The organism is Pseudomonas sp. NPDC089996 (assembly GCF_044748405.1).
Classification (GTDB): domain Bacteria; phylum Pseudomonadota; class Gammaproteobacteria; order Pseudomonadales; family Pseudomonadaceae; genus Aquipseudomonas.
This window is the reverse complement of sequence record NZ_JBIVGA010000002.1, coordinates 168904-225372: the sequence shown is the minus strand read 5'-3', so window position 1 is coordinate 225372 and position 56469 is coordinate 168904. Positions and strand designations below refer to the sequence as shown.

Genomic DNA, 56469 nt, shown 5'->3' with positions numbered 1-56469 from the left:
TGGCTTCGAGCAGCAGCAACGTCACGTATCTGCCGGCGTTGAGCCTGAACCCGAAAGCGTCGGTGTGGTACCAGCCGGCCAGCGGCAAGGGCAAGGTCAGCAATGCCGGGGTCAAGGCCGAGTATTTCGACAATGCCAGCCTGAGCGGTTCGCCGGTGCTGACCCGCGTGGAGCCCGGGGTGAACCTGAACTGGACCACCGGTACCAACGAGACCAACAACGGCAGCACTGCCGTGAGCGGTTTCAGCCCGACTGCCGGCGCATTTTCCGCGCGCTTCACCGCGACCATCAAACCGACCCTCTCCGGCAAGCATGTGTTCAAGGTGCGCGCCGATGGCCCGTACAAGCTGTGGGTCAATGACAAGCTGGTGGTGGAAAGCGACGGCGTGCCGTACTCCTCCGACGTGGTAAACGCCTTGGTCACCTCTGGCCAGAGCGCCGCCCTGGTGGCCGGCAAGTCGTACACCGTCAAGCTCGAATACCGCCGCGTGCAAGGCAACTTCACCCCGGCACTGGGCGGCCTGGCTGGCGTGCAGATGAGCTGGGCGTCGCTGCGCCCGCCACAGGACCTGGCGCAATACGATGCTGTCGTGGTTGCCGCTGGCACCACCTACGAGAATGAAGGCGAAGGTTCCGACCACGGCTACGACCTGCCGGACCAGCAGGCCGACCTGATCAAGTTCGTCACCCGGGCAAACCCGAACACCATCGTGGTCATGCACGGCGGTGGCGTCGCCAACATGCAGCCCTGGGCCAACAAGGTGGGTGCCACGCTGCATGCCTGGTTCCCGGGCCAGCAGGGTGGTCAGGCGCTGGCCGAGATCCTGTACGGCAACGTCAACCCGTCGGGCAAGCTGCCGGTGACCATCGACAAGCAGATCGAAGACAACCCGAGCTATGCCTCCTATCCAGACCCGGCCGCCTACCGCGGCGACAATCCGCTGACCGAGATCGACTACAGCGAGGGCCTGTACCTGGGCTATCGAGGCTACGACAAGCGCCACGCCAAACCGCTGTACCCGTTTGGCTTCGGCTTGTCGTACACCACCTTCGACTACTCGGACCTGAAGCTGTCGAGCAACGTGATGACACCGGGCAACACCATCGATGCCAGGTTCACCTTGACCAACACCGGGGCCAAGGCCGGCTTCGAGGTCGCCCAGTTGTACATCCAGCCGATCGATCCGCAGGTTGACCGCCCGAAAAAGGAGCTCAAGGGTTTCACCAAAGTCTATCTGCAGCCCGGTGAGAGCAAGACCGTAAGCCTGCCGATCGACTCGCGCTCGTTGGCGTATTTCGTGCAAAACAGCGACAGCTGGGATGTCGATGCCGGCAAGTTCAAGGTTTGGGTCGGCCCGGATTCCGAGCACCTGACCCTGCAACGCACCTTGCTGACCCTGATCCCGCAGCACCTGACCACCCGCGACAGCAACCCGCTGCCCGCACCGCTGCGTGCCGCGGTACAGGTCAGCGCTTCGCAGGCCTACTGATGCAGGCGCGCCGGTTCAGGGATGGGCCGGCCGTTCAGGCACGGATGGCGTCGGCCAGGCGCTGCAGGTAGGCGTCAAACGTCGCACCGGCGTCGATCTGTGCCGGGGCGCGCAACCACTGGATCTGCAAACCGTCCATGACGGCGAAGATCTCCGTGGCCAGTGCCTTCACGTCGACATCGGCACGCACCTGGCCATGCTCCACAAGCGTGGTCAGATGCGCTTGTGCGTGGGCATGGGTGAGCTCGAATTTTTCCATGTACCAGGGCCAGGCCGGGTGCTGTTCCGACAGGCTCTCGACATTGATCATCATCGCTGCCTGGCACTCTGGCAGGCTCTGCACGCTGAACACCATGCTAGTGCGCACGAACGCCAGAAAGCTGTCCAGCGTCGGCGCCAGTTCAAGCTCGGCGAACCGTTCGGTGACTCGCTGATCACGGCGATCGATCAGCGCGCGCAACAGCGAGACCTTGTTCGGGAAGTGGTGCAGCAGGCCGACCGTGGTAATGCCGGCCAGTTCGGCGACATCGCGCATGGAGGCCGCAGCATAGCCATCCTTGGCGAACACCAGGGTTGCCGCATCCAGCAGCGCTGCGCGGCGCATCTCGCCCTTGGGCGCGCGGCGGCGCTTGGTAGCCGGCGCATCGGCCGACTCGGTGTGATCCTGTTCTGACATAAACCCACTGGTAACTGTGTTGAAGTGTGCGGGCCGCTGATTATGGCAAACATCTAGTGTTCATGCGCCCAATACGTGCCACGGCGGTTGATGGCCACGGCAGTGGCGATCGACATCACGGCGATCAGCGCGTTGCCACACCATAGCCCGAGCATCACACCGCTGGCTCCGTAAAGCTGCGCACCTGCCCAGATGAAAGGCACACTGCCCAACGTCGCGCGCAGCCAGGCAAAGGCGGGCACCCACCAGACCCGGCCACGGCTGATGAACAGCGAAAGGGCGATGAAGTCCAGGCCGATCAGCAGCCACAACCCAGGGCCGAAGCGGCACAGCTGTTCGACCAGCTGTCGCCCAGGCCCGGACAGCCCGAACAGTTGCCCCAGCCACGGCGCTGCAATCAGCAATAACGCCCACACCGCCAGACCATGGCCGATCACCAGCTTGCAGGCACTGCGCAGTGTTGCCTGTACACGCAGGCCAGCGCCGGCGCCGAGATTCTGTGCCAGGATCGGTATCAGCGCGCCCGGCAGCGCGAAATACAGGCAGTAGACGATCTGCAGCACGCGGTCCATCAGTGCCATGCCTGCCATCACCGACACCCCGAACGTGGCCAGTTGCACCATGCTGTAGGTGAGCATCAACGGCATGGCCAGGCTGGCCAGGGTGAAGGGCAGGGCGACGCGGTTGATCCTGCCGCCGTACAGGCGCAGCAGGCGCCAGCGGAGCTTGCCGCTCAGGCCCACATGCCGGTGCAACTGGTGGAGGCCGAACAGGGTACCGATGGCGCCGGCAATCAGGCAGGACAGCCCTGCGCCCCACAACCTGAGGTCGAGCACGAAAATCAGCAGCGGGTCGACCACGGCCAGGCACAGGGCTGCGGCCAGCACCACGGCCAGCGCCCGTCCGCTGTATCCGCAGGCGCGCAGGGCCTGGGCTGCGGCCTGGCCAATGGTCATCAGTGGTGAGGAGAGCAAGGCCAGGCCGATGAACTGGCGGGCGATGGTGGATGTGGGGGCATTGGCTCCGAGCAGGCCGGCAAAGAAATCAAGGTACAGCCACTGGATGAAAGCCACCCCGGCCGAGGCCAGGGTGGCGAGTAACAGCATGTGCGTGACCAGTGCCGGTACCGAGGCACATGCACCTTGGCCGACGCGGCGCGAAATCATGGTGCCTGCCGCGACGATGATGCCGGCCACCAGGCTGGCGTTGAAGAATGCCAGGGTCTTGGCGATGCCCACGGCGGCTACCAGTGCCTCGTCGTGCAGCATGGCGATGTAAGTCAGCGTCAGGATGTCCGTGAGGAAAACGGCGAGCAGGGAGAGGGCACTGGTCGATGCCATCACCCGCACATGGTGGTCGATGGCGCCGCGGGTGAAGGCGTGGGTCGGGGTTATCATGCAGGGTCGACAGCGGGCGGGTCACGGGTATGAGAATGTACGCTTTTATGGCGTTGCTTTCGAAACCTTTCGGGTCGTACAGCTCGGTTCGGCCGGGCCGGGCAGCCCCTCACTGCGGCTTCACGCGTGCCGCTCTCCCCGAAAGATTTGGGCCACTGCGCTGGCGGACGTCTTACACTTACGCTTTCGCTAGCTCAGAGTGTTGCTGTGAACTTCACTGATCAAACCTTCGATACGATCCTGAACGCACTGCACGACGGCGTTTACATCACGGACGGGGCAGGGATTACCGTCAAGGTAAACAGCGCCTACGAGCGTCTGACCGGACTGCAGAGCGAGCAGCTTATCGGGCGCAGCATGCACGACCTGGTACGCGACGGTGTCGTTTCGCAATCCGCATCCTTGCGCGTACTCCAGCAAGGCGCTCCGGTTTCCGTGATGCAAAGCCTCGGGAACGGCAAGAAGCTGCTGGTGAGTGCAACACCCATTTTCCTGGATCGCCGCATCAGCTACGTCGTCAGCGCCGTACGTGACATGACCGAGCTTCTGCGCATGAAGCATGAAAGGGATGAGCTGGCTGGTCTCAAGAAGCTGCGTCAGAGCACTGCGCAGTTGCATGCTGGCAAGTATGAACAACTGACGCAGTCGTCGCAGGTCTTTGACCAGGCGCAAACAGACCCGCTTTTTGCACAGGCGCGACGTGTGGCAGGCAGTGACGTGAAGGTGCTGCTATTAGGGGAAACCGGTGTCGGCAAAAGCGTCGTCGCTCAGTACATCCACAATGCCAGCGCTCGGGCCAAAGAGCCATTCATACCGCTCAACTGCGGCGCAATGCCAGAAAACCTCATCGAGGCGGAGTTGTTCGGCTACGCGCCAGGCGCGTTTACGGGTGCGGCTGCCAAAGGCAAGCGAGGGCTGCTGGAGATGGCCAATCACGGAACGCTGTTCCTGGACGAAATCGGCGATCTTCCGTTGTCGCTTCAGGTCAAGCTTCTGAAGGTGATCGAGGAGAAGCGCTTCATACCCGTGGGGGGGCTTGAGTTGCGCGAAGTGGATATCCGAATCATAAGCGCCACTCACCATGATTTGCGCCAGCGAGTAGAGCAGGGGTTGTTCCGTGCAGACCTGTACTATCGACTTAACGTGGTGCCCATCCGCATTCCCGCGCTTCGCGAGCGCGCTGGAGAGATCTCGACACTTCTGGAGCATTACCTGAGGCAGTTCAACGAGCGCTATGAGCGCAACATGAGCTGGGGCCTGGAGACCCTGGACTTGCTTTGTGAGTATGCATGGCCTGGAAATATTCGCGAATTGATCAACCTGGTCGAGCGTCTGGTGGTTATCTGCGAAAGTGACACGATCGAAGCGCTGGATCTTCCGGAGGAAATCCTTAACCTTCACGACGATCGCTTGAATCAAAATCGCCTGCCGCTGCGCAAGGTTCTGGAAAACGCAGAGCGCAGCGCAATCCTTTCAGCCATGCGCGTGCACAAGACCACGCGCTTGGCAGCCAAAGCGCTGGGGGTAAGCCAGGCAACCATCGTCCAGAAAATGAAACGCTGGGAGCGGTCTGATTAGGTTTCTGATCGGCAGTCGTTTTTCCGATTGAAATCGTGATCGCTGGCAGTGTCTGGGGCTGATCAGATCCAGGCACAACCCAGCAAATCCGGGCCTTCCGCTAATTTGGCACAGGTTTTGTTATCTCCTGGTTCATCTCAAATAAGAAAACGAGGATGAGCCGATGAGTGTTTCTGCCTTTCAAATCGCCAATAAGCTGTTGACCGGGGCCAGCGCGGTTGAACAGCTGGGCGCTGAGTTGACCCGGTTGAAGATTGAGAATCCATTGATCGTGACGGATGCGATCTTGGTCAAATCGGGCACTGTCGACCTCGCTTTGGCCCACTTGGGTGGCCGCCGTTATGGTCTCTACGACCACGTTCAACCAGAGCCTGAAATCAGTTTGGTTGAAGACTGTACCCGTGCCTTTCGCGAGGGTGGTCATGATGGGCTCATCGGCCTGGGCGGTGGAAGTGCTATCGACATCGCGAAAGGTGTCGCAGCCTTCGCGGGGCACGATGGCCCCCTGGCCGAGCTGTTCGGCGTAGATCAAGTAAGGCGCAAAGGCCCTCCGCTGATCGCAATTCCTACTACAGCAGGCACTGGCTCGGAGGTCACTAACGTGGCGATCTTCTCCGATAAAGAAGCGCAGCTCAAGAAAGGCATTGTGAGCAATTACCTGTTGCCTGATGTTGCTCTGGTGAGTCCGATCATGACGCGTACTTGCCCTCGCAGCGTCACCGCTGCCAGCGGTGTCGATGCGCTTGTGCATGCGATCGAAGCGTACCTTTCGATCAATCGCTCGCCGATCACCGATGCTATTGCGCTGGGAGCCATCAAGGTGATAGCACGCGCTTTGCCGAAGGCGTATGCCAACCCCGATGATCTTGTTGCCCGGGAAGACATGGCTACGGCCAGTCTGATGGGCGGCATGGCTTTTGGAAACGCAGGCGTGGGGGCAGTGCATGCGCTGGCCTATCCACTGGGCGGGCGTTTCAACATCGCACACGGCGTCAGCAACGCTTTGCTTCTGCCTCATGTAATGCGCTGGAACAAGCTGGCCTGTGTGGAACGTCTTCGCGACGTCGCTCAGGCAATGGGCGTGAACATCGCCGGCCTGAGCGATAGCCAAGCTGCAGACGCCAGCGTCGATGCGATGGTTGAACTGTGTGCAGCGGTAGACATTCCTGCCGGTCTTCGCGCTTTCAACGTTCCGGAGGATGCTTTGGCACCGATGGCCGAGGAGGCCAGCAAGATTGACCGGTTGATGCGCAATAACCCCCGCAAGCTCACCTCTGCCGAGGTCGAGGCGATCTACCGGGCTGCCTGGTAACGACTGGGTATACTGAAAATATAACAAGGCCTTGAAGAGAAAAGGCTAACCGTGATGACTGAGAGGGCTACTGCTGTGGAAGAAGTCAAATTATATGCAATGACCTGTGGCTGGATTACGATGCCTTATGGTTTCTTTATGGCGGGTGAGACGGGCGACCTGGCAATTCCGGTGCCGTGCTATTTGATCGAGCATCCAAAAGGCACGGTGTTGTTTGATACGGGGCTCGAGTTGCCTTTGCAATCGAAAGATCCAGAAGTGGTGAAAAAATCACTCGGAGTCTTTGCTGATTTGACGACCGTCAATTTTGTGCCGGGTGAGGATGTGGCCAAGCGCCTGGAAGCGTTCGGTGTCGACCCGTTGAAAATCAATTTCATCATTAATTCACATCTGCATTTCGATCATTGTGGTGGCAATGCTTGCATCCCTAACGCACGGCTGGTTATTCAAAAGCGGGAGTGGGAGGCAGCGAATAATGAGGAGAATATCAGCAATGAAGTGTATTCGCCTCGCCATTTTGATTTAGGCCACGATCGCCTTGAAATTGAGGGTGAGCATGATCTGTTCGGTGATGGTTCGGTTGTACTGATTCCGAGTTTTGGACACACGCCCGGGCATCAGTCACTGAAAGTAAAAGTCGATGGAAAAGATGTTGTAATTACTGCGGATGCTTGTTATCTGAAGGCTTCCCTTGAAAAGATGACGCTTCCCGATGCCATGGTAGTGAATGATGCCCAGGGCATGCTTGAGAACTTCAAGTTGTTCAAGCAGCTAAAATCCAAAGGAGCATTTGTACTGTATGGGCATGATCCCGAGCAGTCGAAGTTGCTGACGGATGGTTCAGTTCGCAGAGTGAGGCCAGAGAGCCTGGCCGGCCTGCAGTGAGATGTGTGAGTCATCCTGAATGATGCCTCACATTTGAAGTGCCTGAACGTTCGGGCACAGTTAAGAAAACCCTGTTATGTTGCAGGATTACACCCGCTTTTAATCGTAACTATAATAAGGACTGGCGTATGAAACCTGTATTGAAAATCTCCTTGCTTTTGGCTGCCGGCATTGCAACCTCCCAGGTTTTTGCAGCACCTGCACAAACGGATTTGCCCGACAGCTGCGCAAAAGATGCGAAAGGAAATTATAGCCAGGCATTTGATGTTCCCTGCAAGGCTTTGGACAACTTCTTGACCACGTTCAATGCCAAAGATGAACTGGCGTGGGCCAAGACATTGAACTACCCGCACGTGCGCATGTCCGGTAACCAAGTGACCGTTTGGCAAACGCCTGAAGCGTATGCAAAAGATCAGGACTTGCAGCAGCTGTCAAAGGCCATCGGCTGGGAAAATACACGGTGGAATTACCGTTATGTCGTCCAGTCCGGCAGTGACGGTAGCGGGAATGCAAACAAGTATCACGTGGCCCTTTCGTTTACACGTCTGGACAAAGCCGGGCAACCTATCCCGGGCCACACCTTTGACTCCTTCTACATTATTACGAATGTAGATGGCCATTGGGGTGCTCAATTCAGGTCCAGTATGGCTGGCTCTCTGCATGGGAAATCGGCTTATTGATTCATACATGACGGCCTGATGTCACCGGGATTAAAAACTGGAGCTTGCTACTCCAGCTTTTAATCCCGCCGCGTTTCTGTCTGGCAGACATTGGCTGGGCAAATTTCTCTGAAGTGCGGTACTCGATAGCGCCGCGCAACCCGCGCGTACACCTGACGCGCGACCGTGGCGTCTTACTTCTTGCCGGGCAATACCGCACTCAGCACCTGCTTGGCCGTTTGCACGATTACCCCCGCTTGATCGGGATCGCCTTTCAGCAAGCTGCTGGCAAATTTTTTCGCCTGCTCCAGTTTGATGTGCGGCGGCAGCGGCGGGACATCGGGGTCGGTCTTGAACTCGATCAGCACTGGCCGATCGGCGGCCAAGGCCTGCTCCCAGGCGCTGGCGACCTGGTCTTCACGGTCGACGAAAATGCCATGCAGTCCAATAGAGATCGCGAACAGGTGGTAGGGCACATCGGGAATCGACTGTGATGCTTCAAACTTGGGGTCACCCTCCATCACCCGTTGTTCCCAGGTCACCTGGTTAAGGTCTTCGTTGTTGAATACCGCGCAGATCCACTTGGGGTTCTCCCACTGCTGCCAGTATTTGGCCACGGTAATCAGCTCTGCCAGGTTGTTCATCTGCATGGCGCCGTCGCCGACCAAGGCAACGACCGTGCGTTGTGGGTGGGCGAACTTGGCGGCAATCGCATATGGCACTGCGGCGCCCATGCAGGCCAGGCCGCCGGATAGCGAGCAGTGCATGCCCTGACGGACCATCAGGTCACGGGCAAACCAGTTGGCGCAGGAGCCGGAGTCACTGGTAATGATGGCGGCATCTGGCAGGCGAGGGGAGAGCTCACGGACCACGCGCTGGGGGTTAATGGGGTCGGCCTTGACCAAGGCGCGTTTCTGCAAGGTCTTGTCCCACTGCGCGCGCCAACCTTCGATCTTCTTGCGCCACTTCCGGTCGGTCTTGTGCTCGAGCAATGGCAACAATGCCCGCAGGGTTTGGCCGGCATCGCCGACGAGGTTGACTTCCATTGGGTAGCGCAGGCTCAGCATGTCCGGCTGCAGGTCGATCTGTACGCCGCGGGCCTGGCCTTCCTTGGGCAGAAACTCGGAATAGGGGAAGCCGGAGCCAATCATCAGCAAGGTGTCGCACTCGCTCATCAATTGGTAGCTCGGTTCGGTCCCGAGCAGGCCGATCGAGCCGGTGACCCAGGGTAGATCGTCGGGCAGCACGGCTTTGCCCAGCAGTGCCTTGGCGACCCCGGCGCCCAGCGCTTCAGCCACTGCGGCAACGTGCTCGCCCGCCTGCAGGGCGCCGGCACCGACCAAGATCGCGACCTTGCGCCCAGCGTTCAGCACATCGGCGGCGTGTTGCAGGTCGGCCTCGTACGGTACCACTTTCGGTTTTCGGTATCCGACACCGGAATGCACAGTGCCATGGGCCCTTTCAGGTTGCTCATAGGGCATGTCCTGCAGATCATTGGGCAGAATGATCGCAGTGACCCGGCGTTCGCCGACCGCCGTGCGCACGGCGCGGTCGAGCAAATGGCGCACTTGAGAGGCCGTGGAGGCCTGCTGGACGAACGCGCCGGCCACATCCTTGAACATCGACAGCAGGTCCAGCTCCTGCTGGTAATGCCCGCCAAGTGCGGCGCGCGCCTGCTGGCCGACGATGGCCAGTACCGGTTGGTGATCCATTCGCGCATCGTAGAGGCCGGTCAGCAGGTGCGAGGCGCCGGGGCCGGAGGTGGCGATGCACACGCCGAGCTCGCCGGTGAACTTGGCGTGAGCGCTGGCCATGAACGCGGCCATCTCTTCATGACGGGCCTGAATGAATTCGATCTTGCCGTGGGCTCGGCTCAATGCGCCGAACACTCCATTGATGCCGTCGCCCGGATAGCCAAAGATGCGGCGCACGCCCCATTGGTGCAATCGCTCGACCAGAAAGTCGCCCACTGTCGTAGTCATCGTCTTTTCCCTGTCTGTCATCGATAGGGTCTGGACTGGGCTGCGAAGGGGAAAGTTTCAACGAGCTGTAGCGAGTCAGTCAGCAGAAACCTCGGCGCAGGCATGGCGTTGCCTGGCGCCCAACGACGACTTTTTGGTCATGGGGGCCTATCCCCAGGGCAGGAAGACGATGACGATCAGCCCCAAAAAGCAGACCGCAGCGGGTGTCTATTCTCTTTTTTACATTAGAGCGGTACGGCGTTGCACCCAAGCGCAACGGAACACCCATCCGGCACGTGAAGTCGAACGTTCACTCTCGACTGATTCAAGGCAGCTACACAGATGACCTTCATCGTCTGGTTCGCCATGCTGGGGGCGGTTTTGCTGCTGCTCGCGCTGTCATCGTCCTACTTGCGGTGGATGCCCGTCACCACCTCGGTCGTGTGCCTGGGACTTGGACTGACGCTGGGCTCAGCAGGGCTCGGGTTCCTGCAACTGGACATTACCCGATCCAGTGGCTGGCTGGAGCATCTCACCGAGGTCGCGGTGCTGTTTTCCCTGTTCTTCAGTGGGCTCAAGCTTCGGCAATCCCTGCTCAGCCGCAGGTGGTGGACAGCATACTTCCTGGCCGGCCCGGTCATGCTGATCTGCATCGGCGGCGTCACCCTGTTGCTGCACTATGGCTTCGATCTGGATTGGGGCGTTGCAGTATTGATTGGCGCCATCCTGGCACCGACCGACCCCGTGCTGGCCACGCTGGTGCAGGTGGTGAATGCTCAGGATTACGACCCGGTGCGGTTTAGTCTTTCAGGCGAAGCCGGGCTGAACGATGGCGTCGCTTTTCCATTCGTCATCCTGGGGCTGCTGCTGATGCAGGACGCAGCGCCCACCGAGTGGATCAGTGGATGGCTGATCAAGGACATGCTCTGGGCGATAAGCGCAGGCTTGCTGAGCGGGTACTGGATGGGACGCGGGCTGGGTCATTTGACTTTGTACCTGCGAATTCAAAACGAGGACAGCACCGTCTCACCCAATGACTACCTGGCCTTGGCCTTGATCGCCCTGGCATACGTGGTGGCCGAGATGATTCAGGGCTATGGATTCCTGGCGGTGTTTGCGGCAGGACTGGGGCTGCGTCAAGCGGAGGTGCATACCACCATGAACGCAAGCGAGCCAGCAGAGCATCTGGTGCAACCTGTAGTAGGGCATCAGCATGTGACGCCCGAGCATGCAGTCAAAGGCGATGTCGACCGCCTTGAAGATACGCAGGTAGCTGCAGGTATTATGCTCGGCGATATGCTGGCCTTCGGCAGCTTGATAGAACGTGCACTGGAGGTGTTTCTGGTAACGCTGCTCGGCGTTGTGCTGGTGGATCATTGGGACATGCGAGCGTTGCTGGTCGGCGGTGCACTGTTCATGGTTATCCGTCCGCTGGCGGTGATGTGCATACCCGGCAAGCGGCTGGCCACTTTCTGCCAGCGCGGCCTGCTGGGGTGGTTCGGAATTCGTGGAATCGGCAGTTTTTACTATCTGTTTTTTGCCTTGAACCACGGCCTGGCGGCCAATGTGGCGCCTCACGTCATCAACCTGGTGCTATCGGTGGTGGCGCTCAGCATCGTGATACATGGCCTGACGGCGCAACCGATACTGGCGCGCTACGAAGCAGCCCACCGCTCAGCACCATCGTCGAGAACGATGCCGTCATGAGGACGGGGTTACGAGCGGCTAGGTCCGACGAGTGGTCAAACTGACAAGGCGTTCAATCTGCTCAATCAGCTGGTCGAAATTCCACGGCTTGGGCAAAAATGCAGCATTGCCGGGCAAAGACTCGATTGGAACGATCGCATCGCCCGACGTGAGGATGACCGGTACCGAGGGCCATTTGCGCCAGATCTCCCGAGCCAACTCCAATCCGTCCAGTTCGCCAGGCATGTGGATGTCGGTGAAGACCAGTGCGGTGTCCAGCCCCCCCGTCAGCAGCACCAACGCCTCGTCAGCATTTGCGCAAGGTGTAATTGCAAGGGCGTAAAGTGACGAGAGGCTTTCGGCGGTCAGCGCTCTGAGTAATTCGTCATCTTCAACTACCAGGATATGGCTGGACATAGGGCATCTCGCGTCTCATACGCATTGGGCTGTAACCCTGTGGCTTGGTTGCGGTCGGGCGATGAGTGGCATGGATGTGCTGGCGCTTGAAAGTGTCTATGGTTTCAGGGCGAGCGAAACGCCGCTACGTAGCGGCAACACGGCCTCTGGACGGAGTGGTTATGCAACAGCTACCGCCGGATGAAACCATCCGGGCTGCCATGAAGAAATCCCATGCCAGGCTGCACCGGCAGCACGAGCTGGTGGTCGAGTTTGGCGTCATGTCCCTGAAGGTCGATGACCTCAATGCTCTGCTCACGCAGGCGTGCACTGTCGTGGCAGAGGGCATGAAAACGCGTTTCTCCAAAATCCTTCAGCCGCTTGCGGACAGTGACGCCTATCTCCTCACACATGGGGTGGGTTGGCAGCAGTCAGACATTGGGCACGCCACCGTGGGCGGCGATCTAGGCAGCCCGGCTGGGTATGCGCTCTCTACCTACCGCCCCGTCCTGTCAAATCACCTGGGGTTGGAGGAGCGCTTTCGTACGCCTGATTTGCTGAAGAAGTATGGGATCGAACGGGCCATCAACGTTCCCATACGAGGCCCGCTGGGGCCGTTTGGTGTGCTTGAAGCGGACAGCAGTAGTGGGGATGACTTCGTTGAAAGCGACCTGGTCTTTCTCGAGGGGATTTCCAACGTCATTTCCATGGCCGTTGAACGTATAGCTGCAGGCGTTGAGGCACCTCATCCTGATCCGTATTCGGAGAGTTTTCTGAACGCCAGCCCAGACTGCGTGAAGATTCTGTCGCCTGGTGGCGAGATCGAATTCATGAATGAAAAAGGTCTGGAGTTGATGCATTTGGCTGCTCTGCCCGACATCAAGGGTCAGGCTTGGTCTGAGTTTTGGCCTGAGGAGTCCAAACCGCTGGTGCTCGATGCGCTGATCAAGGTCGCTGCGGGCGAGACCGCAAGGTTCGAAGCCTTTTTTCCTACCGCTCCCAACGAACCCAAGTGGTGGGATGTGACGGTAGCACCGATCCTTGGCGCAGACGGCCAGTTGGAGAGGCTGATCGCGGTGTCCCGGGATATTACCGAGCGTCATCAGTACGAAGCTCAATTGTTGTCGCTGATCGAAGCTCAAAATTCTCGGCAGAATGCCAGTGACCTTTACCTGGAGGAGATTCACCATCGCGTGAAAAACAGCCTGCATCTGGTGAATACCTTACTGCTCCTGCAGGCGAATCTCTCTCCGGATACTGCAGTCAAACAGCAGTTGGAGACGGCAGCGGGCCGAGTCGTAACCATCGCCAGCGTGCATGAGCGCCTTTATCACTCGACAGAAGATGACGGGGTCATGGCGGCGGGCTATCTGAATGCCTTGCTGGGGGATCTCGGCAAAGCACTGGCGGATCGAGAAATTGTGCTGGAATCTGACGACTTTTTGCTGCCGCCAGAGCGCATGGCACCATTGGGCCTGGTGCTCTCCGAACTCATCACCAACGCATTGAAATATGGCAAGGGCACCGTTGAGGTCTTGGTCAAGCATGCGGGGGACCATGCTCGCCTGACGGTGATGGACGAGGGACCAGGTTTTCCGGATAGCTATCCGAAACCCACCGGCACAGGGCTCGGCATGCGCTTGGTTAAAAGCTATTCGGGCTACGGGAGCTCAGCGGTGAGCGTCGAACGCGCGGCGGGCAAAAGCTGTATTCATGTGCGATTCAAGCTTTAGAGATGCCAAGGCGTGATAACGCCTCCCCCGGCGAAGTATGGCCTCCTGAAGAGGGGGCCGATGGGCAGAGAAAAGGGTCAGCCCGCAGGAACCTAGGGATCGGTATGGCTTCTCAAGGACATCACCAGGCTGATCAGGAAGCACTCATGTTTGCCATCGACAGCAGCACCCAGCCCGTCCAGGCCTTACGGTTCGAGGACGACGGCGCGACGCCCAATAGCCGTTTCCCCGTGTTGCTCTACCGGCTGCAACTTGCGCCTGCGCATGACAATGCCAAAGCGTTCGAGACCTTGTTCGCCGCTCACCAGTGGACCCCGCTGTGGCGTGCCGGGATTTTCGATTACCACCATTTTCACCCCAATGCGCACGAGGTGCTTGGCGTTGCCCGCGGCCATGCTCGGATCATGCTGGGCGGCGCAGCGGGCCAGACGCTGACGGTCAAGGCGGGTGATGTTCTGGTTTTGCCTGCAGGGACGGGGCATCGTTGCATCGCATCCAGCGACGACTTTCTGGTCGTGGGCGCCTATCCCCAAGGGCAGGAAGATTACGACATCCAGCGACCGGAAATCGGCGCTCACCAGCAGACGCTGGCGCGTATTGCCCGCGTGCCCCACCCTGAGCAGGACCCGGTAAGCGGAGCTCATGGTGCCCTGATGAAACTCTGGCAGTGATCAGCAACACACCATGTGCTCGTAAGTGGAGGTGGCCTAGCGGTTGCATAAGGTGTCCAGTGCAGGTGACCAGACGTTATGCCCGCAGCGTTCACACACGACCGAGTCTTGAGCTTCATGGAAGGTCGGGAAGCCGCAACTGACACAACAGTGCAGGCCAGCGTTCGGGGGGGCCAGGTATTCCGGGCGATGTTCAACTGGCAGCACTGACAGCCCTGGGCGGGTGTCGTCAGGCCCGTAGAAATACAGACTGAGATCGCCATCGGTTTCCAGCAGGCCGAGTCGAACCTGGCCCAGATGCTCCACACCTTGTTGTCGCAGTTCCATGAAGAGCTCGTTGGATGAGATGTTCAAATTTCGCAACGAGTGGATCTCGTACATCCCGTCCTTCACTACCGTGATGGGTAACCCGTCAATCCAGGCCTCGCATGTTCTGCTGCGCCTCATCATGTAGACGGTTGCGCGATAGAGCAGCAGAAGCGTCAGGAACACCAATGCGACCGGGAGCAGAGGCACATCTTCGTAAAAGGTGACATCGCCTGCGGCTGAGCCCAAAGTCAGGATCACCACGAGTTCGAATCGGGACAGCTGCCTGATGCCACGTCGACCACTGAACTTCAGAAAGAAGAATACGGCGATGAAAGCCGCTGAAACGCGCAGGGCGACCTCCAAGAGAAAGGTCAGCGGGAACTCGCCAATGAGCATCCTGTGCAGATCAAATGAAACCATTCGCTTTCTCTCAGATGTCGCAATCTCCTGTTACAGATTGACTGGCAACGCTTGATCTTGGTTCCTGGGGTGGTATCAGCGTGCATGCTGCCTTGCGGGCACAAGCTTTGTCAGAGCTGGTCACCCTGTCGAGCTTCCGGCGTCAGTCTCGGCCACCACACAAACTGAACGGCGAGGTCAGCATGTGGGTCGGAACGTTACCTGTCACGAAAAAGGATGCTGGCGATGAAAGCGATGACTCGATTGTTCACTGGCCTTGCCATGATCGGCGCACTGGCAAGCACTTCAGCGTGGGCTGATCAGCCTGGCGCTGATTGGAAGGTGACCAAGGATCAGGCCGAAGCCACCTTGAAAGGTGCCGGCTACACCCAGATCACAAAGATCGAGGCCGATGATGGTCATTGGGAGGGTGAGGGCATGAAAGCTGACGGCAAGCAGTATGAGTTTCAAGTAGATCCACACGACGGGAAGATCATCAAAGACGAAGTGGATCACTGATCAGGGCGGGTGTTGCTCTCTGAACTGCCCGCGCATTGGGCGCGTAATGCTGTTCACTTAAGCAATTGGGGCCGCTCTGCGGCCCATCGCAGGCAAGCCAGCTCCTACAGGACCGCGCACATCTTGAAATCTGCGCTGTACCTGTAGGAGCTGGCTTGCCTGCGATGGGCTGCGAAGCAGCCCCAAGCAGCGTGACATCGACTTAAGTGAACAGCATTTCAGATGTGCGCACCCTGCAATGAGTACAACGACTCACTGCCGTTACGGATGCAGGCGTCCAGACTTTCGACACGCGGCAACAACCGGGCATAGAAGAACTGCGCCGTGGCGAGCTTGCTGGCGTAGAACGGTTCATCGTTCTCAAGACTGTGCTGAGCCATCTCTGCCATTTGCGCCCAGAGCCAGGCGTAGGTGACATAGCCGAACAGATGCAGGTATTCCACGCAGCTACTGCTGACCATTTCGGGCCGCTCTACAGCCTCCCGGCGCAGCCAGTGCGTCAGGTCGAGCAGGCGCTGCGCGGCAGAGCGTAACGCGGGCCCGTACAGGCAACCTTCGCTTTCTGCGTAATCGAGTATTTCCTGCACATGACTATCCAGTGTCTGGCAATCATCCCCAAGTACTTTTCTGCCCAGCAGGTCCAGCGCCTGGACGCCATTCGTGCCTTCGTAGATCTGGGCGATGCGCACATCCCGAACCAGCTGCTCCTGGCCCCATTCGCGAATGTAACCGTGACCGCCGAACACTTGCTGGCCCTGGATGCAGCTTTCCAGGCCGGTATCAGTGAAAAATGCCTTGGCCACCGGCGTGAACAGCGCGACCCGAGCCGCGGCGCGGGAGCGTTGTTCGGGGGCCGGTGAATACCTGGCCAGGTCTAGTTGCCGAGCCACGTACACGGCGAACGCGCGACCGCCCTCGGTCATGGCTTTCATGCCTAGCAGCATGCGCCGCACGTCACCGTGGACGATGATCGGCTCTGCCGTATTGCCGATATGCGTGGCGGCGTGCGGGGCGCGACCCTGCAAGCGCTCCCGCGCATAGGCGCGGGCATTCTGCAGGGATGCTTCGGCACAACCCAGCCCTTGGATGCCAATGGACAGGCGTTCGTAGTTCATCATCGTGAACATCGCCGCCAGGCCCCGGTGCGGTTCGCCGACCAGCCAGCCGCTGGCGCCGTCGAAGTTCATCACGCAGGTTGCCGAGGCCTTAATGCCCATCTTGTGCTCGATTGAGCCGCAGCTCAGCGCATTGCGCGCGCCGAGCGAGCCGTCTGCATTCACCAGCACTTTCGGCACCAGGAACAGCGAGATGCCTTTGGCCCCTGGCGCTGCGTCGGGCAGGCGGGCCAGTACCAGGTGGATGATGTTTTCGGTCAGGTCCTGCTCGCCACCGGTGATGAAGATCTTGCTGCCGGTTATGCGGTAGGTGCCGTCCCCGGCAGGCTGGGCGCGGGTGCGCAACAACCCCAGGTCAGTGCCGGCTTGGGCTTCGGTCAAGCACATCGAACCGGCCCAGCGGCCCTCGTACATGGCGGGCAGGTAGCGGGCCTTGAGCGCTTCTGCGGCGTGCGCATCGATGGCCAGGCACGCGCCGGAACTGAGTACCGAATACAGGGCAAAGCTGCTGTTTGCGGCGTACAGCATTTCCTCCACCAGCACCGACAGCATCTTCGGTGCCCCCAGCCCGCCATGCTGCGGATTGCCGCTCAAGCCGACCCAGCCGCCCTGGCTGTAGGTCACGTAGGCGTCACGAAAGCCAGCCGGGGTGCGTACCTGGCCATCCACCCAGGCAGCCCCCTCTTCATCGCCGCTGCGGTTGAGCGGGGCGAGCAGGTCCGCGCTGATGCTGGCGGCTTGTTCCAGGATGGCATCGGCTGTTTCGCCATCAATGTGCTGGGCGAGTTCGGGCAGTTCAGCCCAGAGCCTGGGCGCATCGAACAATTCGTTCAGCACAAAGCGCATATCACGCAGTGGGGCTTGGTAGGCAGGCATTGCGATTCCTCTTGTTGTGGGTCAGGCCCGTTAGAACCTTTTGAGTGTGCACGGTGAGGCGTGCCGGAAAAGGTGTTCTAAAAACAACTATTGATGACTCTATCAAAAATGATGAATATATCAATAACGCTCCCGTCGGGTGACACCGCCAGGTTCCGGGGCTGATAACAACAACATGAAAAAGGTGATGCTATGACCGCAGTTCTTTCCTCCGAACCAACCTTGTCCGGCACCGCAACTGCCGCTGCGCTGCTCGATCACGCCCGCGCCCTGCTGCCGGCCCTCAAGGCCCGCAGCAAGGACACCGCGCGGCTCGGCCACTTGCCGGCCGAGACCCTTGCCGACCTTGAAGCCGGTGGCTTGCTGAGCATGACCACGCCCCGTCGTTACGGTGGCAGCCAGGTGTCGGTGCGCACGTTCCTCAACGTGGTCGCCGAACTGGGGCGCGCAGATGCTTCCGTCGCCTGGGTTGCAGCCCTGACCAACGTTACTACCTGGTGTGCTGCGGCCTTCTTCGGCGAGGACGCTGCCAAGGAGGTGTTCGCTGGCGCCAAGCCGGCGCGGGTGACCGGTGTGCTTTCGCCGCGCAAGGCCGTTGTGCGCAAGGTCGAAGGCGGCTACCTGATCGAGGAGGGCATGTGGGGCTTCAATTCCGGCGTCAGGCACGCGACCTGGGACATGCTTGGGATCCCGCTGGTGGACGAAGCCGGCAAGGTGGTGGACCAAGGTGTGGCGCTGATCCCGGTCGAGCAACTGCAAGTTCTCGATGACTGGAACGTCATTGGCATCAGTGGCAGCGGCAGCTGCACCGTGACGGCGAGCCAGGTGTTCGTGCCGCAATCGCGCATCGCCTCGGTGACCGAGGCCATCGAGGGCCGCTACCTGGCCAGCCACCTGGCCGAGGAATCGCTCTATCAGAGTGCCTGCATGCCGATGCTGGCGATCATCCTGGCGTTCCCGGCCCTGGGCCTTGGGGTGGCGGCACTGGAAACCTTCCTTGAATCGCTGCCACGGCGTGGCATTCAGTACTCCTGGTACGCGAAGCAGGCCGAGGCTCCGGTTACCCATCTGCAGGTTGGCGAGGCATCGGCCAAGATCGACGCCGCACGGGTGATCCTGGAGCGCCATGCCGACGCCATCGATGCCAGCGCCGCCTCTGGAACCTACATGGCTTTCGAGGAGCGGGCCAAGGTGCGCCGCGACGTGGGTTATGCCGAGAAACTGATCTGGGAAGCCGTCGACCTTCTGGCGTCCGCTTCCGGGGGCTCGCTGGCGTCGGTCGGCAACCCCATGACGCGCATCTGGCAGGACGCACGCATCGCCTCGCTGCACGGCATCGTCAGCCCCAACACCAACTTTGAAACCTACGGCCGGATCCTCTGCGGCAACACGCCGGGTACACCTTTCATCTGAGCGGCCTAGCCGCAACGCGTTCGTTCGAGGAGTGCCGAGCATGCAGAGCAAACAGCTGGACGCGCGAGCCTTTCGCCGCGTGATGGGCAAATTCGCCACCGGTGTGACGGTGGTGACCTTCAACCATGACGGGCAACCCAGCGGCATGACCGCCAATGCCTTCATGTCACTGTCGGTGGACCCGCCCATGGTCCTGATCGCGGTGCGCAACCCGGCGCGCTTCGCCGCCAGCGTCAGGCCGGGCGATGCCTTTGGCATCAACTTCCTGCGTGAGGAGGATGAAGCGCTGAGCAGTCACTTCGGTGGTCGCCCGCAGCCAACCCTGAGCGCCGACTTTCGCCAGCTGGGTCAGTCGCCGGTATTGGGCGGTGCGCTGGTGCAACTGGCGGTGCGTGCCAACGCGGTGCACCCGGGTGGCGATCATCTGATCTACACCGCCGATGTCGAGGCCATCGAGGAGTCGGACGGGCGCCCGTTGCTGTTCTTCTCGGGCGCCTACAAGCAGTTGCATGCACTGGACCCGTCCACCTGCTGGTTCGACCGCGGCTAGTTCCCAGCGCTAACGCCCCACAATAATCACAAGAGGAGTGCAGCATGATTGCTGTACGCGATATCGCTTACGTGCGTTATCAGGTGCCGGACCTGGATGTTCAGGCCGACTTCCTGCGCGACTTCGGCTTGCGCCACCACGCCCGCACAGCCACCACCTTGCAGATGGCCGCCTATCAAGGCGGTTACCCTGTCTACCTCGCCGAGCAGGGCCCCGCCAAAGCCCTGGGTGCCGGCTTCCGGCTCGACAGCCTGCAGGCCCTGCAGGCCATTGCTGCACGGTTTGGCATCCAGGTGCTGGCCAACGATGAGCTGGGTGCGGGCTGGGTGGTCACCCTGCACGACCCGGACGGGCTCCGCGTCGACCTGCTGTATGACGGCGATTGTGTCGAGGCCGAGCCGGTAAGGCCGGCCCTGACCCTCAACACGGCCGAGCGGCGTCAGCGTCGGGGCACCACCAACCGGGTCGCGCTGCAACCTTCGCGGGTGATGCGCCTGGGCCATGTGGTGCTCAAGACCGTCGATTATCCGGCCATGTTCGCGTTCTACCACGACGTGCTGGGGCTGCGGGTTTCCGACAGCTACTTCGCTGGCCACCAGGACAACACCGTGGCGGCATTCATGCACTGCGGCCTGGGCGAAACCTACACCGACCACCACACCGTGGCCCTGCTCAATCTGGGGGCGGAGCAAGCCGGCTTCGATCACTGTGCATTCGAGGTGCTGGACTGGGACGACCTGGCCAGTGGCAGCCATTTTCTCCAACAGCAGGGCCGCCGCCATTCCTGGGGCATCGGTCGGCACGTGCAGGGTAGCCAGGTCTTCGACTATTGGCTCGACCCGTTCGGCAACAAGGTCGAGCACTGGACCGATGGCGACCTGGTCAACGACAGCACGGCGGTGGGCCATGAACCGCTCAGCCCCGATGCCCTGGCGCAGTGGGCGCCACCCTTGTCGCCGGACTTTCTCGGTTGATCACGCACCTTCTCCCCATACAAAAGGAACACCTATGAAACTGGCTCGCTATACCCATGACGGCAAGACGTCCGTTGGCCTGGTCCAGGACAACCGTGTGATCAACCTCGACCACCTGCTGCCGGCGTCGGCACCGGTGGACGTCGCGGCCTTGCTGGCCCGCGCCGATGTCCTCGCGGACGCCCGCACCCTGCAGGCCACCGCTGAAAACAGCGTGGCGCTGGAGCAGGTACGGCTGCAAGCGCCCATTCTGCGCCCCGGCAAGTTCATGGCGCTGGGCATGAACTACAAGGATCACGAAGCCGAAGCACGGCGCCTCAACGTGCCCATCCCGGCGTCGCAGGTGTGGTTCAGCAAGCAGATCACCTGCATCAACGGCCCTTACGATGACGTCCATCATCCTGCCGTCTGTGAACGCCTGGACTACGAAGCAGAGCTGGGCGTGGTGATCGGCAAGGGCGGCCGACGCATCGACGCGTGCGACGCGCTGCAGCATGTGGCCGGCTACTTCGTGGCCAATGACGTCAGCGCCCGGGACTGGCAGGCCAAGAGCCCGACCTGGACCCTTGGCAAGTCGTTCGATACCCACGGGCCGATCGGGCCATGGATTACTACGGCAGACGAAATTGCCGACCCGCAGCAGCTGACTGTCAGCCTGAGCGTGAATGGCGAGCAGCGCCAGCAGTCTTCCACCGCGCTGATGACCTACAGCATCGCGCAACAGATCGCCTACCTCAGCGAGGTGATGACCCTGGAGCCTGGCGACATCCTCATCACCGGCACGCCGGCAGGCGTCGGCATCGGCATGCAACCGCCGGTGTTCCTCAAGGCCGGTGATGTGGTGCGGGTCGAGATCTCGGGCCTGGGCCACATCGAAAACACCATCGTCGACGAACCACGCTAACCAGGCCCGGCGGCTTTGCCTGACAAGGCCGCCATACGGAAGGAAATTGCCATGGCTGCAAACGCTTCGAAAGTGATCATCACTTGCGCCATCACCGGCTCGATCCACACGCCCTCGATGTCGCCCCATCTACCCATCACACCTGAACAGATTGCCCGCTCCGCCATCGAGGCGGCCGAGGCGGGGGCTGCGGTGGTGCACTTGCATGCCCGCGATCCGCAAAGCGGAATGCCGAGCCAGGACCCACGCCTGTTCGAGCAGTTCCTGCCGCAGATCAAGCGCGAATCCGATGTGGTGGTCAACCTCACCACCGGAGGGGCACCGACCATGTCGGTGGAGGAGCGCATCGCGCCAGCCTTGCAGTTCAGCCCGGAGATCGCCTCGCTGAACATGGGCTCGATGAACTTCGGCATGTACGAACTCCTGCAACGCTATAGCGAATTTCAGCATGATTGGGAACGGCCTTATCTGCAGGCCAGTGAAGAGCGGATCTTCCGCAACACCTTCAAGGACATCGCGCAGATCCTGGCGGCCTGCGGCGAAAACAACACGCGCTTCGAGATCGAGTGTTACGACATTGGCCATCTCTATACCGCTGCCCACTTCCGCGATCGCCTGTTATTGCAGGACCCGCTGTTCATCCAGTCGGTGTTCGGCATTCGCGGTGGCATCGGCACCCACCCGGAAGATGTGGCGCACATGAAGCGCACTGCTGACCGCCTGTTTGGCGAACGCTATCACTGGTCGGTGCTGGGCGTGGGGGCGATGCAACCGCGCATAGCCATGCAGTCGCTGTTGCTGGGCGGCCACGTGCGCGTGGGGCTGGAGGACAACCTGTGGCTGGGCAAGGGCCGCCTGGCGCAGAGCAATGCCGAACAGGTGCGGGCGATCAAGGCGCTGATCGAGTCGCTGGGTTTTGCCGTGGCAACGCCTGCTGAAGCGCGCGTGCTCATGCAGTTGAAAGGGCGCGATAACGTCGCGTTCTGATCATCGTTTCATCTTCGCAAGTGTGTAATCCGGCAGCGCCCGCTGTTGCGGCGGCGGGTGCGGCTGGCCGGGATTTGCTGCAAACGCTTCGAGTCATCAGTTCCAAAAACAATAAATAAACTGTGCAGGCGTAACCATGAACATTAAAGCGATGCAGGCCTGTGGCGTGCTGTTTTTCTTCGCGTGCCCGTTGGCCCAGGCCATGAACTTCAATATTCCCACTTCCAGTAGCATCGAATCGGCGCAGATGGGCGGCGCCTCGCTGGCCTTCCCACAGTCTGCGGCCATTGCCAGTGACAACCCCGCCGGCATGAGCGAACTGGGCAATCGCATCGACGGCGGCCTGCAGCTGTTCTTCGGCAGTTTCCGCTCAAGTTTCGGTAACGAGAACAACCGAGATGATTTCAAGGTGCGGGCACCGATTCCCAGTGGCGGTATCAGTTATCAACTTGATGACCGTACCGCGCTGGGCCTGTCGGTCTACTCGATTGGCTCGGGCTCCGACTACAGCCACGCTGCGGTGCCTGGCATGGGGTTCCCGGCGGTGAAGACCAAGATCGCCTACGTGAACTTCGCACCCACGCTGGCCTACAAGGTCACCCCGGGCTTGTCGCTGGGGCTGTCGGCCCTGGTCGGTGTGCAGCAGGTGCAGGCCCGTGGCCTGGTGGTGCCGCAGGCGGACGGCAGCCTTGGCGTGTCACCGACCCATGGCATAGCCACCAGCACCGGTCTGGGCTGGCGGGTAGGGGCGTTATGGAAGGTCGATTCGCGCTTCAGCCTGGGCGCGGCGTACTCGCCGAAGATGCGCTTCAGTGATGCCGATGGCTACAAGGATGACCTGCTGGCGATCTCCGGTGGTCACCTGGATTTGCCGGAGCAGTACGGAGTCGGCATTGCCGTGCACCTGACGCCCAAGCTGACCGTGGCGGCGGATTACCTGCGCATCGAATGGGATGAGGTCGGCTTCTTCAGCAACCCCGATGGCGCGGGCATGAACAGCCAGGACGTCTGGCGGGTCGGGATGTCGTGGAATGCGAGCCAGGCGTGGACGTTGCGTGCCGGCTTCAAGCACGCCACGGCGGCGGTGGATGCGCAACACACCAATGCCAACTATTTCTCACCGGGCATTCTGAACGACTCGGTATCGGCGGGCTTTACCTATCACCTGTCGCCGACGACTGATTTGTCGTTGGGCTACGAGTTCGAGTTCCCCGAGACGCTGCGCGGTAAGGGCCCGAGCACCGGTACCAACATCGGCGCGCATTATTCCTCGGTGCTGCTGGGGCTTGGCGTGCGTTACTGAAGGGACGGTTGGCTGGCGCGCACAGGCGAGTCGAGTATCATGTCCGCACCACTCAACAGCGCCAGCCGATCGCCACCATGAATGAAGACAAAAGCCCCAAGGCAGCCGAGCCACGCAAGCCAAGGGTCAATGAAAAGGCGCGCCAGCGTACCCGCAGCAAGCTGTTGCGTGCTGCGCGCACGGTGATGGGGCGCAAGGGCATCGAAGCTACTGCCATCAACGACATCACCGAAGAGGCCGAGCTGTCGTTCGGTTCGTTCTACAACTACTTCTCGAGCAAGGAAGAAGTGGCGCGTGCGGTGTTCATCGATGATGCATTGCACATGATCGAGGCGCTGGATGCCGCTACCATCCCGGCTGCGGGCATCGCCGAACGGGTAGGTGTCAATATCCGTCGCACTGTTCACCGCGGCCTCACCGACCCGGTCTGGGGCTGGTTCCTGGTGCATTCGGTGTACAGCATCAACGACATGATCGAGACCATGGGCAATCCGTTGGCCCGGGATATCCAGGTCGGTAACGATGAAGGCGCTTTTCAGGTGGTCGACATCGTTTCCACGGTCGATTGCATCATCGGCGGCATGCTCTACCTGCTGCGCAAGGTGCTGGAGGGCGCTCGCCCGGCCTCGGCGGTGGAAAGCATGGTGCATTTCGTGCTCAGCGGCCTGGGTGTAAACCACCAGGAGGCCGAGCGGATCATCAGCATCGACCTCGATACGTACGGTAATCAGCCCGCCTGATCGTGCCTGCCCAGCGGCGTGTCAGCCCGCTGGGCGACGATAGGCCAGAAATTCCCGGCCCTCACGGGAGTTGAGGTTCAACGCCCACACCGGTCGCGGCAATTCCAGCGCCCCGGATCCCCAGTCCTGCAGGTAGGTCAGCGAAAAATCCACGCCACGCTGGCAGGTCGCAGGGTCGACGCCCAGGCTGATCAACGCCATGTGCACACAGGCATCCATGTAGTCATTGACGTTTTCCACGCCTTGCAGGATGGCCTGGATGGCATGCGCGGATGCGCCCATCAAGAAGTCGGTGGCGGCGTCCAGCCGTGCGAAGGCCAACTGCCCGGCGGCGCGGCCGCTTTCCAGGTCCCGGCCCATGTACTCGGCCACCAGTGCATGGTGCGGCCATACATCCACACGGGTCACGAAGCCGGCCCACTTGCGATCCAGCAGGGCACGCACCAGGAATACCCGAAAGCCCACCGAAACGCGCTTCCACGGTTCTTCGAGAATGTCGTAGAGCGGCAGGATGTCAGTGGTCATCTGGTTGCTCAGTTCCTGGCCTAGCGCGATCAGCACCTGGTCCAGCGAGTCGAAGTAACGGTAGAACGTGCCACGGGACACCTTGGCCTCGCGGATTACGTCGTCGATCACTGGTGTGGCACCGGCGGCTTCGGCAAAGACGCGCATGGCCGAGTCGAGCAAGCGCGTACGCATCATCAGGCGTTTCTTTTCCGCCATACGTGGGCGGTGGTCGCTGCTGGTTCGCCCGGCAGGGGCGAGCGAGTCATGGCTGGGCATGGGTCATCTCGTCGAGTGACAAAATGTCATTGTTAAAAACTATGCATTTCATCGTGTAAATAAATTTATTTGATAAAAGCTATTGAAGAAGCCTGTGCCTTGTCCTACATTCTAGCAATGTCGGAATGACAAGTATGTTCCATCTAATGCTGAGTCACGCTGGCAGTTTCGTCATAAAAACAACAGGAGACGAAAAATGCTCGTTCAAGCCTTGACCCCCCGCGTATCCCGCCCGCTGCCGCCACCGCCGCGCCGTAAGCTTCTGCATCTCTAATTTAACCGCATTCTCAGGCATCCCCCGAACCACGGTCCGAGCGCGTCGCTGAAGACGGCGCGAGGATTCGTTCGCCCAAAATAAATAAATGACACTTTAGTCATTGTCAAAGGTGGAAACCATGACAGAAGCCATGAAAGCGTTTGATGCAGACGTGTTGCCGCTGGCCGACCACGGACTTTCTCTGCAGGCACTGGTCGAGCGCGCCGCCGCGCTGCAACCCCTGCTAAGCAAAAATGCCGCCGAATCCGAGACGAACCGCCGAGCCGCCGAGGAAAACATCCAGGCCATCCGTGACGCCGGCCTGTTCCGTCTGATGGTGCCCAAGCGGTTTGGTGGCCATGAAGGCACATTACGCTCGCACCTGGAGGTATCGGCTGCACTGGCAGAGGCATGCGGTGGCACGGCGTGGGTGGTGGCGCTCAGCAATGTCTGCGCCTGGTTCACCGGCCTGTTCGATGAGCGTGCGCAGCAAGAAGTCTTCGGCAGCAACCCCGATGCCCGTGTAGCCGGTGTGTTCAATACCTCGCCAACCACCCGAAGAGTCGAAGGTGGCTTGGTGATTTCCGGCAAATGGTATTCCTCGTCCGGCAGCCTGCATGCCGACTGGGCAGCGATCGGCGCCGAGGAACGTGACGCCAACGGCGCCCTGGTGGCGCAGTACCTGGCGCTGATCCCCAAGGCGCAGTACCGCATCGAAGACACCTGGTTCACCGCCGGCATGCGTGCGTCCGGCAGCAACTGCATCGTCGCCGAGGAGGTGTTCGTCCCCGACCACCGCCTGCTGAACATGGGCGCGGCCATCGAGGGTGAATACGCCACCCCGTTCAAGGACGAAGCCAGCTATCGGCCGCTGTTCGTGCCGTTTGCCGCGCTGATTCTCAATGGCCCGCAGCTTGGCCTGGGGCGCGCTGCGCTGAAATACGTGATCGCCAATGCCCCGCGCCGCGCCGTGGCCTACACCTCGTTCGAAAAGCAGACCGACTCGGTGGTGTTCCAGACCCAGGTCGCGGAAGCTGCGCTGAAGATCGACAGCGCCCACTTGCGCGCCATGCGTGCTGCCGACGAACTGGATGAGGCGGCCCGCCAGGGCATCAAACTGGACAACGTGACCCGTGCGCGGATCCGTGCCGACGTCGGCCTGGTCAATACGCACATCCTTGATGCCATCAACATCCTCTTGTCCGCCCATGGCGCTGGCAGCTTTGCCGAGAGCAGCCCGATGCAGCGCTGGTGGCGCGACTCCAACACGGCTGCGCGGCATGCCGTGGCGCTGCCAGCGATTGGTCTGGAGTTGTACGGCAAGGCACTGCTGGGCGTCGAAAACACGGTCACCGCACTGATCTGACAAGAGGGCAACCCCATGGACCCCAAACTTCTGCGCACGGTAATGGGCCAGTTCGCCACCGGCGTCACGGTGGTCACCTTCGTGGCCGACGGCGAGCCAGCAGGGATGACCGCCAATGCCTTCATGTCGGTATCGCTGGAGCCACCGCTGATCCTCATCTCGGTGCGCAATGCCTCGCGCTTCAACCAGTGGGTGAAGGAAGGGGTGTGCTACGGCGTCAACTTCCTGGCCGAGACCCAGCGCCCGCTGAGCGCCCACTTCGGTGGGCGGCCAGAGGAAGGCCTGGCGCTGCCTTACTGCTTCCACGAGCAGACGCCCTTGCTCGACGGCAGCCTGGTGCAACTGGTGGCACGCACGGTGGACGTGCACCCGGCCGGCGACCACCTGCTGTACATCGGCGAAGTGGAACACCTGCGCATCGGTGAGCAACGCAAGCCGCTGCTGTTCTACAGCGGCCGTTATCACCAGGTGCACGCCCGCGCGCCGGGTGTTGAGTGGAGCGGTTGCCGCGACGGTTGGTAAGCCAGCCAAGAACCTGATCGCGCGCAAGCGCACCTGGGCCTGCCCGTTACCGGGCAGCCATGGGCGGCTTGCGCCTGTAAAACCTGATTGAGCCTTATGCCATGACTGCCAAGATCACCGATGTACCGCGCGATCGCACCGAGCACGACAGCGACCGCCAGGAAACCCATGAATGGCTCGACGCCTTGGAGGCCGTGGCGCGTAGCGCCGGCGGCGAGCGCGTGGACTTCCTTCTGCAGCGCTTGGCCGAGCACGCCAGCCACCTGGGCGTACACCCGTCCGCCCACCCTTACTCGCTGTACCAGAACAGCATCGCCCTGGATGACCAGCCGGTCTTTCCCGGCGACCTGGCCATGGAAGAACGCATCACCTCGATCATCCGCTGGAACGCTCTGGCCATGGTGGCACGGGCCAACAAGGCCTATGGCGAACTGGGCGGGCATATTGCCAGCTACGCTTCGGCGGCCGAGATCTTCGAGGTCGGTTTCAACCATTTTTTCCGCGCCGACAACGAGCAGGGCAAGGGCGACCTGGTGTATTTCCAGCCCCATTCGGCGCCCGGGGTGTACGCCCGGGCGTTCCTTGAAGGACGCATGAGCGCAGAGCAACTGCAGCGCTACCGCCAGGAAGTCGATGGCGGTGGCTTGTGCTCCTATCCACACCCCTGGCTGATGCCGGACTTCTGGCAATTCCCCACCGGCTCCATGGGCATCGGCCCGATCAGCTCGATCTACCAGGCGCGCTTCCTGCGCTACCTGCAGCATCGCAACCTGGCCGATACCGCACAGCGCCACGTCCGGGGCGTGTTTGGCGACGGCGAGATGGACGAGCCGGAGTCGATCGCGGCGCTGTCCCTGGCCGCCCGCGAAAAACTCGATAACCTGACCTTCGTGATCAACTGCAACCTGCAGCGCCTGGACGGGCCGGTGCGGGGCAACGGGCAGATCATCCAGGAGCTGGAGTCGTTGTTCAGCGGCGCCGGCTGGAACGTGATCAAGGTGGTCTGGGGCTCGGACTGGGATGCGCTGTTCGCCCGGGATCACAACCATGTACTGCTGCGCCGTTTCGCCCATACCGTCGACGGCCAGTACCAGACCCTGGGTGCCAACGACGGCGCCTACAACCGCGCGCATTTCTTCGACATCGACCCGGAACTGCAAGCACTGGTTGCGCACATGAGCCCGGCCGAGATCGACGGCCTGCGCCGCGGTGGCCATGACTTCAAAAAGTTGCATGCCGCCTTCGCTGCTGCCAAAGCACACAAGGGCAGGCCAACGGTGATCCTGGCCAAGACCAAGAAAGGCTATGGCATGGGCCAGGCCGGCGAATCGCGTAACACGTCGCACATGCAGAAAAAGCTCGACGTCGAGGCACTCAAGGCATTTCGCGATCGCTTCGCACTGCCGATGGATGACCAGGCGCTGGAGGAAATGCGCTTCTACAAACCCGCAGAAGACAGTGCCGAAATGCGCTACCTGCATGCTCGCCGGGCTGAACTGGGCGGCTACATGCCGCGCCGCAGCAGCACTGCCGAAGTTCTGCAGGTGCCGGCGCTGGCCAGTTACGCGCAGTTCGCGCTTGAGCCTGATGACCGTGAAGCATCGACGACCACGGCCGTCGTCAGGCTGTTCACCAACCTGCTGAAGGACAAACAGCTGGGCCCGCGCATCGTGCCCATCGTCGCCGATGAAGCACGCACCTTCGGCATGGCCAACCTGTTCCGCCAGGTCGGCATCTACTCGCCGGTAGGGCAGCTGTACGAGCCGGAGGACGCTGGGGCGATGCTCTATTACAAAGAGTCCCAGGACGGGCAGTTGCTGGAGGAAGGTATCACCGAAGCCGGTGCGATCTCGTCCTGGGTGGCAGCGGCAACCTCGTACAGCGTCAACGGCCTGCCCATGTTGCCGTTCTACATCTACTACTCGATGTTCGGCTTCCAGCGTATCGGCGACCTGATCTGGGCCGCCGCCGACCAGCGTGCCCGTGGCTTCCTGATCGGTGCCACCGCTGGGCGCACCACCCTGGCCGGTGAAGGTTTGCAGCACCAGGACGGCAGCAGCCAGCTGGTCGCCGCCACCGTGCCGAACTGCCGCGCCTACGACCCGGCGTTCGCCGCCGAAGTGGCAGTGATCATCGACCACGGCAGCCGGCGCATGCTCGAAGCGCAGCATGACGAGTTCTACTACCTGACCGTGACCAACGAGAACTACGTGCAGGCGCCACTGGACGTTACCCAGCACGCCGACGTGATCAAGGGTATGCGTTTGTTCGGCACGCGCGGCGAAGGCCTGCCCGCCGTGCGCCTGCTGGGCTCCGGGGCCATCTTGCGCGAAGTGATCGCGGCCGCCGAGTTGCTGGCCGAGGAGTGGGGCGTGGCCAGCGAGATCTGGAGCGTCACCAGTTTCTCGGAGCTGGCCCGCGAGGCCCGCGAGGTCGAGCGCCAGCAAATGTTCGGCACTGAGGCCAAGGGTACCAGCCACCTGCAGGCCTGCCTGCCCGGCAGCACCCCGGTGGTCGCGGCCAGCGACTATGTGCGCGGCTATGCGCAACTGATCGCCCCCTACCTGCAGGCGCCCTATACCGCGCTGGGCACCGACGGCTTCGGCCGCAGCGACACCCGCCCGGCATTACGCCGCTTCTTCGAAATGGACCGCCAGCACATCGCGTTGGCGGCGCTGGCCGGCGTCGACCGTGACAAGCATGCCCAAGCCCGTGCGCGTTATGCCATCGATGGCCGCAGTGCCGCCCCTTGGAACCGTTGAGGAGTGAATGCCATGCAACAACTGATGGTTCCGGATATCGGCGACTTCAAGGACCTGCCTGTTGTGGAGGTGTTGATCAAGGCCGGTGACGTGGTCGCCGTGGAGCAGCCGCTGATCGTGCTCGAGTCCGACAAGGCGGTGATGGATGTGCCCAGCACCTTGCAGTGCATCATTCGCCAGGTACTGATAAAGCCAGGTGACAAGGTCTCGCGCGGCAGTGTAATCGCCGATATCGAGCCGGCTGGAGAACAGGCAGCGCCCATTGAGGCCGCGCCGATGGTAAGCCCTGAGCCGGTAGCCGCCAAGCCTGCCACCGCGCCGGCACCTTCCGCTGAAAACGTACGCAAGCCACAACTGGCGCTGGCCGGCCCGGCCGTGCGCAAGCTGGCACGTGAACTGGCTGTCGAACTCGATCAGGTAACGGCCACCGGCCCCAACGGCCGGCTACTGCGCGAGGACGTGCTGGCCTTCGTCAAGGCACAGCGCGAACGGCCGACTGCCAGCGTTGGCGACGGGTTGGGCCTGCTGCCGTGGCCGGAAGTGGACTTCAGCCAGTTCGGCCCGGTCGAACGCCGCGCGCTGTCGCGCATCAAGCGCCTCTCAGCGGCCAACCTGCACCGCAACTGGGTGCGGATTCCCCACGTCACCAACCATAGCCAGGCCGATGTCACCGAGCTGGAGGCCCTGCGCGTGCGGCTCAACCAGGAAGCGCGCGACAGCCAGGCCAAGGTCACCTTGCTGGCGTTCCTGATCAAGGCCTGCGTGGCGGCGTTGCAGCGCTTCCCGCAGTTCAACGTGAGCCTGGAAGGCGACGAGGTGGTGCAAAAACACTACTACCACATCGGTTTTGCCGCCGACACGCCCAATGGCCTGGTGGTGCCGGTGATCCGCGATGCCGACCGCAAGGGCATCGCCGCGCTGGCGGCGGAAATGGCCGAGCTGTCGCAACTGGCACGTGCCGGCAAGCTGTCGCCTGCGCAGATGCAAGGTGGCTGCTTCTCCATCTCGTCCTTGGGCGGCATTGGCGGTGGCCACTTCACCCCGATCATCAATGCCCCCGAGGTGGCGATCCTTGGCGTCGGCCGCGCCGACCTGCAACCCCGTTGGGACGGCAACGCCTTCCAGCCGCGCCTGCAACTGCCGCTGTCGCTGTCCTGGGACCACCGTGCGGTGGACGGTGCCGAGGCCGGGCGCTTCCTGGCCTACCTGGCGACACTGCTCGGCGACTTTCGCCGGGTGGTGGTCTGACAACAACAAGAAGGAGAACCAAAATGAGCGTTTCCCAAGCCCGCACCGCAGTGATCGCCGAAGGCGAGCGCGTGGTGCCGATGAAAATGGCGCACCTGGTGTTCCGCTGCGCCGACCGCAAGGCCATGGTCGACTGGTACCGCAAGCTGTTCCAGGCCGAACTGGTGTTCGAAGACGAGATCCTCACCTTCATCACTTATGACGACGAACATCACCGGCTGGCCTTCTTCAACATGCCGCACCTGCCACCGAAGGCCGACGAGGTCACCGGCGTACACCACATCGCCTACAGCTACGCGCACATCGACGACCTGCTGCGCACCTACCTGCGCCTGAAGGAGGAGGGCATCCGCCCGTACTGGTGCATCAACCACGGCCCGACCACCTCGTTGTATTTCCGCGACCCGGAAGGCAATGACATCGAGCTGCAGGTGGACAATTTCAGCGAAGCCGCCGACGCGGCGGCGTTCTTCCACAGCGAAACCTTCGCCAACGACCCCATCGGCCTGGAGTTCGACCCCGACGCCATGGTCGATCTATGGCTCGCAGGTGCCAGCGAAACCGAGCTGTGCCGCCTGGGGACCGCCGGCACCGGTACCCGCACTTTGCTTGGATGAGGAGAGGCCTATGAAACTGTGCACCTTCAAGACCCCTGGCGGCCTGCAGGGCATCGGTATCGTCGTGGAGGGGGGCGTGATCCGCATCGCCGATCACCTGTCCGCCGCGCCGCGCGAGATGGCTGGGCTGATCGCTGAATGGAACCTCTGGCAGGAGCCGCTTCGCCGCCTGGTGCAGCTGCAGCCTGCTGATTTCACCCTCGAGGAAGTGACCCTCATGGCGCCAGTGCCGCGCCCGGGGAAAATCCTCGGGATCGGCTTGAACTATGCCGACCATGTCGCCGAGTCCGGCATGGCCACACCGGCTGACCAGCTGTGGTTCGCCAAGATGAACACGTCGGCCAACGGCCCCTACGCCGCCATCGACCTGCCGCAGGTGTCGGAGCAGTTGGACTACGAGGCGGAGATGGTTTTCGTGATCGGCAAACGCTGCCGCCACGTCAGCCGCGAACAGGCCCCCGAGGTGATCTTCGGTTACTGCGTGGGTAACGACGTGAGCGTGCGCGACTGGCAACTGCGCACTTCGCAATTCGTGCTGGGCAAAGCCTTCGACGGGCACGCGCCCTTCGGCCCCTGGCTGGTCACCCCGGACGAGGTGGGCAACCCCCATGAGCTTGGAATCCGCTGCTTTGTCAACGGTGAACAGCGCCAGGGCTCCAACACCCGTGAGTTGATCTTCGACTGTTACCAGCAGGTCGAGCACCTTTCCAAAGTGATGACCCTCGAGCCGGGTGACGTGATCTACACCGGCACGCCGGGCGGGGTCGGTATCGGTTTCAAACCGCCGCGCTGGCTGCGCGAAGGTGATCGGGTACGGGTTGAGATCGACGGCCTGGGGAGCATCGAGAATGTCGTCCGTACAGAGCAACCGCGGAGTGATGGCCATGCAGCCTGAAATGATCGAGCAGCACATCCTGCTCCTGGAAAGCGAGCGCTGCCGGGCGCTGGTACAGCGCGACGTACAGGCCTTGGCGGCGTTGATGGATGACCGTCTGGTACACGTCCACGCCACCGGCAAGGTGGACGACAAGGCGCAGTACCTGGAAATGGTCGCCGGGCATATCGACTTTCTCAGCGTCGAGCGCGCCGACATGCGTGTGCGTGTGCAGGGTGATACGGCCATCGCCAGTGGCCGACTGGAGCAGGCCATTGTCCTGCGCGAGAGCGGTGAGCAGCGGCTGATGAAAGCCTACGCCACCCAAGTATGGATTCGCAGCGAGGGCATCTGGCGCCAGTGTGCCTTCCAGGCCACCAACACCTGACCCACGCAACTTCTGAGCTACGCAGCTACGCAGGCCGGTCCCGGCCTGCGCCGGCAGGGACGCCGGGCCCCACGATAACGACACAAAACAACAACAAGAGTCCCTATCCATGAACAACATCCGGGTGAAAGCGCTGGGTGCGGTACTGGCCGCCTTTGCGATTATCGATTGCCATGCCGAGCCGGCCGAGGAGCCCGCCGAAGGCGCCTTGTTCCGCAGCCTGTTTGGCGATAGCCTGCAACGCGACTACGGTATCAGCACCTCCTTCCTGCTCGACATCGGCTACTCGCGCAACAACCGCTCAACCCATGATGAGCGCCGCGACGGGCTGAGCAACCTGCCCATCAGTGGGTTTTCCGACGAAGGCTTCGAGCTGGGCAGCCTGCATCTGTTTGTCGACAAGCCGCTCAAGGCCAACTTCATCCCGCGCATCACCCCCTTGCCCGGCCCTGCACCGGACACGGCGGATTTCGGTTTCACCTTCGAGACCTTGTACGGGCGCAATGCGCAGTTCTCCAGGGCCTTTGGCTGGGACATGCACTGGGGTGTCAATTCGCCCGGTGACGATGACACTGAAAAAGCCCGGCGGGACAGGCAGAACTTCGTTTCCACGCCCAACCTCGCCGCCACCGCCTATCTGCCGTACGGGCCCGGGTTCACGTTGATGGCGGGTATCTTCGGCCCCGCTTTTGGCTACGAGATCCCGCCAAACATTCGCCTGGCCCGCAACCCCTTCGCCAGCCGGACCTACGCCTTCGTCAGCAACCTGGTGACCGTCAGCGGCGTCATGATCGGCAGCCGTCTGGTCGACAGCCCGCATGGGCTGTTGGGAGTGGAATTGGGCGTGGCCCAAGGCTGGAGCAACCTGCGTGACAACAATGACGACAAAGCACTGTTCGGCGCACTGCGCTGGCGCACGGCGGACATGCAGACCTGGGTCGACTATGAGTTCATGGTCGGCAACCAGGAGAACCACAGCTTCAAGGACGTGCAAGCGCCAACCTCACGGCTTATCTCCCCGGACGGCCAGCTCAGGCAACAGCATTCGTTGAACGGCTGGCACCGTTTCGATGAGCGCTGGTCGATGGGCGCGGAGCTGGTTTACGGCCGTCAGGATGGCGATGGCAAACCGAGCACCGTCGACATCGTCACCGGGCCAGGCTTCGACGGTGCGCATTGGTGGGGTGCCAATGCGGTGCTTACCTATCAGGTGCGGCCGGACTTGACCTTCTCGGTGCGCGGCGAGCACTTCAGCGACCCGGACGGCTTCACGCTGTTCCCTACGACCACCGCGCGCGGGGACTTCAATGCGATTACCACGGGTTTTCGCTATGAGGTCAGCAAGCACCTCTCGTTACGCCCGGAGCTGCGCTATGACTGGTTCGATGCGCGCGAACACGACCGCCCATTCGGCAATGGCCGAGACCGCACGCAGCTGACTGCGATGGTGGAAGCGTTGCTGTACTTCTGAACGCAACAGAAAAAGCCCTGGCAGTTCGCACTGCCAGGGCCAGGTTGCTCGCTCGATTTACGCGCTGGCGGCGCAGCGCTTGGCAAAGGCCAGTTGCTGGAACTGGAACGCTTCGCCCATGCGGTGAAAGTCGATGCAATGGCCGGCGTCCCGGAACAGTGCGGCGTCCATGGCCGGGCAATTGACAAAGGCTTGGGCAAAACGCTGCACAGTGGCTTCATCGACAGGCCACAACTGCTCGAACTCCGGTTGCCGATAGTGCACGGGCACCTTCACCTGTGCTGCGAGATGGCCGACCTGCCTGGGCCACTGCATGCCGATGTCCACCAGCTCGCTGCGCGGGGCAGGGGCGCACGCGGCATGGCTGGCCTGGGGCATGATGGCGTGGTCGTAGGTGGCCGGCGGCCCGAAGAAAAAGCCATCCATTGCCTGGGGCGGCACGCTGACCAACGCCTGTTGTGCCGGCACACTGTTCCACTTGTCCTTGGACGCAGGCACTGGGTCGAGCCCGACGCCAGAAATCGCGATGCCCAGCAGCGGCCAGGAAGGCTGGCGCGCAGCGATGGCGATGCTGATGGCCGCGCCGATGGAGTGGCCGATCAGGACGATACCGCTGGCGTTGTGCGGGTAGCTGTGCCACAGGTCCTGAATGGCGGAGTCGAGAATCTCTGCGTTGTCCAGGATGCTCGGGGCGTTTTCGGCGTAGGTTGCGCTCATGCCGTAGCCAGGGCGGTCGATGGCAAAGATGGGCAGCCCTTGCGCCTGCGCCCGGTCCAGTAGCGAATGGCCCGGCACGTCGAAGTAGCGGGAGTTGTAGGTGCCACCATGGATGGCCACGATCAGAGGCAGTGGCTCCACGCTCTCGGTTTCGGGCATGCGACCGCGTCCTGACAGCGAGACGCCCAGACCGCGGAAGACGTATTCCTGTTTGCACATCGGTTTCGCTCCTCTTGTTGTTCTTGTGTGCGGCGCTGTAAGCGGATGTCAGGCAGAGAGCCAGGCCTGTGCGGTCTCGCGTATGGCGCTTTCCAGTTCGCTACCGCGAGTGGCGAACGTGCGGTTCAGCGGGAAACCGCTTATCTCCAGCAGGTAGGCCAAGGGCGCATACTCGCGCGGATAGCGCGCCAGCACCTGCGCATTGATGGTCACCGGCCCGCTGGGAAAGGTGAAAGCGCCGATGTCATATATGCTCTGGCGCTTGAGCAGCTTCCACTGGCCGTCACGCTTTTCCGCGAGGTCATAAAAGCGGTTGTGCACGCTGCAGCCCAGCTCCAGGCGTACATTTTCGGCGACGATCACCGCATTGGTCTCGACGATGGCGCGGTTGCCGTTTATCTGGACCACGGGCGTACCGATCAGGTGCTTGGTGCGCAGCTCGGAGGCGCCCATGCGCCGCGAGCCCTCGATGAACCCGGTGAACGGGCCTTCGTACCAGGTGATTTCGATCACGCCATCGGGGTGGAACAGTGCGGCCAGTTGCTCCCATTGGCCGAGGTCCCGGTGAATCCAGCCGGTGATGAGGTCGGTAATCTGTAGTCGGTCATGCAGGTAGCTGTTCATGGTGCAGTACTCGTTGGGATGGACAATCAGCCCAAGCTTCTTCCCGTTCTGAAGTAAACTCAAATAGATTGATCTGAATGATTGATCACAAAAAATGAACGGAGTTGAAGATGGAGCTGCGTCACCTGCGTTATTTCCTGGCCGTGGCTGAAGAGGCGCATTTTGGCCGTGCGGCCAAGCGCCTGCACATCGTGCAGTCGGCGTTGAGCATGCAGATACGGGCACTGGAGGAGGAACTCGGTGGCCCGCTGTTCGTGCGCACCAGCCGCCGGGTCGAGTTGACGGAGGCCGGCACGCTGTTTTACGCAGAAGCGCAGCGCACCCTGGCCCAGGCTGCGCATGCCCAGCAGACGGTACAGCGGGCAATGCGCGGCGAGATGGGCACAGTGCGCATAGGTTTTGCCGGCAATGCGGTATTCAGCGGGTGGCTGAAGGTCGCCGTGCGAGCGTTCAATGCAGCCTATCCACAGGCTGAAGTGGTGCTGCGTGAATTGGCGCCGCAGCAGCAGGTTGAAGCAATTCAGGCGGGGGAGTTGGATGTCGGTTACGCCCCCAGCCATGGCGGCCAGATCGTTGACGCGTCGCTGTGCTTCGAGCGTATCGGGACTTGGCCGTTGCTGGTGGCGATGCCCGACAGCCATCCGCTTGTCGACGTCAGCCCCTTGCAGGTTGGCATGCTTGGCGATGCGTCATTGATCGTCTATGCCGCCCATGGCGCTGACGAAAACATGCTGCGTGGCTTGCGCCAGGCACTGGGGCGCGAGCCCAAGGTGCACCGCACCGGCAGCACCCTGAGCCTGCTGGCGCTGGTGGCCGCAGGCCTGGGTGTGGCGCTGGTGCCGGAACCGCTGTTGCAAGTGAATATTCCGGGTGTGGCCTATCGCCGGCTCGACGGTATCGAGCAGCAAGCAGACCTGCTGCTGGTCAGTCGCAATGACGAGGTGAACGGTGCAGTGCGTGCGTTTTTGCAGGTGGCACGCCACGCACAGGCTTAGGCGCGCGATTGGCCAATGGCGTCGCGCACGGCTTCAAGGGCCTGTCGGAATTCGTCCTTGCGGGTTACGAACCGTGCGGTAGGCGCGACCACCGACACCGCATGAGGCCCCATCAGTGTTGGTAGCAGAACGCTGATGGCGCTGACGCCAGGGGTATGCTCCTCGTTGTCCAGGGCGATGCCTGTGCCGCGGATCTGCGTGATCTGCTCAAGCAACGCAGGCAGCGCCAGAGTGTTGGCGGTGAGCTTTTGCGGTGCGGGTGTCAGCCACTGCACGATGCTGTCATCCGTCAAGGTCGACAGCAACACTTTGCCGTCCGCCGTGGCGTGCATGGGCATCGAGCGGCCCAGCGGGATCACCACCCGCAGCTCGTTTTCACCAATCACCCGGAAGATCGCGTGGGTCTGCTGGCCGCGGATGCACGACAGCACAACGGTCTCGCCAAGCGTCTCGCCAAGGTCTTCCAATGACTGCCTGGCGATGGAAATGATGTCGCCATGGGCCTGGTGAATCAGCTCGCCCAAGGCCGGCCCCAGGCGATAGCCGCTACCGGGCAGGGCCTCCACCAGCTTTTCCACTTCAAGCGCGGCGATGATGCGTTGCACGGTAGAGCGTGGCAGGCCGACGGCCTGGGCGATGGCCGCCAGGCTCAAGCCCTGCGGTTGCGCGCCCAGCGCACGCATGATGGCGCTGGCTCGGGCAATGACCTGAATGCCACCACTGCGCAGCTCTTCTGCTGCCTTGTCTTTCTCAACGCTCATTTCATTCCTCGAAAACCGACGTGCCGGCTGCACCTTGGCGGCCGGCTCGAGTGTACAGGTTCATCGTCGCATCGACAGCGGCTGGATATTTCGAAGCTGGTTTTCTCCGAAAACATATGTGTATCATAATGCGGTACACGGTACTGCATGGTGGTTATGTTTCGCTTCCCGAGGGTGTTTCTCGGCAAGTGACCGCCCCGGTACCATGCCCAAGGAGAAACGATGAACATCAGAATCATGCAGAACCTCGGCGCGTTGCTGTCGATGACACTCGTGCTGTCCGCTTGTGAAAAGGCGCAGCAGACGATAGATACCCCAGCCCCCGAAGTAGGCGTGGTCGAGCTCCAGGAGCAGGATGTGTTGCTCAGCAGCGACCTGCCTGGGCGAACCTCGGCCTACCGGGTGGCAGAAGTGCGTCCGCAGGTCAGCGGCATCGTGCAGAAGCGCCTGTTCACCGAAGGCGCCGTGGTACGCAAAGGGCAGCAGCTGTATCAGATCGAACCGGCGCTGTATCAGGCGGCGTTCGACAAGGCCGAGGCAAGCCGCGATACCGCCCGCAACCTGGCCCAGCGCTACCAGCGCCTGCTCGAGACCAAGGCCATCAGCCGCCAGCAGCTCGACGATGCCCAGGCCAACTGGAAACAGGCCGAGGCCGAACTGAAGACCGCGCGCATCAACCTGGAGTACACCCGTGTACTGTCGCCGATCGACGGCCGCATCAGCCGCTCGAACTTCACCGAAGGGGCCCTGGTCAGCGCCCAGCAGAGTCAGGAACTGGCCACCATCAACCAGCTGGACCCAATCTACGTGGACGTCACCCAGGCCTCCACCGACCTGTTGCGGCTGCGCCGCGAGCTGGACGCCGGGCACCTGGCCGTTGTGGGACCAGGCGAGGTGAAGGTAGACCTGACGCTTGAGGACGGTACGCCCTACGCCCACCCCGGGGCGCTGAAGTTCTCCGAGGTGACGGTTGACCCGAGCACGGGCGCGGTGACGTTACGTGCACAGTTTCCCAACCCGGACGGCATCCTGATGCCTGGGATGTTCGTCCATGGGGCGCTGGCCGAAGGGGTGCGCCACAAGGCGGTCCTGGTGCCGCAACAAGGCGTGACCCGTGATCTCAAAGGTGAGGCTACCGCCTGGGTCGTGGGTGAGGGCGACAAGGCCGAGCTTCGGCACATTCGCACCATACGCACGGTCGGCAACCAATGGCTCGTGGAGTCTGGCCTGAGTGCCGGCGAGCGGGTCGTCACCGAAGGCGTACAGCGTGTGCGCCCCGGCATCGTGCTCGAGCCTGTCGCCGCCAGCAACGTCGCACCGCTGCAAACCATCGCAAGCTCGCAGCACTAGAACTGCCCCGGCATCGCCGCCACTTTCCGGTACATACAAATGGCATCGTTTTTCATCAACCGGCCGATCTTCGCCTGGGTGATCGCTATCGTGATCATGCTCGCTGGCTGTTTCAGCATCCTCAAGCTGCCGGTCAATCAATACCCCAACATCGCCGCCCCGGCGGTGAGCATCACCGTCACCTATCCAGGCGCTTCGGCGCAGACCGTGCAAGACACGGTGGTACAGGTGATCGAGCAACAGCTGAACAACCTCGACGGCCTGCGCTATATCTCGTCGGAGAGCAACAGTGATGGCAGCATGACCATCATCGTCACCTTCGACCAGGGCACCGACCCGGACATCGCCCAGGTGCAGGTGCAGAACAAGCTGCAACTGGCGACCCCATTGCTACCCGAAGAAGTGCAGCGCCAAGGGCTGCGGGTCGCCAAGTACCAGATCAACTACATGCTGATCGTCGGGCTGTATTCCGAAGACGGCAAGATGGATGATTTCGACATCGGCAACTACATCGCCTCCAACCTCAAGGACCCGATCACCCGGGTCAAAGGCGTGGGCGACTTCCAGATGCTGGCGGCGCAGTACGCGATGCGTATCTGGATGGACCCGCAGAAACTGCTCGGTTACCAACTGACGCCTCAGGATGTCATCGAGGCGGTGAAGTCGGAGAACGTCCAGGTCTCCTCGGGTGCCCTTGGTGGTTTGCCGACGCATAAAGGCGTGCAACTCAACGCCACGGTGTTGGGCATGACGCGCATGACCCGTGCCGACCAGTTCCTCGAGATCCTGCTCAAGGTCAATCCGGACGGCTCTCAGGTACGTCTGAAGGATGTCGCCACGGTGGCGCTGGGGGCAGAGGACTTTTCCATTTCCGGTACCTACAACGGCAAGCCTGCCGCTGCCATCGCGCTGCGCCTGGCCACCGGTGCCAACTTGCTGGACACGGTGCAACGGGTGCGTGACACGGTGGGTGAGCTGGAACCCTTCCTGCCTGCGGGCTTGAAAGTGGTCTACCCCTACGACACTTCGCCTGCGGTCGGTGCCTCGATCCACGAAGTGGTGAAGACCCTGTTCGAAGGCATCGTGCTGGTGTTTCTGGTGATGTACCTGTTCATGCAGAACCTGCGTGCGACGCTGATCCCCACGCTGGCCGTGCCCGTGGTGCTGCTGGGCACCTTCGGGGTGCTGGCGGCGTTCGGCTTCACCATCAATATCCTGACCATGTTCGGCATGGTGCTGGCTATCGGCCTGTTGGTGGATGACGCCATCGTGGTGGTGGAGAACGTCGAACGGGTGATGGTGGAAGACAAGCTTTCGCCCAAGGAGGCCACCCGCAAATCGATGGGGCAGATCCAGGGCGCGCTGATAGGAATCGCCATGGTGCTGTCGGCGGTGTTCGTGCCGATGGCGTTCTTTGGTGGAGCCACCGGCATCATCTACCGCCAGTTCTCCATCACCATCGTTTCGGCCATGGCGTTGTCGGTGGTGGTGGCCATGATCTTCACCCCGGCGCTGTGCGCGACGCTGCTCAAGCCCATAGGCCATGACCATCATGAGAAAAAGGGGTTCTTCGGCTGGTTCAACCGCACCTTCGACCGCAGCGCCGATCGCTACAAGGCCGGTGTGGTGGGCATTGCCAAGCGCAAGGCGTTGTTCCTGGGCGTTTACGCCCTGATCGTGGTGGCACTCGGCTGGTTGTTCCCCAAGATCCCGACGGCATTTTTGCCTGGTGAGGACCAGGGCACGATGTTCGTTCAGGTCCAGATGCCGACCAACACCAGCGCTGCACGCACGCAAGTGGTGCTCAACGAGGTCCGTGACTACCTGCTTGAGGAAGAAGGCGGACTGATCGACTCTGCGTACACGGTGAACGGCTTCAACTTCGCCGGCCGGGGCCAGAGTTCGGGGATGCTGTTCATCGGGCTCAAGCCGTGGGAAGAACGCACGGGTGCCGATGACACCACCATCTTCGCCCTGGCTCAGCGCCTGCAGGCGCGAGCCTCGCAGATCAAGGATGGCACCGTGATCGCCATCGTGCCGCCAGCGATCCTGGAACTGGGCAATGCCATGGGCTTCGATTTCTATCTGCAGGACCGTGTGGGCCTGGGGCACGAGAAGTTGATCGCTGCACGCGACCAGTTCCTGCAGCTCGCGGCAGCCGACCCGGTGCTGGCTAACGTTCGCCCCAATGGCATGAACGATGAGCCGCAGTATCAGATCGTCATCGATAAAGAAAAGGCCCGTGCGCTGCAGGTGAGCATCAGCGACATCAACAACACCATGAGCAGCGCATGGGGGGCGTCGTACATCAACGACTTCATCGATCGCGGGCGGGTCAAGAAGGTGTACGTGCAGGGCGAAATCAGCTCGCGGATCTCGCCTGAAGATTTCAGCAAGTGGTACGTGCGCAACGCCAACGGAGAAATGGTCAAGTTCTCCTCCTTTGCCCACGGTTACTGGACCTACGGTTCGCCAAAGCTTGAGCGCTTCAATGGTGTGCCGGCGGTGGAAATTCAGGGTGAGCCTGGGCCGGGCTACAGCTCGGGGGATGCGATGCAGGCGGTGGCGCGGATCATCGCCAAGCTGCCCGAGGGGGTCGGCTTGCAGTACACCGGTATTTCCTATGAAGAACGCCTGTCCGGCTCGCAGGCGCCAGCGCTTTATGCAATCTCGGTGCTGATCGTGTTCCTGTGCCTGGCCGCACTCTACGAGAGCTGGTCGGTGCCGCTGGCCGTCATCCTGGTGGTGCCGCTGGGGGTGATCGGTGCGGTGTTGGCCACCATCGGGCGTGGCTTGGCCAACGATGTGTTCTTCCAGGTGGGCTTGCTGACCACGGTGGGCCTGTCGGCGAAGAACGCCATCCTGATCGTCGAGTTCGCCAAGGCGTTGCACGAGCAGGGCATGCCTCTGATGCAGGCCGCCGCAGAGGCGGCACGCCAGCGGTTGCGGCCGATCATCATGACGTCCTTGGCCTTTGTCCTCGGGGTGCTGCCGCTGGCCATCTCCAGCGGGCCAGGGTCGGGCAGCCAGCACTCCATCGGTACCGGTGTGGTCGGTGGCATGCTCACCGCAACCTTCCTGGCGGTGTTCTTCGTGCCGTTGTTCTTCCTGGTCATCACCCGCCTGTTCAGCCGCAAGGCGCAGCAGGCCAATACCGAGGCTCAAGGAGAACGCGCATGAAACACGGCAAACTGAAAACCGCCCTGGCACTGGCCGTGAGCCTGGTCAGCGGTTGCTCGCTGATCCCGCAATACCACCGGCCAGCGGCGCCGGTGGCCAATGACTGGGTAGACACGCAGGCCAGTGCGCAGCCGCTACTGCCGTGGAGGACGTTCTTCGCAGACCCGCAGCTCAAGGCGCTGATCGCGCAAGCGCTGGAGCACAACCGCGACTTGCGCGTGTCGCTGCTCAACATCGAGAAGGCCCGGGCGCAGTACCGTATACGGCGTGCCGACCTGTTGCCGTCGATCGATGCCACCGTGTCCGGCAGCAGCCAGCGAACGCCAGCGGACGTGTCCAGCGACGGTCGCACGGGCACCGGCCACCGGTATGACGCAGGCGTCGGCTTCGCTGCCTACGAGCTGGATTTCTTCGGCCGTGTGCGCAGCCTCGATGAGCAGGCTCTGGAGCTTTACCTGCAGACCATCGAGGCGCAGCGCAGTGCCCAGATTGCACTGGTCGCGGAGGTTGCAAACGCCTACTACCAGTTACAGGCGGACATGCAATTGCTGGCGCTGAGCAAGCAGACCCTTGAGAGCCAGCAGGAAAGCTACCTGACCACTCGTAGCAGCTACCAGGAGGACGTTGCCACAGAGCTGGACCTGAGCCAGGCAGAAAGTACCGTGCGCTCGGCCCAGGCCAGCCAGGCCAAGTACCAGCGGCTGGTGGAGCAGGACCGCAATGCGCTGGTGCTGCTGGTGGGCAAGCCATTGGCCCTCGAGCGAATGGCCCAAGTCGGGCCTGGGGCGTTTGAGCTGGATCAGGCCCTGCCTGCAGGGCTGCCATCGCAGACACTGACTCAGCGCCCGGACATACTCGCTGCCGAACACGCGCTCAAGGCCGCCAATGCAAACATCGGCGCCGCCCGCGCTGCATTCTTCCCGAGCATCAGCCTGACCGCTTCGGCGGGGTCGGCCAGCAGGCAGCTGGGCGATCTGTTTTCGGGCGGGCAGGGGGCCTGGAGTTTCGTGCCGTCGATCAATGTGCCGATCTTCGACTGGGGCCGCAACCAGGCCAATCTTGATGTAGCCAAGGCACAAACCTCTATTGAGGTCGCCAACTACCAGAAGGCCATCCAGGTGGCATTCCAGGAGGTGTCCGACGGCCTGGTCGCGCGCGATGAACTGGGCAAGCAGGCCACGGCCCAGGCGCTGCTGGTGCAAGCCAATAGCCGCAGCTATGCACTGGCCGAGCAGCGATTCCAGACAGGCGTGGACACCTACCTCAACAGCCTGGATGCCCAGCGCAACCTCTTCGCTTCGCAGCAAGAGCTGGTAAGCACCCATCTGGCGCGTAGGCAGAACCTGATCGCGCTGTACAAGGCGCTGGGTGGAGGGCGTGAGTGATGCGCCTGAAGGGGAAGCAACGGCGTATCGAGCGCTACGCTGCCCCGGTCATGGAACAGGCGTGGGCGGGCGACCCTGGGCGTGTTGATGCCACGTACTGGGCTCAGCGAGTGCCTCAGCGCTTGAGTGCCTCGTGAGCCAGCACGTTGCGCGTAGTGGTCTCATAGTGGCTGGCCAGCAAGGCGCATGCCTTGTCGACGTCCCGTGCCAGCGCGGCTTCGAGCAACGCCCGATGTTCGTGGGGCACATCACGCTCGGTGTCACCCTGATAATGGACAGACAGCATGCGGTAGCGCGCCGTCTGATCACGTAGCAGGTGCGACAGGCGCAGCAGCCAGGGGGAGCGACAGTTGGCGATCAGGGCCTGGTGGAAGGCTTCGTGGGCGTTTTCCCACTCAGGCTTCATCAGCCGCTCGGGGCCTTCGGTGCCCGGCAGGCGATCGAGGCGGTGATGTGCGGCGATCAGCTGGCTCTCCCATTCCAGGTCGCCCTGGCCAATGGACTCGGCCAAGGCCTGGCATTCAATCAGCAGCCGCGTTCTGGTGATGTCCAGCAGTTCATCCGCCGAGATGCGGCCGACACTGAAACCCTTCTGGTCTTCAGAGGCGACGAAGCCGCTGGTGGCCAGCCGTGACAGCGCCTCGCGCAACGGAATGACCCCGGCATCGTAATGCTCGGCCAGCTCTTTGAGGCGCAGGCGGCTGCCGGGTGCCAGACGGCCATTGATGATGTCTTCACGCACGCGGGCCTCCAGTTGCGAGGCCATGGTGCGTTTTTCCGAGGGTACGGGCAGTGCAGCCCAGCGTTCGGCTTGATTCATGGGGCGGTACCACGGATGAGGGCTGATGAAGCAAATCATACACAGATGGGGTATTTATCGATAATCCAGAGAAAATATATTTTTCAGTTGACTGCATATTTTATCGGGATTAGCTTTGAAGCATGCCGCTCTGCCTGACGGCTCCTACGAATCAAAACAAGAGGTGTGCTCCATGCGTTATGTTCGTTTCTCCCATCAAGGCCGCCCAGTGTTGGGCGTTCGCACTGCCGAAGGTGTCCGGGTACTTGGCGACGAGTCGCTGGAATCGCTGCTGGCACGCGGTGTCGACCTCACGGCCTACGGTGCCCAGGCGCAGGGTGCGCTGGTCGAGATTGGCGAACAGGATTACCTGCCGTTGATGAGCCGGCCGAGCAAGATCATCTGCGTGGGTTTGAACTACGCCGACCACACCAAGGAATCGCCTTACGCCCAGCCGGATTACCCAACCCTGTTCCCGCGCTTCAACAGCAGCCTCACGGCCCACAACAAACCGCTGATCCGCCCGCGCATTTCCGACACCCTGGACTACGAGGGCGAAATGGCGGTGGTGCTCAAGAGCGGCGGGCGGCACATCAGCAAGGAGCAGGCGTTGCAGCACATTGCCGGTTACGCGCTGTTCAACGAAGGCTCGGTGCGCGAGTACCAGTTCAAGTCGCCACAATGGACCGTGGGCAAGAACTTCGACGACACCGGTGCCTTCGGCCCTGACTTGGTGACGGCGGACGAACTGCCGGCTGGCGGCAAGGGCCTGCTGCTGCAGACCAAGGTCAATGGCAAGGTGGTGCAGTCGGCCAACACCGATGACATGCTCTTCGACGTGGCCACCATCATCTCCACCTTGAGTGAGGCGGTGACCCTGGAAGCAGGTGACGTGATCGTCAGTGGCACCCCGGCAGGCGTCGGCTTCGGGATGGACCCAAAGGTCTACCTGAAAGCAGGTGACGTGGTTGAAGTGTCCATCGAAGGCATCGGTACCCTGGTCAATCCAGTCGTCGATGAAGCCTGATTGATTCCGGGCATTCCCGGCCAGATCGAAGCCTCTCGCTCCGAGGCTTCGACGAAAGAACAAAAACGGGAGGCGATCATGACTATCACGACCTGTGGTGTGCATTCGATCGATCATTACGCGCTGTTCGTGCCTTCACTGCCCGACGCGCAGGCATTTTTCGCCAACTTCGGCTTGGGCGTCGACGCGACCCCGGACAGCTTGGATCTCACTGCTGCTGATGGCCATCGCTGGGCCAGGGTCTTGCCAGGGCACAGCAAGCGTCTGGCCTACCTGAGCTTGAACTGCTTCGCCGAGGACTATGCTGCCTTGCGCGAGCAGGCCGAGGCCGCTGGCGCCAGGTTCGAGGAAGGCAACGGCGAAGGTTTCTGGTTCCGCGACCCTGACGGCAACCTGCTGCAGGTGAAAGTGGGGGCCAAGCATATGCCTGACAGCAAGCATGCGCTCGCCGTGCGACAACCTGCCGTGCGCGGCGCCGGCACCCGTGACGCAGTGGCGCAGGTGCGCCCACGGCGCTTGTCGCATGTGCTGCTGTTCAGCCCCGACGTGTCCCGTGCTGTCGACTTTTATGGTCGTGCGCTAGGGCTGCGCCTGTCCGACCATTCCCAGGACATCATTGCCTTCACCCACGCCCCTCATGGCTGCGACCACCATCTGGTGGCCTTCTGCAAGAGCAGCGCCAAGGGATTCCATCACGCCGCCTGGGAAGTCGACAGCGTCGACGACGTGGGCAACGGTGCCGAGCAGATGGCCAACGCAGGCTACCGCGAAGGCTGGGGCACCGGGCGGCACTGCCTGGGGTCCAACTACTTCCATTACATCCGTGACCCGTGGGGATCGTTCTGCGAGTACTCAGCCGACATGGACTTCATAGACGCCGGCAGCCAATGGCCGGCGGGTGACTTCCCACCAGAGAACTCGCTGTACTTGTGGGGCCCGAATGTCCCCGAGTACTTCGTCCTCAACACCGAGACGGACAACCCACCCGTCAAGGGTTAACGCCCCAGCGACGCAGGCCGCATCTGGCCCCGCACTTTCCTGGCAGACAGGGAGGCGGGGAGCGGCTTGCCCAAACCCACCCGGTTTCAGGTCAGCAAAGATGAACGAAAACAAGATCCATGATGTAGCCATCGTCGGTTACGGCCCAGTCGGGCAGACCCTTGCCATTCTCCTCGGGCGCATGGGTTATGACGTGGCGGTGTACGAGCGTTGGCAATCCCTCTATCCACTGCCGCGTGCAGTGTTTCACGACCACGAAATCCGTCGCGTCTTTCGCATGATGGGGCTTGAAGAGGCGCTGCAGGAAATTTCCCAGCCCTCGGCCTGCTACCAGTGGTTCAACGCCGACTGGAAGGTGCTGGTGGAAATCGACTGGTCCGCCGAGTCCATCAGTGACGGCCCCTTCGGCTACCTGTTCAACCAACCCGGCCTGGAGGCCATCCTCGACCGTACTGCCAAAGCCATTGGCAACGTCGAGGTGCACCAGGGCTGGGAAGTCCTGGCGCTGAGCCAGGACGCCGACGGTTGCGAACTGCACATGCAGCGCACCCAGCGCGAAGGGCAGGCGCAACCTGACGAACAGCGGCAGGTGAAGGCACGCTACGTCATCGGTGCCGATGGCGCCAATAGCCTGATCCGTCGCCAGTGCGGCATCGACTGGCAGGACCTGGGCTTCGAGGAAGACTGGCTGGTGGTCGACCTGCAACCCAAGCCAGGCATACAGCTGGATGTGCCAGACATCGGCCAGTGGTGCAACCCCGCGCGGCCGACCACCATGGTCCCTGGCGGGCCAGGCTATCGCCGCTGGGAGTTCATGCGCCTGCCCCATGAGCGCATCGAGGACCTGCAGAGCCTGGACAAGGTCTGGGAGTTGCTGTCGCCGTGGGTCACCCCGGATACGGCGACCCTCGTGCGCCATGCCGTCTATCAGTTCCGCTCGCGCATCGCCCACACCTGGCGCCATGGCCGTGTGCTGTTGGCTGGTGACGCCGCGCATCTGATGCCGCCGTTCATGGGTCAGGGGATGTGCTCCGGGATTCGCGATGCCTGGAACCTGTCGTGGCGCCTGGACCTCATCTTCAAGGGCCTATGCGCCGACACGCTGCTGGACAGCTATACCCTGGAACGCAAACCACAGATCCGTGCAGTGATCGATGCCTCGGTGAAAATGGGCAAGGTGGTCTGCGTGGCCGACCCGCAAAAGGCCGCCGAGCGCGACGCCGCATTCCTTGCCGGCGAAGTGCCGCCGTTGCCACCATTCCCGGGCCTGGTCGATGGCGCGGTGTACAAAAATCCGCTGACCGGCGGCACATTGGGCCTTGCGGGCACGCTCGGGGTACACGGTGAAATCGAGCACGGCGGGCGCAAGCAGCGCTATGACGATGTGTTCGGTCGAGGCTTCCATTTGCTGAGTATCGGCGACGATCCGTTGGCGGGCTTGAGCCCGGCACACCAAGCTCTGCTCGAACATCTGCAAGTGAAGAGCGTGCGCCTGAGCCTCGACGGCACGCTGGGTACTTGCCGTGACCTGTCCGGCAAGTATCACCGCTTCTTCGCCGAAGCCGGGTTGCAGGCCGTGCTGGTGCGTCCGGACTTCTACCTCTACGGCGGGGTGAGCGAACGGGGTGAACTGCCGCAGTTACTGGATGCGCTGGGCCGTGACCTTGGCCTACAGCAGGCACCAGAGCAGCACCGGTTACGAAGAGTGAGCATGCACCTTTGACCATCCAATGGAGTGATCTTTATGAAAGCAGCCATCGTCCATGCCTTTGACCAGCCTCCGCGCTACGGTGAGATCGATGCCCCGCAGGCCGATGCGGGTGAGGTGCTGGTAAGGGTTCGTGCCGCCGCGCTGAGCCAGTTGGTCCGCGCACAGGCCAGTGGCAAGCACTACAGTAGCGGCAAGACGATACCGTTCGTGCCAGGCGCCGACGGTGTCGGCCTGCGTGAGGACGGCAGCCGGGTGTATTTCGCTTTTCCGCGCGGTCCTATTGGCGCCATGGCCGAGACCGTTGCAGTGGATGCACGCTACTGCGTGGCGGTGCCGGATGATGTGGATGACATAACTGCCGCAGCGATCGCGAATCCTGGAATGTCATCCTGGGCAGCTCTTGAAGCACGGGCTGGCTTCAAACCAGGAGAGCGAGTGCTCATCAATGGTGCTGCCGGAGCTTCCGGGCGGCTGGCGATTCAGGTAGCGAAGTATCTAGGCGCGTCCTGGATCGTGGCGACGGCACGCGACCCCGCCGTTCGGGACGAGCTGCTCGCGCTGGGGGCGGATACCTTCATCTGCCTCGATCAGCCGGCCGAACGTCTGACCGCCTTGCTGCGCCAGGAAATCCAGGGAGGCGGGATCGACATCGTCCTGGACTATCTGTGGGGCGAGCCGGCGGCGTGCATTCTGAATGCGCTGGTGGGAACCGGCAGCGGTGAGGCCGCCCACCGGCTGCGCTTCGTCAACATCGGCGCGATTGCTGGAGCGACCTTGCCAATGAACCCGGGGGTATTGCGTAGCACCGGCCTGGAAATGACTGGCAGCGGACTGGGCAGTATCGCCACCGAGGATCTGGTCAAAGTGGTGGGGCGACTGTTGGAAGCGGTCAGGCCTGGCAATCTGGAAGTGGATGCGAAAGCCATGCCCTTGAAACAGGTCGAGGCGGCTTGGCAACTTGATTCTACGAGCCGGATCGTGTTCGTTGTGTAGCAGGAGGAGTGTTTCAGAAGTACTACTTAGCATTATTTGCCCAGCGCTCGCGCCGCGCGAGCGACTGAGGCAAGGATGTCCTCGGTCTTTTTGTGCCACCGAAACAGCGCTCATGCGCACAGCATTGGAAGTTGTCGGGCAACCAACGCTGCGGCGCTGGCGTTCAAGGCGACACGCTTGAGTTCGCTGCGCAGAACCCATTTGCATGCCACGATTTCGTGATGGGGGCTGGCCCGATCATGAGGGGAAAGTTGAGTGGTGAATATGTAGTGAAGGATGCCTTCCACCTCAAGGCTGCAGAGCGGTAGGAGTCCTTGGGCGCAAAGGCCGGCCTCTTCTCTCAGCTCACGGATGGCTGCCTGTTGTGGCAATTCCCCTTGCTCGATCGCGCCTCCGGGAAAATTCCACTTTCCGCCTTTCTTCTTTACCAGCAACATTTTGCCATCCTGTGTACAAAGCACGGTGGCTCTGGCTCTGCCATGGTGGGCTTGCTTTCCTGGCATTGAAAGTGCTTCCTAATTCTTGAGTGCTTTATGCCGGATTGACTGCATTTTCGAAAGCTTCATTACCGGGGGCCACCGCGCAGATGCCAGGTTCAACGCTCACCTTGTTCGGCTTTGCTACCTTTCGGATGGCAGTGTTCGCCGATGTGGATGTGAGCTTGCTGGTAATGCTTAACGGCCTGCGACTGTTGAAGAGATAACCCGACACTGGCCAAGGCGGCTGGCTGCGGACTGGCGGTTACGAGGCACGGCCAAGCGCGAGGATTACTGTGAAACCGGATGGCAAGCAGCCCGATGAACGAGGGGTTTGCCATCCATGGGGCAGCTCTGCATACTCCGACACAACAAGCCAACTCACAGAGTCCAGCCTGCTTCGGGCTCTTGAACAAAATTGGCGTAACCACCGTGAACCTAGCCGTTTCCTCCGACTTGAAGTGGAAGTGACGGATGTTCGATACAACCCAATCCCGTGCAATGTTATCGCGCCTGGCAGGCGTGATGCTCGGTGTATTTCTGTTCGCCATGCCAGCGGGCGCCGCCGAACCGTTCAAGGTGGTTACCACCTTCACCATCATTGCCGACATGGCCAGGAACGTGGCCGGTGACGCGGCTCAGGTGGAGTCGATCACCAAACCCGGCGCCGAGATCCACAATTACTCCCCGACCCCAGGCGACCTGCGTCGTGCCCAGGGCGCCCAGCTGATCCTGTGGAATGGCCTGGGCCTTGAACTGTGGTTCGAAAAATTCTTCCAGCGCCTGGACCAGGTGCCTGGGGTGGTGGTTTCCGACGGTATCGAACACATGGGTATAGCCGCCGGCCCCTACACCGGTAAACCCAACCCGCATGCCTGGATGTCGCCGCGCAACGCGTTGATCTATGTCGACAACATCCGCGATGCGCTGGTCAAGTACGACCCGGCCAACGCCGCCACCTACACTCACAATGCACAGGCCTACAAAGCGCGGATAGAGGCGACCACCGCGCCGATCCGCGCAAAGGTGCAGCAAATCCCGCCCGCCAAACGCTGGCTGGTCAGCAGCGAGGGCGCTTTCTCGTACCTGGTCCGTGACTTCGACTTGAAAGAGCTCTACCTGTGGCCGATCAACGCCGACCAGCAGGGCACGCCACAGCAGGTGCGCCGGGTCATCGATACAGTCAGAGCCAACGAGATTCCGGTGGTGTTCAGCGAGAGCACCGTCTCCGACAAACCCGCGCGCCAGGTAGCGCGGGAGACCGGCGCGCAATATGGCGGGGTGCTCTACGTCGACTCGTTGAGCACACCCGACGGCCCGGTACCCACCTACCTGGACCTGCTGCGGGTCACCACCGAGACACTTGCAAAAGGCCTGGGCGAGGCGCACAACCGATGAATCATCCCCATACGCCCGCACCCGAGATACGTAGCATGAAGACCGCAACGCTCCAGCCAGGCATCGTCGTCAAAGGGGCGACGGTGACCTATCGCAACGGCCATACCGCGCTGCAGGATGCCAGCTTCGAGCTGCCCCTGGGCACCATCACCGCGCTGGTCGGCATCAACGGCTCGGGCAAGTCGACCCTGTTCAAGGCCATCATGGGCCTGGTGCGCCTGGCCGCAGGCTCGATCAACGTGCTGGGCCTGCCGGCCGAACAGGCGCTGCGCAAGAAGTACACGGCCTATGTGCCGCAAGCCGAGGAGGTCGACTGGGACTTCCCGGTGTTGGTCGAGGACGTGGTGATGATGGGCCGCTATGGGCACATGGGGCCGCTGCGCATTGCCCGGCCCGCCGATCGCGAGGCGGTGGACGCTGCACTGGATCGGGTCGACATGCGTGCGCTGCGCAAACGCCAGATCGGCGAATTGTCCGGTGGGCAGCGCAAGCGTGTGTTCCTGGCCCGTGCACTGGCCCAGGACAGCCGGATAATCCTGCTCGATGAGCCGTTCACCGGCGTCGATGTGAAAACCGAGGACCAGATCATCCAGCTGCTGCGCGAACTGCGCGAAGAGGGCCGGATCATGCTGGTGTCGACCCACAACCTGGGTTCGGTCCCGGAGTTCTGCGACCGCGTGGTGCTGATCAAGCGCACCGTCCTGGCCCACGGGCCCACCGACGAGGTGTATACCCGCGACAACCTGGAGCTCGCCTTTGGCGGCGTGTTGCGGCATTTCGCGCTGATCCAGGGCAGCGAGCAGCTGCACCCCCCGGTGAGCGTGTTCAGTGACGACGAGCGCCCGCTGATCCTGCGCGACGGCGTGCCGGCCCGGCGCGAAAACGACAGCGACAACGAGGCCCACCGTGATTGAATTGCTGCTCGAGCCTTTCGCCTATGGCTACATGCGCAATGCCCTGTGGGTTTCGACATTGGTCGGTGGGGTCTGCGCGTTCCTGTCCTGCTACCTGATGCTCAAGGGTTGGTCGCTGATCGGCGATGCCTTGTCGCATTCCATCGTGCCGGGTGTGGCCGGCGCCTACATGCTCGGGGTACCGTTCGCCCTCGGGGCTTTTTTTGCTGGCGGGCTGGCGTCGGCGGCCTTGCTGTTCCTGCAACGCCGTACCCGGCTCAAGGAGGACGTGGTGATCGGCATGATCTTCACCTCGTTCTTCGGGCTCGGCCTGTTCATGGTCTCGCTGTCTCCCACCTCGGTGAACATCCAGACCATCGTGCTTGGCAACATCCTCGCGATCACCCCCGGCGATACCTTGCAGCTGGCGATCATCGGCGTGGTCACCCTGGCCGTGCTGCTGGCCAAGTGGCGTGACTTGATGCTGACCTTCTTCGACGAGAACCAGGCCCGTGCGCTGGGCATACGGCCCGCGCGCCTGAAGTTGTTGTTCTTCGTCCTGCTGTCGGCCTCAACCGTCGCCGCGCTGCAAACGGTGGGGGCGTTCCTGGTCATCTGCATGGTCATCACCCCCGGCGCCACGGCGTACCTGCTGAGCGACCGCTTCCCGCGGCTGCTGGTGATCGCGGTCAGCATCGGCGCGCTCACCAGCCTGACAGGCACCTACCTCAGCTATTACCTCGATGGCGCGACGGGCGGCGTGATCGTCGTCCTGCAAACCCTGATCTTCCTGCTGGTGTTCGTGCTGGCGCCCAGGCACGGCATGCTGGCCGCCCGGCGCCGCGGGCGGCATGCACCGGAGGTGCTGTCATGAGTGCACTGACATTGCTGGTAGAGCCGTTTCGCTTCGACTTCATGCTCAATGCCATGCTGATCGCTGTACTCATCGCCATCCCCATGGCGCTGCTGTCCTGCTTCCTGGTACTCAAGGGCTGGGCGCTACTGGGCGATGCGATTGCCCACGCGGTGTTCCCTGGGGTGGTGATCGCCTACATCGTGCACATTCCGTATGCCATCGGCGCGTTCATCGCGGGGATCTTCTGCGCGGTGTCCACGGGCTTTCTCAAGCAGAACAGCCGCATCAAGCAGGACACGGTGATGGGCATCGTGTACTCGGGCATGTTCGGGCTGGGCCTGGTGCTGTACCTGAAGATCGAGTCCAGCGTGCACCTGGACCATATCCTGTTCGGCGACATCCTCGGCGCAAGCGAGCAGGACCTGTGGTTGTGCGCCGGTATCGCACTGCTGACCGCGGCGGTGGTCGCGACCAAGTGGAAGGACCTGATGCTGTTCACCTTCGACACGGTACAGGCCCATGCAGTCGGCCTGCGCACCGGCTGGCTGCACTATGGGTTGTTGTGCCTGATCTCGCTGGCGGTGGTGGGGGCGTTGAAGGCGTCCGGGGTGATCCTGGCGATTGCGCTGCTGATCGCCCCCGGTGCCATTGCGGCGCTGATGACCCGCGAACTGCGGCATATGCTGTGGGTTTCGCTGGTGGTTGCCATCGGCTGTGCGTTCCTCGGGGTCTATCTGTCGTTCTACCTTGACAGCGCCCCGGCGCCCACGATCGTTCTGGTGTTCGCGGTGCTGTTCATGCTCACCCTCGGTTATCAGTCGGCCGGGCGTGCTTGCGCCAAGGTTTGTTAGCTGATGCAGGTGTGAGCTAGGCGCTGGTGCTCGACGGCCCGTGGCTGTTGATCACTGGCCAAGGGTGTTGCGCAGTTGCCAGTCCAGGCGTTGCAGCAGCGCCGCAGCACCAAACGAGCAGCTTAAGCCGACAGCGAAGATCGCCATGTCGTTGGTGGCTTGTGCCCGGCTCTTTCCGCCGGCACTGAAGGGCGGCACCAGTGTCCAGCCATGTCGCACCATCAGATCGCGACCTCGCCGCCGATATCTTCGTCCAGGTGTACAGGGTGGTTTGCGTCGGCGAGCATGGTTTGCGCCAAGTCTTCCGGCAGGGTGGTGACGTTGCGGCCGCCTCGGATATCAGCCGCCAGCAAACCCAGGAACGCACCGATGGCAGGGTCTTCATGGAGGGTGTCTATGCGGTTGACCACGACTTCACCGTCGCGTACGTCAAACGCGATCTTGCCACCGGTATCAATGCCCAGTAGCTGGCGAACGGATTTTGGCACTGTGACCTGCCCCTTCGAGGTCAACGTGGCGATTTCGTGGATGGCAGGCATGGGCGTTCTCCCGGATGTTTTGATTGAATGGTAAGGACTAATCCTTACTTGGCCAATCTTGGTTTTCTGCTGATCAAGCATAAGCAGGGTGAGAGCTCGGAAGCACAGCAGATGAGTTACACCACTTCCCGGGACACGATCCAGTGGAACTAGATCAGAGACTATCGGGATCCCCAAAGAACATTTGGATATGGCTCTAGGACGGGCTTTCTGTGTCAGAAAAATAGAAATGTACCCCCAAAAATACCCCTCGATAACCCCGGCAGGATGCGCGAACGAGATTGGCGAGTTCTGAATGCTGATAGTGGAATCTAGTGGTTTGCAGTGTAGCTTTCTGGAGGGTGCCGAAATTTCGCATATCGTTTTGCATGGTTCAGTTGTAAGAGCGCCTTCTTTTAAGGACTTCACGAGCGTCGGCGACCCCAACCCGTACCTATCTGATAGATTTTCTTGCGTATGCCGGGACAATCGCCTGGACGGCCCTCACGGCTTAGGCTTGGATCTCCATTGCTCTCACCAGCGTTGCGCCGGCTTGAACCACATCTCTCCGGGCCAAGGCAAAGCCAGACTCCATCCAGTCCACACCTATCCCGATGACTCCACGGATAACGCCATGGCGCAGCACGTCGCTGCTAGGTGTCGCTTGGGATAAAGCCTCGGACAGCAGCTGGGCAAAGGACTGACGCCAGGAGGTACAAACCTCGCGTGCAAGCTGGCTGATGCTCGCCGCATCTACCGCAAACAAGCGAGCGGTGACCGGATCCTCAGCGATGTCACCGTAGTAGGTGTCGAGCATGGCGATGACTTTCTTCGAAGGCTCAGCTTCTCGAAGGCAAGCCTGGTGCAGCCGCGAAATGATGCGCGCACTGGTGTCTTTGTGCATCGCGATGAACAGGTCTTCGCTATTCGTAAAGTTCTCGTAGAAATAGCGCTCCGTGAGACCTGCAGCTTCACAGATAGCCTTGACGGTAGTGGCATGGAAGCCGCGAGTGCCGTACAGGTCTTTCGACGCTGAAATTAGCTTGGCTCGCCTTTCCAGTCGTCTCTCTTCAGACGAGCTCCCCCGGTAATTTCGAGGCGCTTTGCGGGAATTTTCTGGGTCAGAGTCTGCATTTTTCATTCGCGCAGGATAGGGCGCCCGGCGGGGTGTTTCAAGCGCCCTGGGTGCCAGACTGGCATCTCGTTCGTTGATGATTATTTGACAATGTTCGTTGTCAGAATTAAGGTGTTCCCTCCTAGGCGGTCTCCATTACCCGGTGGAATTTGATGCCCAGCCGCTCTAGGAACCGCTGCTCGAATGTGGAATCTGACAATGCGAATCGATAGTTTTCTCCTGCTGATGAAATCTCCGAGTGAGTTATCGCCCTCCAGACGACCGCCCAGGATGGGATTGTCAGGCTGTCGTTGCTGGCTAGGTAGAGATGAGTCGCGTTGTGTTGCTCAGGGCCTGCAGGAGAGCAGCTCCTTATGATGACTCGAGACACCTTATTGAACGGTGAGTATTTGCGAGCCCACGAGGCCCTGCTACCTACCGAAATACTGTGGTCTATGGCTGATATCGAGGAATCGATGGCTTCCACGCTCAGCAGACGAGATGAGTCAGCTCCGGTATGGCTTTTTGCATACGGCTCGCTGATGTGGAATCCCCTGGTTGAGTATGAAGAGGTTCAGCCTGCGACCCTGGAGGGTTGGCAGCGTCAGTTCTCCATCCGGCTGACCTCTGGGCGCGCAAGCGCCGAGTCACCTGGTCGCATGCTTTCGCTTGGGCCTGGTGGACGCACTGAAGGCATTGCTTTTCGGCTACCCGAGCAGGATCTGGAGCGTGAATTGAAGCTTGCCTGGGTGAGAGAAATGGTGGCGGGCTTTTATAGGCCTG

52 protein-coding genes (2 of these 52 cut by a window edge) are annotated in these 56469 nt (G+C 61.6%); 37 read left to right on the top strand and 15 right to left on the bottom strand.

The genetic code is table 11. The features are described from left to right. On the top strand, positions 1-1490 hold the 3' portion of the coding sequence (locus ACIPW4_RS03985) for a glycoside hydrolase family 3 C-terminal domain-containing protein (protein WP_400655001.1). The gene continues 1225 nt to the left of window position 1, outside the view; the window shows 1490 of its 2715 coding nt (coding positions 1226-2715); its start codon lies beyond the left edge, outside the window; its stop codon occupies positions 1488-1490. 34 nt (positions 1491-1524) lie between these two features. Here the strand turns inward: ACIPW4_RS03985 and ACIPW4_RS03980 are convergent, their stop codons facing one another. Both ACIPW4_RS03980 and ACIPW4_RS03975 read right to left on the bottom strand, forming a co-directional pair. Next, entirely contained in the window at positions 1525-2166 is a 642-nt protein-coding gene (locus tag ACIPW4_RS03980; RefSeq protein ID WP_400654999.1) for a TetR/AcrR family transcriptional regulator, read from the bottom strand. 53 nt (positions 2167-2219) lie between these two features. Further along, entirely contained in the window at positions 2220-3563 is a 1344-nt protein-coding gene (locus ACIPW4_RS03975; protein ID WP_400654997.1) for an MATE family efflux transporter, read from the bottom strand. Positions 3564-3770: 207 nt separating this feature from the next. On the opposite strand from ACIPW4_RS03975, the gene ACIPW4_RS03970 reads away from it, so the two are divergent. The 4 genes from ACIPW4_RS03970 to ACIPW4_RS03955 all read left to right on the top strand — a co-directional run bounded on the left by ACIPW4_RS03970 (position 3771) and on the right by ACIPW4_RS03955 (position 8018). Beyond that, positions 3771-5141 (top strand): sigma-54 interaction domain-containing protein, encoded by a 1371-nt coding sequence (locus ACIPW4_RS03970; RefSeq protein ID WP_400654995.1) that lies wholly within the window; start codon positions 3771-3773, stop codon positions 5139-5141. A gap of 163 nt (positions 5142-5304) precedes the next feature. After that, on the top strand, positions 5305-6453 hold the full coding sequence (locus tag ACIPW4_RS03965; RefSeq protein ID WP_400654993.1) for an iron-containing alcohol dehydrogenase: 1149 nt from the start codon (positions 5305-5307) through the stop codon (positions 6451-6453). Between the two features lie 75 nt (positions 6454-6528). After that, positions 6529-7338 carry an N-acyl homoserine lactonase family protein gene (locus tag ACIPW4_RS03960; protein WP_400654991.1) on the top strand — a complete coding sequence of 270 codons (810 nt, stop codon included), beginning with the start codon at positions 6529-6531 and terminating at the stop codon, positions 7336-7338. A gap of 128 nt (positions 7339-7466) precedes the next feature. Next, complete coding sequence (locus ACIPW4_RS03955) at positions 7467-8018, top strand: hypothetical protein (RefSeq protein ID WP_400654989.1); 552 nt, start codon at positions 7467-7469, stop codon at positions 8016-8018. A 173-nt stretch (positions 8019-8191) separates the two neighbouring features. Here the strand turns inward: ACIPW4_RS03955 and ACIPW4_RS03950 are convergent, their stop codons facing one another. Then, entirely contained in the window at positions 8192-9979 is a 1788-nt protein-coding gene (locus ACIPW4_RS03950; protein ID WP_400654987.1) for a thiamine pyrophosphate-requiring protein, read from the bottom strand. Positions 9980-10300: 321 nt separating this feature from the next. Between ACIPW4_RS03950 and ACIPW4_RS03945 the strand changes: the two genes are divergently transcribed. Continuing rightward, positions 10301-11665 (top strand): cation:proton antiporter, encoded by a 1365-nt coding sequence (locus ACIPW4_RS03945; RefSeq protein WP_400654984.1) that lies wholly within the window; start codon positions 10301-10303, stop codon positions 11663-11665. An 18-nt stretch (positions 11666-11683) separates the two neighbouring features. Here ACIPW4_RS03945 and ACIPW4_RS03940 read toward each other — a convergent pair whose 3' ends face one another. Continuing rightward, positions 11684-12061 (bottom strand): response regulator, encoded by a 378-nt coding sequence (locus tag ACIPW4_RS03940; protein WP_400654981.1) that lies wholly within the window; start codon positions 12059-12061, stop codon positions 11684-11686. Between the two features lie 161 nt (positions 12062-12222). On the opposite strand from ACIPW4_RS03940, the gene ACIPW4_RS03935 reads away from it, so the two are divergent. Together ACIPW4_RS03935 and ACIPW4_RS03930 are read left to right on the top strand one after the other, a co-directional pair. Then, positions 12223-13773 (top strand): sensor histidine kinase, encoded by a 1551-nt coding sequence (locus ACIPW4_RS03935; protein ID WP_400654979.1) that lies wholly within the window; start codon positions 12223-12225, stop codon positions 13771-13773. Between the two features lie 146 nt (positions 13774-13919). Then, positions 13920-14444, top strand: a complete 525-nt coding sequence (locus ACIPW4_RS03930; protein WP_400654977.1) for a cupin domain-containing protein — start codon at positions 13920-13922, stop codon at positions 14442-14444. A gap of 36 nt (positions 14445-14480) precedes the next feature. On the opposite strand, the gene ACIPW4_RS03925 is transcribed toward ACIPW4_RS03930, so the two are convergent. Beyond that, positions 14481-15173: a DUF421 domain-containing protein gene (locus tag ACIPW4_RS03925; protein ID WP_400654974.1), complete on the bottom strand. Its 693-nt coding sequence runs from the start codon at positions 15171-15173 to the stop codon at positions 14481-14483. 225 nt (positions 15174-15398) lie between these two features. On the opposite strand from ACIPW4_RS03925, the gene ACIPW4_RS03920 reads away from it, so the two are divergent. Next, entirely contained in the window at positions 15399-15671 is a 273-nt protein-coding gene (locus tag ACIPW4_RS03920; RefSeq protein ID WP_400654972.1) for a PepSY domain-containing protein, read from the top strand. Between the two features lie 218 nt (positions 15672-15889). Here the strand turns inward: ACIPW4_RS03920 and ACIPW4_RS03915 are convergent, their stop codons facing one another. Then, positions 15890-17662 carry an acyl-CoA dehydrogenase C-terminal domain-containing protein gene (locus ACIPW4_RS03915; RefSeq protein ID WP_400654970.1) on the bottom strand — a complete coding sequence of 591 codons (1773 nt, stop codon included), beginning with the start codon at positions 17660-17662 and terminating at the stop codon, positions 15890-15892. Between the two features lie 192 nt (positions 17663-17854). On the opposite strand from ACIPW4_RS03915, the gene ACIPW4_RS03910 reads away from it, so the two are divergent. The 7 genes from ACIPW4_RS03910 (at position 17855) to ACIPW4_RS03880 (ending at position 24533) form a co-directional block, all read left to right on the top strand. Next, positions 17855-19075, top strand: coding sequence for an acyl-CoA dehydrogenase family protein (locus ACIPW4_RS03910; protein ID WP_400654967.1), 1221 nt, complete (start codon positions 17855-17857; stop codon positions 19073-19075). Positions 19076-19115: 40 nt separating this feature from the next. Then, entirely contained in the window at positions 19116-19625 is a 510-nt protein-coding gene (locus ACIPW4_RS03905; protein WP_400654966.1) for a flavin reductase family protein, read from the top strand. Between the two features lie 44 nt (positions 19626-19669). Next, on the top strand, positions 19670-20599 hold the full coding sequence (locus ACIPW4_RS03900) for a VOC family protein (protein ID WP_400654963.1): 930 nt from the start codon (positions 19670-19672) through the stop codon (positions 20597-20599). 34 nt (positions 20600-20633) lie between these two features. Continuing rightward, positions 20634-21503, top strand: a complete 870-nt coding sequence (locus ACIPW4_RS03895) for a fumarylacetoacetate hydrolase family protein (RefSeq protein WP_400654961.1) — start codon at positions 20634-20636, stop codon at positions 21501-21503. 51 nt (positions 21504-21554) lie between these two features. Further along, positions 21555-22490, top strand: coding sequence for a 3-keto-5-aminohexanoate cleavage protein (locus ACIPW4_RS03890; RefSeq protein ID WP_400654959.1), 936 nt, complete (start codon positions 21555-21557; stop codon positions 22488-22490). A gap of 136 nt (positions 22491-22626) precedes the next feature. After that, a complete protein-coding gene (locus ACIPW4_RS03885) occupies positions 22627-23793 on the top strand; it encodes an OmpP1/FadL family transporter (RefSeq protein WP_400654958.1) in 1167 nt (388 codons plus the stop codon). Positions 23794-23870: 77 nt separating this feature from the next. Then, positions 23871-24533 (top strand): TetR/AcrR family transcriptional regulator, encoded by a 663-nt coding sequence (locus tag ACIPW4_RS03880; protein ID WP_400654956.1) that lies wholly within the window; start codon positions 23871-23873, stop codon positions 24531-24533. Between the two features lie 21 nt (positions 24534-24554). Here ACIPW4_RS03880 and ACIPW4_RS03875 read toward each other — a convergent pair whose 3' ends face one another. Beyond that, a complete protein-coding gene (locus tag ACIPW4_RS03875; protein ID WP_400654955.1) occupies positions 24555-25316 on the bottom strand; it encodes a TetR/AcrR family transcriptional regulator in 762 nt (253 codons plus the stop codon). 395 nt (positions 25317-25711) lie between these two features. On the opposite strand from ACIPW4_RS03875, the gene ACIPW4_RS03870 reads away from it, so the two are divergent. From ACIPW4_RS03870 to ACIPW4_RS03835, 8 genes are all read left to right on the top strand, one after another. Then, complete coding sequence (locus tag ACIPW4_RS03870) at positions 25712-26938, top strand: acyl-CoA dehydrogenase family protein (RefSeq protein ID WP_400654953.1); 1227 nt, start codon at positions 25712-25714, stop codon at positions 26936-26938. Positions 26939-26953: 15 nt separating this feature from the next. Beyond that, complete coding sequence (locus ACIPW4_RS03865; RefSeq protein WP_079228516.1) at positions 26954-27460, top strand: flavin reductase family protein; 507 nt, start codon at positions 26954-26956, stop codon at positions 27458-27460. A gap of 101 nt (positions 27461-27561) precedes the next feature. Beyond that, positions 27562-30222: an alpha-ketoglutarate dehydrogenase gene (gene mdeB, locus ACIPW4_RS03860; protein WP_400654949.1), complete on the top strand. Its 2661-nt coding sequence runs from the start codon at positions 27562-27564 to the stop codon at positions 30220-30222. A 12-nt stretch (positions 30223-30234) separates the two neighbouring features. Further along, positions 30235-31470 carry a 2-oxo acid dehydrogenase subunit E2 gene (locus ACIPW4_RS03855; RefSeq protein ID WP_400654948.1) on the top strand — a complete coding sequence of 412 codons (1236 nt, stop codon included), beginning with the start codon at positions 30235-30237 and terminating at the stop codon, positions 31468-31470. Positions 31471-31493: 23 nt separating this feature from the next. After that, positions 31494-32087 carry a VOC family protein gene (locus tag ACIPW4_RS03850; RefSeq protein ID WP_400654946.1) on the top strand — a complete coding sequence of 198 codons (594 nt, stop codon included), beginning with the start codon at positions 31494-31496 and terminating at the stop codon, positions 32085-32087. Between the two features lie 10 nt (positions 32088-32097). Beyond that, the gene (locus tag ACIPW4_RS03845; protein ID WP_400654944.1) at positions 32098-32982 is read left to right on the top strand and encodes a fumarylacetoacetate hydrolase family protein; all 885 of its coding nucleotides are present in this window, start codon (positions 32098-32100) and stop codon (positions 32980-32982) included. After that, the gene (locus tag ACIPW4_RS03840; protein ID WP_400654942.1) at positions 32936-33349 is read left to right on the top strand and encodes a nuclear transport factor 2 family protein; all 414 of its coding nucleotides are present in this window, start codon (positions 32936-32938) and stop codon (positions 33347-33349) included. Before ACIPW4_RS03845 ends, ACIPW4_RS03840 begins: the two co-directional genes overlap by 47 nt. 109 nt (positions 33350-33458) lie before the next feature. Beyond that, positions 33459-34820 (top strand): outer membrane beta-barrel protein, encoded by a 1362-nt coding sequence (locus tag ACIPW4_RS03835; RefSeq protein ID WP_400654941.1) that lies wholly within the window; start codon positions 33459-33461, stop codon positions 34818-34820. A 57-nt stretch (positions 34821-34877) separates the two neighbouring features. On the opposite strand, the gene ACIPW4_RS03830 is transcribed toward ACIPW4_RS03835, so the two are convergent. Next, positions 34878-35696: an alpha/beta fold hydrolase gene (locus tag ACIPW4_RS03830; protein ID WP_400654939.1), complete on the bottom strand. Its 819-nt coding sequence runs from the start codon at positions 35694-35696 to the stop codon at positions 34878-34880. A 108-nt stretch (positions 35697-35804) separates the two neighbouring features. After that, positions 35805-36380, bottom strand: a complete 576-nt coding sequence (locus ACIPW4_RS03825) for a nuclear transport factor 2 family protein (RefSeq protein WP_400654937.1) — start codon at positions 36378-36380, stop codon at positions 35805-35807. Positions 36381-36490: 110 nt separating this feature from the next. Here ACIPW4_RS03825 and ACIPW4_RS03820 point away from each other — a divergent pair, with 110 nt between their 5' ends. Next, a complete protein-coding gene (locus tag ACIPW4_RS03820) occupies positions 36491-37375 on the top strand; it encodes a LysR substrate-binding domain-containing protein (RefSeq protein ID WP_400654936.1) in 885 nt (294 codons plus the stop codon). On the opposite strand, the gene ACIPW4_RS03815 is transcribed toward ACIPW4_RS03820, so the two are convergent. Beyond that, positions 37372-38136, bottom strand: coding sequence for an IclR family transcriptional regulator (locus ACIPW4_RS03815; protein WP_400654934.1), 765 nt, complete (start codon positions 38134-38136; stop codon positions 37372-37374). The genes ACIPW4_RS03820 and ACIPW4_RS03815 overlap by 4 nt on opposite strands. A 222-nt stretch (positions 38137-38358) precedes the next feature. Between ACIPW4_RS03815 and ACIPW4_RS03810 the strand changes: the two genes are divergently transcribed. From ACIPW4_RS03810 to ACIPW4_RS03800, 3 genes are read left to right on the top strand one after another with little or no spacing between them, the layout of a single operon-like run. After that, the gene (locus ACIPW4_RS03810) at positions 38359-39486 is read left to right on the top strand and encodes an efflux RND transporter periplasmic adaptor subunit (protein ID WP_400654933.1); all 1128 of its coding nucleotides are present in this window, start codon (positions 38359-38361) and stop codon (positions 39484-39486) included. 39 nt (positions 39487-39525) lie between these two features. After that, entirely contained in the window at positions 39526-42666 is a 3141-nt protein-coding gene (locus ACIPW4_RS03805; RefSeq protein WP_400654931.1) for an efflux RND transporter permease subunit, read from the top strand. Next, complete coding sequence (locus ACIPW4_RS03800) at positions 42663-44051, top strand: efflux transporter outer membrane subunit (RefSeq protein ID WP_400654929.1); 1389 nt, start codon at positions 42663-42665, stop codon at positions 44049-44051. The genes ACIPW4_RS03805 and ACIPW4_RS03800 overlap by 4 nt, the downstream gene beginning before the upstream one ends. A 115-nt stretch (positions 44052-44166) precedes the next feature. On the opposite strand, the gene ACIPW4_RS03795 is transcribed toward ACIPW4_RS03800, so the two are convergent. Next, the gene (locus tag ACIPW4_RS03795) at positions 44167-44871 is read right to left on the bottom strand and encodes a GntR family transcriptional regulator (RefSeq protein WP_400654927.1); all 705 of its coding nucleotides are present in this window, start codon (positions 44869-44871) and stop codon (positions 44167-44169) included. 172 nt (positions 44872-45043) lie between these two features. Between ACIPW4_RS03795 and ACIPW4_RS03790 the strand changes: the two genes are divergently transcribed. The 4 genes from ACIPW4_RS03790 (at position 45044) to ACIPW4_RS03775 (ending at position 49580) form a co-directional block, all read left to right on the top strand. Then, a complete protein-coding gene (locus ACIPW4_RS03790) occupies positions 45044-45877 on the top strand; it encodes a fumarylacetoacetate hydrolase family protein (protein WP_400654925.1) in 834 nt (277 codons plus the stop codon). 78 nt (positions 45878-45955) lie between these two features. After that, entirely contained in the window at positions 45956-46876 is a 921-nt protein-coding gene (locus ACIPW4_RS03785; protein ID WP_400654922.1) for a VOC family protein, read from the top strand. A gap of 100 nt (positions 46877-46976) precedes the next feature. Next, positions 46977-48599 (top strand): bifunctional 3-(3-hydroxy-phenyl)propionate/3-hydroxycinnamic acid hydroxylase, encoded by a 1623-nt coding sequence (locus tag ACIPW4_RS03780; protein WP_400654920.1) that lies wholly within the window; start codon positions 46977-46979, stop codon positions 48597-48599. 21 nt (positions 48600-48620) lie between these two features. Continuing rightward, positions 48621-49580 (top strand): zinc-binding alcohol dehydrogenase family protein, encoded by a 960-nt coding sequence (locus tag ACIPW4_RS03775; protein ID WP_400654918.1) that lies wholly within the window; start codon positions 48621-48623, stop codon positions 49578-49580. Between the two features lie 110 nt (positions 49581-49690). On the opposite strand, the gene ACIPW4_RS03770 is transcribed toward ACIPW4_RS03775, so the two are convergent. Continuing rightward, positions 49691-50083 carry an NUDIX domain-containing protein gene (locus ACIPW4_RS03770; protein ID WP_400654915.1) on the bottom strand — a complete coding sequence of 131 codons (393 nt, stop codon included), beginning with the start codon at positions 50081-50083 and terminating at the stop codon, positions 49691-49693. Positions 50084-50530: 447 nt separating this feature from the next. On the opposite strand from ACIPW4_RS03770, the gene ACIPW4_RS03765 reads away from it, so the two are divergent. The 4 genes from ACIPW4_RS03765 to ACIPW4_RS03750 are packed head-to-tail and all read left to right on the top strand — an operon-like array spanning position 50531 to position 54054. Continuing rightward, entirely contained in the window at positions 50531-51454 is a 924-nt protein-coding gene (locus tag ACIPW4_RS03765) for a metal ABC transporter substrate-binding protein (RefSeq protein ID WP_400654914.1), read from the top strand. Positions 51455-51489: 35 nt separating this feature from the next. After that, entirely contained in the window at positions 51490-52368 is an 879-nt protein-coding gene (locus ACIPW4_RS03760) for a manganese/iron ABC transporter ATP-binding protein (RefSeq protein WP_400654911.1), read from the top strand. Next, on the top strand, positions 52361-53221 hold the full coding sequence (locus ACIPW4_RS03755; protein WP_400654909.1) for a metal ABC transporter permease: 861 nt from the start codon (positions 52361-52363) through the stop codon (positions 53219-53221). The genes ACIPW4_RS03760 and ACIPW4_RS03755 overlap by 8 nt, the downstream gene beginning before the upstream one ends. Further along, positions 53218-54054: a metal ABC transporter permease gene (locus tag ACIPW4_RS03750; RefSeq protein ID WP_400654907.1), complete on the top strand. Its 837-nt coding sequence runs from the start codon at positions 53218-53220 to the stop codon at positions 54052-54054. The genes ACIPW4_RS03755 and ACIPW4_RS03750 overlap by 4 nt, the downstream gene beginning before the upstream one ends. 51 nt (positions 54055-54105) lie before the next feature. Here the strand turns inward: ACIPW4_RS03750 and ACIPW4_RS03745 are convergent, their stop codons facing one another. The 3 genes from ACIPW4_RS03745 to ACIPW4_RS03735 all read right to left on the bottom strand — a co-directional run bounded on the left by ACIPW4_RS03745 (position 54106) and on the right by ACIPW4_RS03735 (position 55713). Continuing rightward, positions 54106-54276 carry a hypothetical protein gene (locus ACIPW4_RS03745; protein WP_400654905.1) on the bottom strand — a complete coding sequence of 57 codons (171 nt, stop codon included), beginning with the start codon at positions 54274-54276 and terminating at the stop codon, positions 54106-54108. Then, positions 54276-54593 (bottom strand): type II toxin-antitoxin system PrlF family antitoxin, encoded by a 318-nt coding sequence (locus tag ACIPW4_RS03740; RefSeq protein WP_400654903.1) that lies wholly within the window; start codon positions 54591-54593, stop codon positions 54276-54278. Before ACIPW4_RS03740 ends, ACIPW4_RS03745 begins: the two co-directional genes overlap by 1 nt. Before the next feature lie 490 nt (positions 54594-55083). Continuing rightward, positions 55084-55713 (bottom strand): TetR/AcrR family transcriptional regulator, encoded by a 630-nt coding sequence (locus tag ACIPW4_RS03735; protein WP_400654901.1) that lies wholly within the window; start codon positions 55711-55713, stop codon positions 55084-55086. A 347-nt stretch (positions 55714-56060) separates the two neighbouring features. On the opposite strand from ACIPW4_RS03735, the gene ACIPW4_RS03730 reads away from it, so the two are divergent. Further along, on the top strand, positions 56061-56469 hold the 5' portion of the coding sequence (locus ACIPW4_RS03730; RefSeq protein ID WP_400654899.1) for a gamma-glutamylcyclotransferase. 263 nt of this gene lie beyond the right edge of the window; only the first 409 of its 672 coding nucleotides appear in the window; the start codon lies at positions 56061-56063; its stop codon lies beyond the right edge, outside the window.

Bases quoted from the DNA above. Each gene is read 5' to 3' on its own strand.
- ACIPW4_RS03980 (WP_400654999.1), bottom strand. From the start codon at position 2,166: ATGTCAGAACAGGATCACACCGAGTCGGCCGATGCGCCGGCTACCAAG.
- ACIPW4_RS03975 (WP_400654997.1), bottom strand. From the start codon at position 3,563: ATGATAACCCCGACCCACGCCTTCACCCGCGGCGCCATCGACCACCAT.
- ACIPW4_RS03965 (WP_400654993.1), top strand. From the start codon at position 5,305: ATGAGTGTTTCTGCCTTTCAAATCGCCAATAAGCTGTTGACCGGGGCC.
- ACIPW4_RS03955 (WP_400654989.1), top strand. From the start codon at position 7,467: ATGAAACCTGTATTGAAAATCTCCTTGCTTTTGGCTGCCGGCATTGCA.
- ACIPW4_RS03950 (WP_400654987.1), bottom strand. From the start codon at position 9,979: ATGACTACGACAGTGGGCGACTTTCTGGTCGAGCGATTGCACCAATGG.
- ACIPW4_RS03945 (WP_400654984.1), top strand. From the start codon at position 10,301: ATGACCTTCATCGTCTGGTTCGCCATGCTGGGGGCGGTTTTGCTGCTG.
- ACIPW4_RS03940 (WP_400654981.1), bottom strand. From the start codon at position 12,061: ATGTCCAGCCATATCCTGGTAGTTGAAGATGACGAATTACTCAGAGCG.
- ACIPW4_RS03935 (WP_400654979.1), top strand. From the start codon at position 12,223: ATGCAACAGCTACCGCCGGATGAAACCATCCGGGCTGCCATGAAGAAA.
- ACIPW4_RS03930 (WP_400654977.1), top strand. From the start codon at position 13,920: ATGTTTGCCATCGACAGCAGCACCCAGCCCGTCCAGGCCTTACGGTTC.
- ACIPW4_RS03925 (WP_400654974.1), bottom strand. From the start codon at position 15,173: ATGGTTTCATTTGATCTGCACAGGATGCTCATTGGCGAGTTCCCGCTG.
- ACIPW4_RS03920 (WP_400654972.1), top strand. From the start codon at position 15,399: ATGAAAGCGATGACTCGATTGTTCACTGGCCTTGCCATGATCGGCGCA.
- ACIPW4_RS03915 (WP_400654970.1), bottom strand. From the start codon at position 17,662: ATGCCTGCCTACCAAGCCCCACTGCGTGATATGCGCTTTGTGCTGAAC.
- ACIPW4_RS03910 (WP_400654967.1), top strand. From the start codon at position 17,855: ATGACCGCAGTTCTTTCCTCCGAACCAACCTTGTCCGGCACCGCAACT.
- ACIPW4_RS03905 (WP_400654966.1), top strand. From the start codon at position 19,116: ATGCAGAGCAAACAGCTGGACGCGCGAGCCTTTCGCCGCGTGATGGGC.
- ACIPW4_RS03900 (WP_400654963.1), top strand. From the start codon at position 19,670: ATGATTGCTGTACGCGATATCGCTTACGTGCGTTATCAGGTGCCGGAC.
- ACIPW4_RS03895 (WP_400654961.1), top strand. From the start codon at position 20,634: ATGAAACTGGCTCGCTATACCCATGACGGCAAGACGTCCGTTGGCCTG.
- ACIPW4_RS03890 (WP_400654959.1), top strand. From the start codon at position 21,555: ATGGCTGCAAACGCTTCGAAAGTGATCATCACTTGCGCCATCACCGGC.
- ACIPW4_RS03885 (WP_400654958.1), top strand. From the start codon at position 22,627: ATGAACATTAAAGCGATGCAGGCCTGTGGCGTGCTGTTTTTCTTCGCG.
- ACIPW4_RS03880 (WP_400654956.1), top strand. From the start codon at position 23,871: ATGAATGAAGACAAAAGCCCCAAGGCAGCCGAGCCACGCAAGCCAAGG.
- ACIPW4_RS03875 (WP_400654955.1), bottom strand. From the start codon at position 25,316: ATGCCCAGCCATGACTCGCTCGCCCCTGCCGGGCGAACCAGCAGCGAC.
- ACIPW4_RS03870 (WP_400654953.1), top strand. From the start codon at position 25,712: ATGACAGAAGCCATGAAAGCGTTTGATGCAGACGTGTTGCCGCTGGCC.
- ACIPW4_RS03865 (WP_079228516.1), top strand. From the start codon at position 26,954: ATGGACCCCAAACTTCTGCGCACGGTAATGGGCCAGTTCGCCACCGGC.
- mdeB (WP_400654949.1), top strand. From the start codon at position 27,562: ATGACTGCCAAGATCACCGATGTACCGCGCGATCGCACCGAGCACGAC.
- ACIPW4_RS03855 (WP_400654948.1), top strand. From the start codon at position 30,235: ATGCAACAACTGATGGTTCCGGATATCGGCGACTTCAAGGACCTGCCT.
- ACIPW4_RS03850 (WP_400654946.1), top strand. From the start codon at position 31,494: ATGAGCGTTTCCCAAGCCCGCACCGCAGTGATCGCCGAAGGCGAGCGC.
- ACIPW4_RS03845 (WP_400654944.1), top strand. From the start codon at position 32,098: ATGAAACTGTGCACCTTCAAGACCCCTGGCGGCCTGCAGGGCATCGGT.
- ACIPW4_RS03840 (WP_400654942.1), top strand. From the start codon at position 32,936: ATGTCGTCCGTACAGAGCAACCGCGGAGTGATGGCCATGCAGCCTGAA.
- ACIPW4_RS03835 (WP_400654941.1), top strand. From the start codon at position 33,459: ATGAACAACATCCGGGTGAAAGCGCTGGGTGCGGTACTGGCCGCCTTT.
- ACIPW4_RS03830 (WP_400654939.1), bottom strand. From the start codon at position 35,696: ATGCCCGAAACCGAGAGCGTGGAGCCACTGCCTCTGATCGTGGCCATC.
- ACIPW4_RS03825 (WP_400654937.1), bottom strand. From the start codon at position 36,380: ATGAACAGCTACCTGCATGACCGACTACAGATTACCGACCTCATCACC.
- ACIPW4_RS03820 (WP_400654936.1), top strand. From the start codon at position 36,491: ATGGAGCTGCGTCACCTGCGTTATTTCCTGGCCGTGGCTGAAGAGGCG.
- ACIPW4_RS03815 (WP_400654934.1), bottom strand. From the start codon at position 38,136: ATGAGCGTTGAGAAAGACAAGGCAGCAGAAGAGCTGCGCAGTGGTGGC.
- ACIPW4_RS03810 (WP_400654933.1), top strand. From the start codon at position 38,359: ATGAACATCAGAATCATGCAGAACCTCGGCGCGTTGCTGTCGATGACA.
- ACIPW4_RS03805 (WP_400654931.1), top strand. From the start codon at position 39,526: ATGGCATCGTTTTTCATCAACCGGCCGATCTTCGCCTGGGTGATCGCT.
- ACIPW4_RS03800 (WP_400654929.1), top strand. From the start codon at position 42,663: ATGAAACACGGCAAACTGAAAACCGCCCTGGCACTGGCCGTGAGCCTG.
- ACIPW4_RS03795 (WP_400654927.1), bottom strand. From the start codon at position 44,871: ATGAATCAAGCCGAACGCTGGGCTGCACTGCCCGTACCCTCGGAAAAA.
- ACIPW4_RS03790 (WP_400654925.1), top strand. From the start codon at position 45,044: ATGCGTTATGTTCGTTTCTCCCATCAAGGCCGCCCAGTGTTGGGCGTT.
- ACIPW4_RS03785 (WP_400654922.1), top strand. From the start codon at position 45,956: ATGACTATCACGACCTGTGGTGTGCATTCGATCGATCATTACGCGCTG.
- ACIPW4_RS03780 (WP_400654920.1), top strand. From the start codon at position 46,977: ATGAACGAAAACAAGATCCATGATGTAGCCATCGTCGGTTACGGCCCA.
- ACIPW4_RS03775 (WP_400654918.1), top strand. From the start codon at position 48,621: ATGAAAGCAGCCATCGTCCATGCCTTTGACCAGCCTCCGCGCTACGGT.
- ACIPW4_RS03770 (WP_400654915.1), bottom strand. From the start codon at position 50,083: ATGCCAGGAAAGCAAGCCCACCATGGCAGAGCCAGAGCCACCGTGCTT.
- ACIPW4_RS03765 (WP_400654914.1), top strand. From the start codon at position 50,531: ATGTTCGATACAACCCAATCCCGTGCAATGTTATCGCGCCTGGCAGGC.
- ACIPW4_RS03760 (WP_400654911.1), top strand. From the start codon at position 51,490: ATGAAGACCGCAACGCTCCAGCCAGGCATCGTCGTCAAAGGGGCGACG.
- ACIPW4_RS03750 (WP_400654907.1), top strand. From the start codon at position 53,218: ATGAGTGCACTGACATTGCTGGTAGAGCCGTTTCGCTTCGACTTCATG.
- ACIPW4_RS03745 (WP_400654905.1), bottom strand. From the start codon at position 54,276: ATGGTGCGACATGGCTGGACACTGGTGCCGCCCTTCAGTGCCGGCGGA.
- ACIPW4_RS03740 (WP_400654903.1), bottom strand. From the start codon at position 54,593: ATGCCTGCCATCCACGAAATCGCCACGTTGACCTCGAAGGGGCAGGTC.
- ACIPW4_RS03735 (WP_400654901.1), bottom strand. From the start codon at position 55,713: ATGAAAAATGCAGACTCTGACCCAGAAAATTCCCGCAAAGCGCCTCGA.